50 protein-coding genes are annotated in these 53,229 nt (G+C 70.0%); 14 read left to right on the top strand and 36 right to left on the bottom strand.

Going from position 1 to position 53,229, the window contains the following annotated elements:
• The first annotated feature begins 129 nt into the window (after positions 1–129).
• Entirely contained in the window at positions 130–1,335 is a 1,206-nt protein-coding gene (locus tag ACSEEN_RS16590) for an ABC transporter permease (protein WP_440713767.1), read from the top strand.
• Between the two features lie 122 nt (positions 1,336–1,457).
• Here ACSEEN_RS16590 and mftD read toward each other — a convergent pair whose 3' ends face one another.
• Genes mftD through mftA form a run of 4 tightly spaced genes read right to left on the bottom strand, consistent with a single transcriptional unit; the run spans position 1,458 to position 4,447 of the window.
• Entirely contained in the window at positions 1,458–2,675 is a 1,218-nt protein-coding gene (gene mftD, locus ACSEEN_RS16585) for a pre-mycofactocin synthase MftD (protein WP_247864993.1), read from the bottom strand.
• A 57-nt stretch (positions 2,676–2,732) separates the two neighbouring features.
• Positions 2,733–4,028, bottom strand: coding sequence for a mycofactocin radical SAM maturase (mftC, locus tag ACSEEN_RS16580; RefSeq protein ID WP_440713766.1), 1,296 nt, complete (start codon positions 4,026–4,028; stop codon positions 2,733–2,735).
• 6 nt (positions 4,029–4,034) lie between these two features.
• On the bottom strand, positions 4,035–4,361 hold the full coding sequence (mftB, locus tag ACSEEN_RS16575) for a mycofactocin biosynthesis chaperone MftB (protein ID WP_247864995.1): 327 nt from the start codon (positions 4,359–4,361) through the stop codon (positions 4,035–4,037).
• Positions 4,361–4,447, bottom strand: coding sequence for a mycofactocin precursor MftA (gene mftA / locus ACSEEN_RS16570; RefSeq protein ID WP_247868093.1), 87 nt, complete (start codon positions 4,445–4,447; stop codon positions 4,361–4,363). Before mftA ends, mftB begins: the two co-directional genes overlap by 1 nt.
• Positions 4,448–4,562: 115 nt before the next feature.
• Here mftA and mftR point away from each other — a divergent pair, with 115 nt between their 5' ends.
• From mftR to ACSEEN_RS16550, 4 genes are all read left to right on the top strand, one after another.
• Positions 4,563–5,153, top strand: a complete 591-nt coding sequence (gene mftR, locus ACSEEN_RS16565) for a mycofactocin system transcriptional regulator MftR (protein WP_247864996.1) — start codon at positions 4,563–4,565, stop codon at positions 5,151–5,153.
• 85 nt (positions 5,154–5,238) lie between these two features.
• Positions 5,239–6,297: a 2Fe-2S iron-sulfur cluster-binding protein gene (locus ACSEEN_RS16560; protein WP_371307111.1), complete on the top strand. Its 1,059-nt coding sequence runs from the start codon at positions 5,239–5,241 to the stop codon at positions 6,295–6,297.
• Positions 6,298–7,491, top strand: a complete 1,194-nt coding sequence (locus ACSEEN_RS16555) for an NAD(P)/FAD-dependent oxidoreductase (RefSeq protein WP_440713765.1) — start codon at positions 6,298–6,300, stop codon at positions 7,489–7,491.
• 373 nt (positions 7,492–7,864) lie between these two features.
• Positions 7,865–8,671 carry a DNA alkylation repair protein gene (locus ACSEEN_RS16550; RefSeq protein ID WP_298441382.1) on the top strand — a complete coding sequence of 269 codons (807 nt, stop codon included), beginning with the start codon at positions 7,865–7,867 and terminating at the stop codon, positions 8,669–8,671.
• A gap of 281 nt (positions 8,672–8,952) precedes the next feature.
• Here ACSEEN_RS16550 and ACSEEN_RS16545 read toward each other — a convergent pair whose 3' ends face one another.
• The 11 genes from ACSEEN_RS16545 to ACSEEN_RS16495 form a co-directional block, all read right to left on the bottom strand.
• Positions 8,953–9,351, bottom strand: coding sequence for a DoxX family protein (locus ACSEEN_RS16545; protein WP_298441384.1), 399 nt, complete (start codon positions 9,349–9,351; stop codon positions 8,953–8,955).
• Positions 9,352–9,376: 25 nt separating this feature from the next.
• Complete coding sequence (locus ACSEEN_RS16540) at positions 9,377–9,889, bottom strand: hypothetical protein (RefSeq protein ID WP_247865001.1); 513 nt, start codon at positions 9,887–9,889, stop codon at positions 9,377–9,379.
• On the bottom strand, positions 9,886–10,491 hold the full coding sequence (locus ACSEEN_RS16535; RefSeq protein ID WP_247865002.1) for a hypothetical protein: 606 nt from the start codon (positions 10,489–10,491) through the stop codon (positions 9,886–9,888). Before ACSEEN_RS16535 ends, ACSEEN_RS16540 begins: the two co-directional genes overlap by 4 nt.
• Positions 10,488–11,021 carry a hypothetical protein gene (locus ACSEEN_RS16530; protein WP_247865003.1) on the bottom strand — a complete coding sequence of 178 codons (534 nt, stop codon included), beginning with the start codon at positions 11,019–11,021 and terminating at the stop codon, positions 10,488–10,490. Before ACSEEN_RS16530 ends, ACSEEN_RS16535 begins: the two co-directional genes overlap by 4 nt.
• Entirely contained in the window at positions 11,018–11,638 is a 621-nt protein-coding gene (locus ACSEEN_RS16525; protein ID WP_298441388.1) for an Rv1363c family protein, read from the bottom strand. Before ACSEEN_RS16525 ends, ACSEEN_RS16530 begins: the two co-directional genes overlap by 4 nt.
• Before the next feature lie 246 nt (positions 11,639–11,884).
• Positions 11,885–12,757: an SDR family oxidoreductase gene (locus tag ACSEEN_RS16520; protein WP_247865005.1), complete on the bottom strand. Its 873-nt coding sequence runs from the start codon at positions 12,755–12,757 to the stop codon at positions 11,885–11,887.
• A 4-nt stretch (positions 12,758–12,761) separates the two neighbouring features.
• A complete protein-coding gene (locus ACSEEN_RS16515) occupies positions 12,762–13,352 on the bottom strand; it encodes a TetR/AcrR family transcriptional regulator (RefSeq protein WP_440713764.1) in 591 nt (196 codons plus the stop codon).
• Complete coding sequence (locus tag ACSEEN_RS16510) at positions 13,352–14,725, bottom strand: cytochrome P450 (protein WP_440713763.1); 1,374 nt, start codon at positions 14,723–14,725, stop codon at positions 13,352–13,354. The genes ACSEEN_RS16515 and ACSEEN_RS16510 overlap by 1 nt, the downstream gene beginning before the upstream one ends.
• An 85-nt stretch (positions 14,726–14,810) precedes the next feature.
• Positions 14,811–15,848 carry an o-succinylbenzoate synthase gene (locus ACSEEN_RS16505; protein ID WP_371307120.1) on the bottom strand — a complete coding sequence of 346 codons (1,038 nt, stop codon included), beginning with the start codon at positions 15,846–15,848 and terminating at the stop codon, positions 14,811–14,813.
• A 94-nt stretch (positions 15,849–15,942) separates the two neighbouring features.
• Complete coding sequence (locus ACSEEN_RS16500) at positions 15,943–16,896, bottom strand: esterase/lipase family protein (protein WP_298441394.1); 954 nt, start codon at positions 16,894–16,896, stop codon at positions 15,943–15,945.
• 8 nt (positions 16,897–16,904) lie between these two features.
• Complete coding sequence (locus tag ACSEEN_RS16495; RefSeq protein WP_298441396.1) at positions 16,905–17,888, bottom strand: hypothetical protein; 984 nt, start codon at positions 17,886–17,888, stop codon at positions 16,905–16,907.
• 151 nt (positions 17,889–18,039) lie between these two features.
• Here ACSEEN_RS16495 and ACSEEN_RS16490 point away from each other — a divergent pair, with 151 nt between their 5' ends.
• Positions 18,040–18,942, top strand: a complete 903-nt coding sequence (locus ACSEEN_RS16490; protein WP_247865010.1) for an oxygenase MpaB family protein — start codon at positions 18,040–18,042, stop codon at positions 18,940–18,942.
• Positions 18,943–18,992: 50 nt separating this feature from the next.
• Here ACSEEN_RS16490 and ACSEEN_RS16485 read toward each other — a convergent pair whose 3' ends face one another.
• Together ACSEEN_RS16485 and ACSEEN_RS16480 are read right to left on the bottom strand one after the other, a co-directional pair.
• Complete coding sequence (locus tag ACSEEN_RS16485; RefSeq protein WP_440713768.1) at positions 18,993–19,277, bottom strand: endonuclease domain-containing protein; 285 nt, start codon at positions 19,275–19,277, stop codon at positions 18,993–18,995.
• Positions 19,278–19,356: 79 nt separating this feature from the next.
• Positions 19,357–20,112: an alpha/beta fold hydrolase gene (locus tag ACSEEN_RS16480; protein WP_298441400.1), complete on the bottom strand. Its 756-nt coding sequence runs from the start codon at positions 20,110–20,112 to the stop codon at positions 19,357–19,359.
• 37 nt (positions 20,113–20,149) lie between these two features.
• On the opposite strand from ACSEEN_RS16480, the gene ACSEEN_RS16475 reads away from it, so the two are divergent.
• Complete coding sequence (locus tag ACSEEN_RS16475) at positions 20,150–21,100, top strand: EamA family transporter (RefSeq protein WP_298441402.1); 951 nt, start codon at positions 20,150–20,152, stop codon at positions 21,098–21,100.
• Positions 21,101–21,106: 6 nt separating this feature from the next.
• Here the strand turns inward: ACSEEN_RS16475 and ACSEEN_RS16470 are convergent, their stop codons facing one another.
• From ACSEEN_RS16470 to ACSEEN_RS16445, 6 genes are all read right to left on the bottom strand, one after another.
• Positions 21,107–21,931, bottom strand: a complete 825-nt coding sequence (locus ACSEEN_RS16470; protein ID WP_298441404.1) for an SHOCT domain-containing protein — start codon at positions 21,929–21,931, stop codon at positions 21,107–21,109.
• Positions 21,932–22,219: 288 nt separating this feature from the next.
• A complete protein-coding gene (gene tuf / locus ACSEEN_RS16465) occupies positions 22,220–23,410 on the bottom strand; it encodes an elongation factor Tu (RefSeq protein WP_247865015.1) in 1,191 nt (396 codons plus the stop codon).
• Between the two features lie 104 nt (positions 23,411–23,514).
• Positions 23,515–25,632 carry an elongation factor G gene (gene fusA / locus ACSEEN_RS16460; protein ID WP_247865016.1) on the bottom strand — a complete coding sequence of 706 codons (2,118 nt, stop codon included), beginning with the start codon at positions 25,630–25,632 and terminating at the stop codon, positions 23,515–23,517.
• Between the two features lie 136 nt (positions 25,633–25,768).
• On the bottom strand, positions 25,769–26,239 hold the full coding sequence (gene rpsG, locus ACSEEN_RS16455; RefSeq protein ID WP_105943289.1) for a 30S ribosomal protein S7: 471 nt from the start codon (positions 26,237–26,239) through the stop codon (positions 25,769–25,771).
• A gap of 6 nt (positions 26,240–26,245) precedes the next feature.
• Entirely contained in the window at positions 26,246–26,617 is a 372-nt protein-coding gene (gene rpsL / locus ACSEEN_RS16450) for a 30S ribosomal protein S12 (RefSeq protein ID WP_247865017.1), read from the bottom strand.
• Between the two features lie 361 nt (positions 26,618–26,978).
• The gene (locus ACSEEN_RS16445) at positions 26,979–27,644 is read right to left on the bottom strand and encodes a FadR/GntR family transcriptional regulator (protein WP_298440702.1); all 666 of its coding nucleotides are present in this window, start codon (positions 27,642–27,644) and stop codon (positions 26,979–26,981) included.
• 65 nt (positions 27,645–27,709) lie between these two features.
• Here ACSEEN_RS16445 and ACSEEN_RS16440 point away from each other — a divergent pair, with 65 nt between their 5' ends.
• The 5 genes from ACSEEN_RS16440 to ACSEEN_RS16420 all read left to right on the top strand — a co-directional run bounded on the left by ACSEEN_RS16440 (position 27,710) and on the right by ACSEEN_RS16420 (position 34,942).
• Positions 27,710–28,957: an MFS transporter gene (locus tag ACSEEN_RS16440; RefSeq protein WP_440713762.1), complete on the top strand. Its 1,248-nt coding sequence runs from the start codon at positions 27,710–27,712 to the stop codon at positions 28,955–28,957.
• Positions 28,958–29,025: 68 nt separating this feature from the next.
• Positions 29,026–30,273 carry an MFS transporter gene (locus ACSEEN_RS16435; protein ID WP_440713761.1) on the top strand — a complete coding sequence of 416 codons (1,248 nt, stop codon included), beginning with the start codon at positions 29,026–29,028 and terminating at the stop codon, positions 30,271–30,273.
• Positions 30,274–30,513: 240 nt separating this feature from the next.
• A complete protein-coding gene (locus ACSEEN_RS16430; RefSeq protein WP_371307129.1) occupies positions 30,514–32,118 on the top strand; it encodes a sigma-54-dependent Fis family transcriptional regulator in 1,605 nt (534 codons plus the stop codon).
• Positions 32,119–32,290: 172 nt separating this feature from the next.
• Complete coding sequence (locus ACSEEN_RS16425) at positions 32,291–33,787, top strand: aldehyde dehydrogenase family protein (protein WP_247865022.1); 1,497 nt, start codon at positions 32,291–32,293, stop codon at positions 33,785–33,787.
• 33 nt (positions 33,788–33,820) lie between these two features.
• Positions 33,821–34,942: an NDMA-dependent alcohol dehydrogenase gene (locus tag ACSEEN_RS16420; RefSeq protein WP_247865023.1), complete on the top strand. Its 1,122-nt coding sequence runs from the start codon at positions 33,821–33,823 to the stop codon at positions 34,940–34,942.
• A 93-nt stretch (positions 34,943–35,035) separates the two neighbouring features.
• On the opposite strand, the gene ACSEEN_RS16415 is transcribed toward ACSEEN_RS16420, so the two are convergent.
• Positions 35,036–35,782: an SH3 domain-containing protein gene (locus ACSEEN_RS16415; RefSeq protein ID WP_298440695.1), complete on the bottom strand. Its 747-nt coding sequence runs from the start codon at positions 35,780–35,782 to the stop codon at positions 35,036–35,038.
• A gap of 164 nt (positions 35,783–35,946) precedes the next feature.
• Complete coding sequence (locus tag ACSEEN_RS16410) at positions 35,947–36,831, bottom strand: exodeoxyribonuclease III (RefSeq protein WP_247865025.1); 885 nt, start codon at positions 36,829–36,831, stop codon at positions 35,947–35,949.
• A gap of 157 nt (positions 36,832–36,988) precedes the next feature.
• Here ACSEEN_RS16410 and ACSEEN_RS16405 point away from each other — a divergent pair, with 157 nt between their 5' ends.
• Entirely contained in the window at positions 36,989–37,417 is a 429-nt protein-coding gene (locus tag ACSEEN_RS16405) for a hypothetical protein (RefSeq protein ID WP_298440693.1), read from the top strand.
• 7 nt (positions 37,418–37,424) lie between these two features.
• On the opposite strand, the gene ACSEEN_RS16400 is transcribed toward ACSEEN_RS16405, so the two are convergent.
• The 10 genes from ACSEEN_RS16400 to ACSEEN_RS16355 all read right to left on the bottom strand — a co-directional run bounded on the left by ACSEEN_RS16400 (position 37,425) and on the right by ACSEEN_RS16355 (position 50,323).
• Complete coding sequence (locus tag ACSEEN_RS16400; protein ID WP_440713760.1) at positions 37,425–38,921, bottom strand: acyl-CoA carboxylase subunit beta; 1,497 nt, start codon at positions 38,919–38,921, stop codon at positions 37,425–37,427.
• Positions 38,922–39,017: 96 nt separating this feature from the next.
• On the bottom strand, positions 39,018–39,617 hold the full coding sequence (locus tag ACSEEN_RS16395; protein WP_298440689.1) for a TetR/AcrR family transcriptional regulator: 600 nt from the start codon (positions 39,615–39,617) through the stop codon (positions 39,018–39,020).
• Entirely contained in the window at positions 39,614–40,414 is an 801-nt protein-coding gene (locus ACSEEN_RS16390) for an enoyl-CoA hydratase family protein (protein WP_440713759.1), read from the bottom strand. The genes ACSEEN_RS16395 and ACSEEN_RS16390 overlap by 4 nt, the downstream gene beginning before the upstream one ends.
• A gap of 16 nt (positions 40,415–40,430) precedes the next feature.
• The gene (locus ACSEEN_RS16385; protein ID WP_298440686.1) at positions 40,431–41,588 is read right to left on the bottom strand and encodes an acyl-CoA dehydrogenase family protein; all 1,158 of its coding nucleotides are present in this window, start codon (positions 41,586–41,588) and stop codon (positions 40,431–40,433) included.
• 11 nt (positions 41,589–41,599) lie between these two features.
• Complete coding sequence (locus tag ACSEEN_RS16380) at positions 41,600–43,846, bottom strand: acetyl/propionyl/methylcrotonyl-CoA carboxylase subunit alpha (RefSeq protein WP_440713758.1); 2,247 nt, start codon at positions 43,844–43,846, stop codon at positions 41,600–41,602.
• Positions 43,847–43,853: 7 nt separating this feature from the next.
• Positions 43,854–45,452 (bottom strand): acyl-CoA carboxylase subunit beta, encoded by a 1,599-nt coding sequence (locus tag ACSEEN_RS16375; protein ID WP_298440682.1) that lies wholly within the window; start codon positions 45,450–45,452, stop codon positions 43,854–43,856.
• Complete coding sequence (locus tag ACSEEN_RS16370; RefSeq protein WP_440713757.1) at positions 45,449–46,609, bottom strand: acyl-CoA dehydrogenase family protein; 1,161 nt, start codon at positions 46,607–46,609, stop codon at positions 45,449–45,451. The genes ACSEEN_RS16375 and ACSEEN_RS16370 overlap by 4 nt, the downstream gene beginning before the upstream one ends.
• 255 nt (positions 46,610–46,864) lie before the next feature.
• On the bottom strand, positions 46,865–48,565 hold the full coding sequence (locus ACSEEN_RS16365) for an acyclic terpene utilization AtuA family protein (RefSeq protein ID WP_440713756.1): 1,701 nt from the start codon (positions 48,563–48,565) through the stop codon (positions 46,865–46,867).
• Positions 48,562–49,368, bottom strand: a complete 807-nt coding sequence (locus ACSEEN_RS16360; RefSeq protein WP_247865035.1) for a TIGR03084 family metal-binding protein — start codon at positions 49,366–49,368, stop codon at positions 48,562–48,564. Before ACSEEN_RS16360 ends, ACSEEN_RS16365 begins: the two co-directional genes overlap by 4 nt.
• Positions 49,369–49,420: 52 nt before the next feature.
• A complete protein-coding gene (locus ACSEEN_RS16355) occupies positions 49,421–50,323 on the bottom strand; it encodes a PaaI family thioesterase (RefSeq protein ID WP_440713755.1) in 903 nt (300 codons plus the stop codon).
• An 86-nt stretch (positions 50,324–50,409) separates the two neighbouring features.
• On the opposite strand from ACSEEN_RS16355, the gene ACSEEN_RS16350 reads away from it, so the two are divergent.
• Positions 50,410–51,318 carry an amidohydrolase family protein gene (locus tag ACSEEN_RS16350; RefSeq protein WP_298440670.1) on the top strand — a complete coding sequence of 303 codons (909 nt, stop codon included), beginning with the start codon at positions 50,410–50,412 and terminating at the stop codon, positions 51,316–51,318.
• A gap of 696 nt (positions 51,319–52,014) precedes the next feature.
• Here ACSEEN_RS16350 and ACSEEN_RS16345 read toward each other — a convergent pair.
• Entirely contained in the window at positions 52,015–52,983 is a 969-nt protein-coding gene (locus ACSEEN_RS16345; RefSeq protein ID WP_247865038.1) for an NADPH:quinone oxidoreductase family protein, read from the bottom strand.
• Positions 52,984–53,229 lie beyond the last annotated feature (246 nt).

Genomic DNA, 53,229 nt, shown 5'->3' with positions numbered 1-53,229 from the left:
GTCGTCCAGGTCGGTGACCATGTCGGCTCCCATGTCGATGTCGGTGTATGCAACATCGATCCTGGACGACCTCGCTCTTCAGTCCCACACGACACACCCGTCACATCGCCAGGAATCACTCATCTAGACGTGGTCGCGGCGGTGTTCATCATGATCGCGCTGTTCGTCGCGGCGATCGTGATCGCGGGCGGTGTCGACACGGTGATCGCCGGTCGCGTCCGCCAGCTGACCCTGCTGCGGCTGATCGGTGCGGACAGCCGCCAGTTGCGCGCCGGCCTGTTGCGTGCGGTGGTCCGGGTCGCCACCCTCGGCGCGCTGGTGGGAGTGGCCTGTGGTGCCGTGATCCTCGCGATCGTGCGCGCGGTGCTGCGCGCCCGGGATCAGATCCCGGCGGGACACTACGCGGTGGTTCCGGCCGGTGCGATCGTCGTCACTCTCGCGGTGGTGGCGACCGCGGCGGCGGCCACCGTGATCGGTGCGCGCCGTCCTCTCGGCGCGACCGCACTGCGCGGCGCTGCGCCGGTCCGGTCCGGTCTGCGTGGCGCCGTCGCGGCGATCACCGCGATGCTCGGTGCCGCGATGCTGGCGGCCGCCTGCGTCCTCGGGGAACGCGGCAGCCTCGCGGGTTTCGGATTCGCCTTCTTCGGCGCGGCCACCGTCGGCGTCGGCGTGCTGCTCGGCGCACGCCTGTTTCTGCCGCGACTGGTGACCGCGATGGCACGGCTCGGTGGGAACGGTCCGGCCGCGCTCGTCGCCCGGAAGAACGCGGTGAGCGATCCGGCCCGCACATCCAGGTCGACGGTCGGCCTGCTGATCGGTGTCACACTGATCACCACGATCGCGGCCGGGATGAACGCGCTGGAGCGTTCGGTCCGGTCGTGGCACGACCTGACGCCCGCTCAGATGGCCGACACCGAGCGTCTCTTGTCCGCGACCTCTGCGGTGCTGATCGCGCTGATCGCGATCTCGGCGGTGATCGCCGGCGTCGGCTTCGTCTCGACGATGTCGCTCACCGTGATCGCCCGGACCCGGGAGATCGGCATGCTCCGCGCGATGGGTTTCACCGCGCAGCAGGTGCGCGCCATGATCAGTCTCGAATCGCTGGCTCTGTCGGGAACCGCGGCGCTCGCCGGACTCGGGTTCGGGCTCATCTTCGGTTCTGTCGGCAGTCAGTCACTCGTCGGCTCCGTGACCTCCGGCTTCGAACTCGGACTGCCGTGGCCTGCCCTGGTCGGAACCCTGGCGGCGACCGCCGTTCTGGTGCTCCTCGCGTCGCTCCCACCGAGCCGTCGCGCGGTCGCGATCGCGCCGACCGAGGCGCTCGCCATGTCGTGACCGGCGGGCGGCCGGGACCGTTGCGGCGGCACCCGCCGCGGACGACGCCGACGCACTCGAACGCGACACGAACGGCGGGCCCGGAATCCGGGCCCGCCGTTCGCGGGTTCAGAAAGCGACCGCTACTCGCCGAAGACGCGCTCGAAGCCCTCCGGGATGATGAGGTCGGAACGATCGAGATCGGCGACGTCGGCCTTCCCGAGTCCCATCAGCGAGGAATCCAGGCCCATCCGGAGCAGGTCGAGGACGTTCTCGACACCGGTCTGGCCGTTCGCGGCGAGGCCCCACAGGTAGGCGCGGCCGATCATCACGGCCTTCGCGCCGAGGGCGAGCGCCTTGGCCACGTCACTGCCGCGGCGGATGCCGCCGTCGAGCAGCACGTCCACATCCTTGCCGACCGCGTCGGCGATGGGGCCGAGCACCCGGATGGTGGCCGGGGTGCCGTCGAGGTTGTTGCCGCCGTGGTTGGAGACCGAGATGGCGGTGGCACCGATGTCGACGGCCCGCTTGGCGTCGTCCATGCGGGTGATCCCCTTGACCATGAACTCGCCGCCCCACTGCTCGCGCAACCACTGAAGGTCCTCCCAGGTGGGCGGCGGGGTGTTCATCCAGGTGCCGTACACATCGAAGAAGGTGGGGCCGGGCTCGCCCTTGTGCGCGATGTTCGGCGCGGACAGGTCCGGGATCAGGAGCTTACCGTCACGGAACCAGCTCATCGCGTAGCTCGGCTTGGTGATCATCTCCGGCGCCAGCTTGGCGACGGCGCGGACGTCGACCTTCTCCGGGATCTCCGGGCTGCCCCAGTCGCGGCCGACGTTGAAGACCCAGTCGGTGGTGACGATCAGGCCCTTGCAGCCGGCCTCGCGGGCGCGCTGGGCGCGGGCCAGGATGTCCTCGCGGCTACCGAGCCAGTAGATCTGGAAGAAGATCTTGTCGTTGACGGCGGTCACCTCTTCGACGGGCTTGGAGGCGAAGCTCGACAGCCCCATCGCGGTGCCGCGGGCGGCGGCGGCCCGGGCGACGGCGACCTCGCCGTCGGGGTTCACCGCCTGCACCCCGGTCGGGGAGATCATCACCGGGAACGAGAGTTCCTGTCCCATCACCGTCGTGGTGAGGTTGCGCTCGGGCGTCGCTCCCACGACATGCGGTGCGAAACCGAGTTCTTTGAAGGCCTCGACGTTGTCGTTGACGGTGATACCGGCCTGGGTGCCGGCCACCAGCGACGAGTAGACGGTCTTCGGGAGACGCTTCTTCGCACGACGCTGCGCCTCCCCCACGGTCTCGAACCACGGGTTGCGGCGCCACGGGTTCTGTTCAAGGAGTTCGGACAGCTTCGACATGGGGATGGGGACCTTCTCGGATGGGGGTGGAACGAAAGTTGTTGCCGGGCAACGGGTTCAGTGCGTGCCGCAGGCACCCGACGAACACCCGGTGGCGGTCGTCGGCAGGAACCCGGCGAGCGGGTTCTCGTCGCAGTCGCGCGAGGGCGGGCGGGTCATGAGCGTGAGCGGCACACCGCGCGAATGGTCCTTGTTGGCGGTGGGCTTGCTGCGCTCACCGGCCAGCAGCGATTCACCGAAGCCCTGGACGCACTCGGGGTCGGGGCCGTCGAGCGGCAGGCCGGTGAAGAACTTGGCCGCCATGCAGCCGCCGCGGCAGGCGTCGAAGTGCGCGCACTTGGTGCAGGCGCCGGCGCTCTGCGGTTCACGCAGCTGCGTGAACAGGTCGCTGCGCTGCCATATCTCCTGAAAACCGCCGTCGCTCAGGATGTTTCCGGCGAGGAAGTTCTCATGGATGGCGAACGGGCAGGCGTAGACGTCGCCCACCGGGTCGATCAGGCAGACCACACGGCCGGCGCCGCAGAGGTTGAGGCCGGGCAGACCGCTGCCGCCGCCCTTGCTGAAGGCGGACAGGTGGAAGAAGGAGTCGCCGGTGAGCACACGGTCACCGTGCTCCACGAGCCACTCGTACAGGTCGCGCTGCTGCTCGGGCAGGGGATGCAGGTCATCCCAGACGTCGGCGCCGCGGCCGGACGGGCGCAGCCGGGTGATGCGCAGGGTGGCGTCGTACTTGTCGGCGAGGGCTTTGAACTCGTCGAGCTGGGTGACGTTCTCGCGGGTCACCACGACGCTGATCTTGGCGTCCTTGAAGCCCGCGTTCTTGAGGTTCTCCAGCGCGCGGACGGCCATGTCGAACGAGCCGGGGCCGCGCACGGCGTCGTTCACCTCGGCCGTCGCCCCGTCGAGCGAGATCTGGACGTCGACGTAGTCGGTGGCCGCAAGACGCTGCGCCACTTCGGCATTGATCCGCAGGCCGTTGGTGGAGAACTTGACGCCGACCTGGTGGTCGACGGCGTAGTCGACCAGTTCCCAGAAGTCGGGGCGGACCGTCGGCTCGCCGCCGCCGATGTTGACGTAGAAGACCTGCATGCGCTGCAACTCGTCGATGATCGCCTTGCACTGCTCGGTGCTCAGCTCGCGCGGGTCGCGCTTACCGGAGCTGGACAGGCAGTGCACGCACGCGAGGTTGCACGCGTAGGTGAGTTCCCAGGTGAGACAGATCGGGGCGTCGAGCCCCTTCTCGAACTGATCCACCAGGCGGCCGACCTTGGGCGGCGTCGCGGTCGGCAGATCGAGCCGAGGGGCGGTCGACGGCAGATCGAAGACGGACGGGCGAAGGGCTTCAATGGTCATCGCGGTTCACTTCTCGTCGCGGACGGTGATCATCCCGGACTCGGCCAGGGCGGTCAGTGCTTGCAGGTAGAGCGGTCGCTGGTCGTCGGTGATGCCGGCGGCCGCCAGGGCGGACTCCGCGTCGCGATGCTCGGCCAGCGACTGCACCAGATCGACGACGACGAGGTTCTTCAGGAAGCTCAGCTTGCGGGTCCCGAAGTGGTACAGCAGGGCCCCGAACGGCTCCGGGCGGATGGCCACCGACGGATTGACGCGCCAGGGCCGGGAAAGATCGAAGGACGTGCTTCCGGCGGCCGCGAGGCCGCCGGAAGCACTGGTCGACGCGGTGGTCATCAGTAGACGCCGCACATCCCGTCGATGGAGACTTCCTCCACCAGCGATTCGGTGACGAGCTCTTCCCGAGTGTCCTTATCGGCCATGTGAACCAACCTCCTTCTAGGCTGTCCAGTGGTTCACGACACACTGTAATGACACCGGGTGCAAAATCAACCCGTACCGAAAAGTAACCGAAGAACCCATCCGAAAGGACAGGTCATGAAGAGACCAGCGGGACGGCCCCAGGCGACCTCGCGCGCCGAACTCAGCAATCTCGCCATCGACCTGTTCATCGAGCGGGGCTTCGAGGAGACCAGCGTCGACGACGTCGCGGCGGCCGGCGGCATCGCGCGCCGCACGCTGTTCCGCTACTTCCCGTCGAAGAACGCGATCCCCTGGGGCGACTTCGACAGCCACCTCGCGAAGATGCGGCTCCGGCTCCGCAACACCCCCGCGGGCCTCCCCCTCGGCGAGGCCCTCCGCCGAGCCCTCATCGACTTCAACGACGTCCCCGACGTGGAGCACGAACACCACCGCCGGCGCATGCAACTCCTCCTGGGAGTGCCTGCGCTGCAAGCACATTCAATGCTGATGTACGCCGAGTGGCGGCAGATCGTGGCCGAGTACGTCGCCGGCCGGCTCGGTATGCGGCCGGACGGCCACATCCCGCAGACCGTCGCGTGGCAACTCCTCGGCGTCTCCCTCGCCGCCTACGAACGCTGGCTCGCCGACCCCTCATCGGACCTGCTGGCGCTGCTCGACGAGGGCTGCACCGTCCTGACCCACGGCCTCAGCGCCCTGGACGCCTGACATGCCGTCCGGATCGCGATACGTCTGCGATCCGGGGCCTGCTAATCTTGACTAGAACACGTTCTAGTTATCCGGAAGGGTGCCCATGGCCGAGCTGACCCCGCACTCGTCGCGGAGCGCGATCCTGACGGTCGCCGCGGTGATCGACGAGACCGCGGACGCTCGCAGCATCGTCTTCGAGCTGCCGGAGTCGCACACGGACAAATTCAGCGACTACCTGGCCGGCCAGTTCCTGACCCTGCGGATCCCGAGCGAGCAGACCGGTTCGGTGGCCCGCTGCTACTCGCTGTCGTCCGCACCGGGCCGCGGCGAACTGCCCACCGTGACGGTCAAGCGCACCGCCGACGGCTACGGCTCCAACTGGCTCTGCGACAACCTCGCCCCCGGCTGCCAGATCGAATCCCTGCCCCCGTCGGGCGTCTTCACACCGGCGAACATCCACGCCCCGCTGCTGCTGATCGCCGCGGGCTCCGGCGTCACCCCGGTGATGTCGATCCTCAAGACGGCGCTGGCCACCGGCACCGGACCGATCACCTTCTTCTACGCCAACCGCAGCGAGAACGACGTGATCTTCGCCCGCGAGCTACGCGAGCTGCAGGCCGGAAATCCCGGGCGGCTCACCGTGATCCACTGGCTGGAGACGCTCCAGGGCCGCCCGTCGGCGAAGCTGCTGACGACCACATTCCGGCCCATGGCGGCGACGCACACGGCCTACCTCTGCGGCCCCGGCCCCTTCATGGACGCCGTCCATCAGGGCCTCGCGAAGGCCGGATTCGAGCACCACGCCGTGCACACCGAGGTCTACAACTCGCTCTCCGGCGATCCCTTCGAGGACATCGAACTCGAGGAACTGTCCGCCGACGAGGCCGCGGCCGCCGCCGAGGTGGAAGTGGAACTCGACGGCGACACCCACGTCCTCGTCTGGCCGCGCTCACGCTCGCTGGTCGACGTGATGCTGGCCGCCGGGCTCGACGCGCCGTATTCGTGCCAGGAGGGTGAATGCGGGTCGTGCGCGTGCACGCTGACCGAGGGCACTGTCGAGATGGCCAATTCCGGCGCGCTCGACCCGGACGACATCGCCGACGGCTACATCCTCGGCTGCCAGGCCAAACCCACCAGCGACAAGCTGAAAGTCGAGTTCTGAGTGTCTGATCACGTGGTGATCGCCGGCGGCGGTCTCGGCGCCTCCCGGCTCGCCGAGGCCCTGCGCGGCAACGACTTTCCCGGCGCGATCACCATCCTTGCCGCCGAGGACCACCCGCCGTACGACAGGCCTCCCCTGTCCAAATCCGTTCTGCTCGGTGACGACGACCGCGTCGACCTCAAACCCGCCGACTACTACGCCGACAACGACATCGACCTGCGACTGGGCACCCGCGTCACCGGCGTCGACCCCGCGCGGGGCCGGGTCGTCCTCTCCGGTGCGGACGCACCCGCCGAACTGGAGTACGGCACCCTGGTCCTCGCAACCGGACTGCGCCCGCGTCCGTTTCCCGGCGCGGGCGGCGACCTGCCCGGCGTGCACGTGATCCGGACCTATGACGACGCCGCCGCGCTCCGCGCCGAACTCGACGGTGCCCGGCGCGCGGTGGTGATCGGCGCCGGCTTCATCGGCTGCGAGACCTCGGCCAGCCTGACCAAGCGCGGTCTGCGGGTCACGCTCGTGGAACCGGCCCCCGCGCCGCTCGCCGCGGCGCTCGGCCCGGCCGTCGCCCCGTTCGTCACCCGCCTGCACACCGAGGCGGGCGTCGACGTGCGCGCGGCGACGTCGGTGGCGCGGATCCTCGGCGAGGGGCGCGCCACCGGTGTCGAGCTGGACGACGGCACGGTGGTGGACGCCGACCTGGTGGTGGTCGGTATCGGCGGCCGTCCGGACCTGGACTATCTCGCGGGTTCGGGGATCGAACTCGCCGACCCGGCGACCGGCGGCGGTATCGCGTGCGACGAGTCCGGCCGTACCTCCGCACCGCACGTCTACGCCATCGGCGACGCCGCGAACTGGGCGGACGAGCGAGGTGCACGACGCCGCGTGGAGCACTGGAACCACACCGTCGACCAGGCCGTGATCGCCGCCGCCGAGATCGGCGGCCACCCGCGGCCCGCGCCGACCGTGCCCTACTTCTGGACCGACCAGTACGACCTCAAGGTCCAGCTCCTCGGCTCGCCCCGGCCCGACGACACCGTGCACGTGGTGGACGACGACGGCCGGAAATTCCTGGCGTACTACAGCCGCGACGGCGTCCTGACCGGCGTGGTCGGTGCCGGCCGTGTCGGCCGCCTGATGAAGACCCGCCCCCACCTGCTCACCCCCACCCCGGTCGCCGACCTCCTCACGTGACCGTCGAGACCGATCGCCGGCTGAGCCCGCGCCACTAGGAGTCTGCTGAAGAATCAGGATGTTTGCCCCTGCCAGCCGGCCCCGCCGGCGGGTGAGCATTTCGACGGAGCTCAATATGAACTCCGCGAGGAGCCGTGTCGAAACCCATCCTCATGTGGCTGGAAGTCGCCCGAGTCCCAGCGCAGGTGGCGGCGTTTCGACACGGAACTCCGCTGGCGCTTCGTTCCGGCGGGGCGGGCTGCTGTAGGCGATCGCGGCCATTGTTCAGCGGGCTCCTGGCCGAGGAGTGTCGCAACAGCCCGACTGAGCGAGGGCTCGGTACGACGACGACCCGGGCCTCGACTCCGCTCGATCAACGTGGAAGTCTCGCTACATGACGGTCGCCCTTCGACCGCATGTCGTCGCAAGCTCCGCCACGCGAGCTCAGGACCCGCGGAGTCGAGATCGATCGCGGGAATCCGCCGACGATCTTGCGGCGGAGATCCGCGCCCTGGGCGATCCCGAGCGCGCGGCCGGGCAGCGGCGATTCTTCAAGACCGGCCCGGGCGAGTACGGCGAGGGCGACGTGTTCGCCGGCGTCCGGGTGCCGGTCCTGCGCGCCTACGCCAAGCGGCTCGGCGCCCTGCCTTTCGAGACCGTCACCGCGCTGCTCGACGACGAGGTCCACGAGGTCCGGCAGGTCGGGCTCTTCGTCGCCACCGCGAGCGCGGCGAAGGCCGAACCGGCCGTGCGCGCGCACTGGGTCCAGCTCTACCGCGACGCGGTCCGGCGCGGCCGGGTGAACAACTGGGACCTGGTCGACTGCTCCGCGGACCCGCTGCTCGGCGCCTGGCTGGTCGAGCGCGGCGACCATACCGAGCTCCTCGACTGGGCGGCCTCCGCCGATCTGTGGGAACGCCGGGTCGGGGTCATCGGCACCTTCGCGTTCATCAAATCCGGTGCGGCACAGCCGATCCTCGACGTGGCGCCGCTGGTGATCGACGACCGCCGCGACCTGATCCAGAAGGCTCTCGGCTGGATGCTGCGCGAGCTCGGCAAGCGCATCGACCGGCGACTCCTCGAGGACTACCTGGAGGCCCACGCCGCGTATCTGGGCCGCACGGCGCTCAGCTACGCCACCGAACACCTCACCGCCGACCAGCGGGCGCACTACCGCTCACTCCGCCCGCCGACGCGGTAAGACTCGGGCCCGGCTGCCCGCCGGCTGAGCCGCCGAGGCGCCAGCCGGGGAGTGTCGAAGCCACGCCTGGCGGACGTGGGCTCAGCACGACGACGGTAACATGGCGGGTCACGATCCATATTCGCGCACGTGACCGGCCATGTTGCCGTTGTCATGCGGAGTACCGGAGCCACCACCCCGGACGACTGCCCGGCTTCGACACGGCCTCGTCTCTCGGCCTGCTCGGCCGGCGGCGGCGATCCCCGTCCAGACCGGCGGGTGCCCGCACGGGAGAGCCCTCGCTATGCGGCGTTCTCGTCCGAGTGGGACGGGCACGGGCTCTTGCGCCACACGATCAGGGCCCCGGCGATCAGCGGGATCTGCAGCGGGAGGCGCGCCCAGGCGATGGTCTTGAGCAGCGGGCCCTTGTCGACCCACAGGCGCACCGTGTTGATGTTCGCCGGGAACACCGCCACGAACAGCGCGGTCGCGAGAGCGGCGGCCGGGCGGCGCGTGCGGCGCGGCAGCAGCGCCGCACCGATACCCAGCTCGGCGACCCCCGACGCGTAGGTCAGCGTCCGCGGGTCGGCCGGGATCTCCTTCGGGATGATCGCGTCGAACGGCTTCGGCGCGACGAAGTGCAGCACCCCCATGAACAGCAGCAGACCGGACAGTGCCTTGGCGATGCGATCGACGACCATTTCTCGATTCTACCGATCCACCGGACTACTGCGGCGACACCGGCTCCAGCCGGGCCAGCCGCCAGAGGCCGCCGATCCGCCGCATGGTCGCCCACCGGGCCACTCCCACCGTCTCCGGTTCGGGATCGTCGCCGACGCGGATGGTCTGGTCCACGAACAGCAGCGCGCGGGCGTCGTCGGGCCGCAGATCGGTGACGCCGACGTCGAGCACCTTCACCGACATCGTGATGCGCGAGGCCGTCGCTCCGGGGAAGACGACATCCGGTCCGCGCGCTTCGTAGTCGGCCGCGAGGACCCCGGCGAGCTGCGACGACGTCGCCGTACGGCGCGCGGGGTCGTCGGCGGGGGTGAAGGTCATCAGCGCCTCGGCGGCGGTGGCCGCCGCGTGCTCGACGGCCGCGCGCTCGCCCGATTCGTCCTTCCCACCGCGCAGCGCGAGCACCCCGGCGACCAGCGCGACGATCACCGCCGCGCCGACCACGACGGCCCAGCCGGCCAGAAAGCGCCGGTCGGCCGGCACCGCGATGCGCCGGGTCACGCGATCTTCTCCGTCGCCGCGACCAGCCAGCGGTCCCCGCTGCGGACCATCGTGAGGTGAACCGCGACGCGGTCGGTCCCGGGGGCGCCTCCGACCAGCTGGGGCGCGCTCGCCTGCGCCACCACCACGACACCGACCTTTCCGCGGTCGGCCGGCTGGGCGCCGGCGGAGATCACCCGGCCGGTGCTCGGCGCGCCGAGCCCGGCGACCGCCGCCCGCAGTTGCGGGCCCGCCTGGTCCAGGCGCTCGCGCTGCTCGCCGGTGGTGAGCCCGCGGATCCGGGGCAGATAGTCGTCGGCGTGCGCGGGATCGGCGGTGAGCATCTCGGTGACCGCGTGGGCCGCCGCGGCGCGCGCGGCGTCACGCTCGCGCAGACCGTCCTGCGCCGCCGACCGGGAGGCCAGCGCCCAGCCCGTCACGGCGAGCAGAATCACCGCGCCGATGACCGCTGTCACCGCCGTGAGCCGCGCGGCGGCCCGGCGTCGTCGCGCCCGCAGCCGCAGCCGGCCGGCCGCCGCGATCGCGGCGAGTCGCTCGGCACGCACCGCCTCGTCGTAGTCGTCCCGTGCCGCACGCAATCGCCCCGGGTCCGTCGTGCTCACTGGAGTTCGTCCAGACCGCTCAGCAGCCATCGGTCGCCCGACCGCACGAAATCGGCGCTCACTGATTTGACCGCCGAACTGGATTCGGCGCCGGGACCGGCGGTGACCACGACGCGCGCGACGACCAGCGCGGTACCCGCCCGAGCCCGCGCTTCGACCACTCCGACCTGCAACGGTTCCCATCGCACCGACTTGACCCCGGCCGGTGGTCCCGCCGACAGGCCGGTGGTGACCGAGGTCGCGAACGCCCCGGTCACCAGGGTGCGCGCATGGGCGCGATCGGCTTGCCAGGTCTCGGCGCGGGCCGAGAAGACCGCCGCGACGATCGGTCCCGCCTGGCGCTGCAACTGGTCCGCGGTGCCCGCCCGTGCCGCCACCGGTGCGCGTGCGTCCAAGGCGAACGCGCAGCACACGGCCGCCGCCATCAGCACCGCGACGGCCGCGGCGATCGCTGCCCACGACCGCGCGGTCAGCGGCGCCTGGAGCCCGCGGACCACCGCCGGCAGCCGGGATCCGGCGTCGTTCGTCATGGCAGGAACACCACGCCCGCGAGTTTCAGGGCTCCGTCCTCGGGGACCATCACCACGCGCAGCCGCAGTTGCCGGTGCTCGACGGCGACGGGACCGGCCGCGGGCGTCGGTGACGGCTCCCCGGCCTTCGCGGGATCGGCGGCCACGCGCACCGAGGCGGCGACCAGCACCACGCCGCGATCGCCCGCTCGGGAGGCGAGGGCCGCACCGTCGATTCGCGCCGACCCGGAGCTTCCGGCGCGTTCGACGAACCGGGTGTATGCCTGCGCCGACTGCGCGAAGGTGTCGTGGAATTCGCCCGTGGCGCCGTCGAGGATCTCCCGGGCCCGCTGCCGGTCGTCGGCATTCGCCGTGAGCAGCAGTTCCACGCGCTGGGCGGCGGCGTCGACCAGTTGAGCGTCGGTGTATCGGGAGGCCCGATCCACCGCCGACCAGACCGCCGCCCCGGCGCCGACGAGGGCGAGCACCGCGATCACGGCGAGGCCGATCCGGAATCCGGTGGACCAGCGTCGTCGTTCACCGGCGGCGCATTCGGCGACCGCGAGCCGGTCCGCCGCGGCACGACGCGCCGCACGCGCGTCGCGCCACCGCCGTATCTCCGCCGAACCCCGGGTCACCCGATCGACCCTAGTGCTCTCGTGTCCAGGGGTGCGTTTCGACACGACTCGCCTAGCGGCTCGTCGGCTCAACGGGCTACGGGACTGCCCCGCGTCGGGCCGGCGAAGGGCTGAGGGGTGCGTTTCGACACGACTCGCCTTGCGGCTCGTCCGCTCAACGGGCTACGGGGATCTCGGCTCCACGGGCGAAGGGGGCATCGGCTCAACGGGCAAAGGGGGCGTCGGCTCCACGGGCGAAGGGGGCGGCTAGCGCCCGATCCGGGCGTTGTAGTCGGCGCGGGCCCGCTCGTCCGGGTGCAGGAAGATGCTGTCGGTGCCGGTGAGGCGCCGCAGCCGGTTCTTCAGCCCGTGCGGGAGGACAGTGTTGACCCCGACCCAGCCCATCGACGACGGCGCCGTGACCCGCACCCGAGGCCGGGCGATCACCTCGATCACGCGGGCGGCCACCTGTTCGGGCGTGACCGTGGCGACGAGCGAGCCCGTCGTCAGGCCGTCGATCAGTGCGGTGCGGGTGAACGTCGGGAGCACCGCGGACACCCGGACTCCGTGCGGGGTGAGCTCGGCGTCGAGCGCCTCGGAGAACTCGATCACGCCGGCCTTGGCGCCGTTGTAGATGGTGAGCCCGGGGTTCGGCAACCGGCCGGCCACCGACGACACGTTCACGATCTGCCCGCGCCCGGCCGGCACCATCCGGCGCGCCGCGGCCCGGCTGCCCAGCATCACGCCGACCAGATCGATCTCGACGGTGCGGCGGATCAGCGCTTCCGAGTAGTCGAGGAAGGGGCCGACCGGCATGATCCCGGCGTTGTTGATCAGGACGTCGACCGGGCCGAGGCGGCGCTCGACCTCGTCGAGGAAGGCCTCGAACGACGACGACTCGGTGACGTCGAGTTCCAGTCCCTCCACGCCCAGGTCGGCGGCGGCCTTCCCCACGGCATCGGCGTCGATGTCGCCGATCGCGACCCGCGCTCCCGCAGACAGCAACTGCGTCGCGGTCTCGAAGCCGATCCCGCGCGCACCACCGGTGACGGCGATGACCTTGTCTCGAAGCGCTTCCCGGGTCTGGGCGAGCCTGCGGTCGGCACGGGCACGGCGTATCGCCGATGGAGACAGCGTCATCGGATCAGTGGATCATCGGGGCCAGGAAGGTGGCCGCGAACTCGCGGACCGCCTCGGGGGTGCGCTGCGATTCGTCGCTCGCCGGGATCTCCAGGTACGAGATCACCAGGCGGACGTGGATCTCCACGGCGCGGTGCAGCAGATCGTCGGCCATGGTGGCGCCGGCCTTGCGGAGCGACCCGGCGACGCGATCGGTCACCATGTCGATGAAGAGCCCGCTCATCGCCGAGGTGAGCCCGCGGATCTCCGCGTCCTGTACGACCATCCGGTTGAGCAGCGGGTCGATCTCGATCATCTCGGCACCGCGGGCGAACGCCTCGACCACGGCGTCCGCGGGGCTGAGGCCCTCGACGGTCCGCTCGAGGTCGGCCATGCCGCGCTCGAAGGTGTGGTTCGCCAGCGCGATGAGAAGGTTGTCCTTGTTCGGGAAGCGGCGGTACAGCGTCGAACGACTGACGCCCGCGGTCTTCGCGATGGAGTCCATGTTCGCCTGGCGCACGCCGACGTCGGTGAACTCCCGCGCCGCGGCCCGCAGGATCGCGGCCTCCTGTTCCTCCGTCGACGCGGTGACGCGTGCCTTACGAGAGCCCGGCATCAGCGTCGCACCAGGGTGACGGGCAGACGATCCTTGGGTACCGGGAGCGCACTGTAATCCATGGGTAGACGGTATCCCGCGGGCACCGACCACTCGTAGTCGCGCAGCAGATTGTGCATGATCGTCTTGATCTCCATCTGGCCGAAGTACAGGCCGATGCACTTGTGGACCCCGCCGCCGAACGGCATCCACGCCATACGGTGCCCCTTGTCCTCGGCACGCTCCGGCGAGAAGCGCTCGGGGTCGAACCGGCCGGGATCGGTGTAGTACTTCCGGTCCCGGTGATTGGCCATCTGCGGCACGCACACCATGGTGCCCTCCGGGATGAAGCGGCCCAGCACCTGCGTGTCCTTGATGGCCATCCGCGGCTGCGCGGGCACCGGCGGACACATCCGCAGCGACTCCTTCATCACCGCGTCGAGCACGGTCAGGTCGGCGAGGCCGTCGTAGGTGAGCTCCGGACCCAGTTCCATCGACTGCGCCCGCGCGGTGGCCTGCCACTCCGGGTGCTGCGCCATGCGGTACGCCATCTGGGTCATCGTGATGGTCGACGTGTCGTGCGCGGCCATGAGCACGAAGATCATGTGGTTCACCACGTCGTCGTCGCTGAACCGGTGCCCGTCGTCGCTCTCGGCGTGGCACAGCACCGAGAACAGGTCGGGCGTCGCCGTGGCACGTTTCGCCGGGAGATGCTGGTAGAAGAATTCTTCGAGGATCTTGCGGGATCGCAGGCCCTTCCACCACCGCCCACCGGGGACCGGTTTGCGCACCAGGGCGACACCCGCGCGGACCGTCTCGATGAACGCCTTGTTGAGGCGGTCCGCCTCGGCCTTGCTCAGTTCCAGGCCGAGGAATATCTCCAGGGCGACGTCGAGGGTGAGCTTCTTGAACTCCTCCATCAGCAGCACTCGCCCGTGTCGGTCCAGCCCGCTCGCTCCGCTCCCGCTGGTCGGGAACCGCGCGACCCGGTCGACGATCACCGGCTGCATCTCCGCGAAGTAGCCCTTGAGCACGTTCGGCGAGAACGCCTGCTGCATGATGTGCCGGTGGTGGCGGTGCTCGTCGAAGTCGAGCAGCATGATTCCGCGGTTGAAGAACGGCCCGATGAAGAAGCTCCACGCGGGGGGGTTCGCGAACCCCCGGTCCCGGTTCATCAGGATCTCGCTCGCCGCCTCGGCGCCGCTCGCGATCACCATCCGGACTCCGAAGGCGTTGAGGGCGGAAACGTCGCCGTATTCGGCACGACGACGGTCGGCGAACGCGAACGGATCGCGCCGCATGGACAGCACCTCCAGGACCCCGTTGCGGGTGCTGACCGGAACGGGCCGCAGACCGCTCTCGGCGTCGGGCGTGGCGAGCAGCGGCACGGCCATGATTCCTCCTGGAGCGCGAACTATGAAGCAGCTCACTCCATTGAAACAGATTTCGTCATCTGTTTCTAGGATCCGGCTGACGAGGTCAGCGCGCCATCAAGACGGCGTGGCAGCGCCGCAGGCGTTCGATCCACCAGGCGGTGCGCTCGGGCGAGGCGAGCGGCAGGTCGTCGAAGGGCTGCACGATCTTCGGCTTCACCACGCCCTTACGCGGGATGAACGACGGCGCCGTGTCCTCCTCGAAGAGCACCGCCGTGCCGAGTCCGCAGGCGTGGTCGAGCACCGGGAGGGCGGCCGCGGCGGAGACCGACGCCGACATGCCGATCGCGGTGTCGAGCGCACTGGAGATCACCACGTCCATCTTGAGGCCGCTCGCGAGTGCCAGCACCTTGCGCATGCCGCCGAGCGGCGCCACCTTCAGCACCGCGATGTCGGCCGCATCGGCCTTGGCCACCAGCAGCGGATCCTCGGAACGGCGGATCGACTCGTCGGCGGCGATCGGCACGTCCACCACGCGACGCACCGCGGCCAGCTCCTTAATGGTCGCACACGGCTGCTCGACGTATTCCACGTCGCCGATCGCTTCGATGGCCTCGATCGCCGTGGGCACGTCCCACGCCCCGTTCGCGTCGATCCGCACCCGAGGGATCACCTCGCGCGCCGCGGCGACGCGCTGCACATCGTCGTCCAGAGTCTGGCCGGCCTCGGCGACCTTGACCTTGGCGGTCGTCGCGCCGGGGTAACGGGCAAGGACCTCGGCCACCTGGTCGGCGGGCACGGCGGGCACCGTCGCGTTGACCGGCACGGTGTCGCGGACGGCCGGCGGCGGCCCCTGCCAGGCGGCCTCGATCCCGGCGGCGAGCCAGTTCGCGGACTCGACGTCGTCGTACTCGACGAACGGCGAGAACTCGCCCCAGCCCTTGAGGCCGCGGAAGATCATCGCCTCGCGCACGGTGATTCCGCGGAAACGGGTGCGCATCGGCAGGGCCACCACCAGCGCGGACTCTTCGATCACGTCGAGCGGCGGCAGTTGCGGTTTGCTCGCCCGGACGGTGAAGATCGGCATCTCCCCCTGCTTGCCGGGGATGGCGAACGGATTGTTGGCGCCGGGCTGATAGACCATGCTGCGAGCCTACCGAGCGGGACCGGTTCAGCCGGCCGAGGCGTGTCTCCCGAGTCTTCTCCGAGGACCGGAAAGAGACTCGGGAGACAGGCCCTTACCCGCCGAGCCCGGGTGCGACCGGCACGCACGGCACCGGCCGGGGATGCGCCGGATCGAGAGCGTTCAGCACCACCGCCACCGACCGCGGCGACGCGACGATCGAGAGATGGTCGGAGCGGTCGGCCGGACAGGTGTCCTGCAGCACGATGTTGGTGGTGCGCGGGCCGGGCACGTCGCCGTCGGTGTACGGCTCGACGATGCCGTCGTGCCTCGTCATCACGTTGGTGTAGGCGATGCCCGGGACGTAGGGGCCGCCGCCGGCGTTGATCTGATTCATGAAGGCCGAGCCGTACTGCTCCTGGTTGCACTCGGGATAGGGCCACAGGCCACCCGCGCCCACGGAGTCCAGGAACGCCGCGGCGGCGTTGCACGCGCTGCTGTCCTGGCCCTTCCAGTACGGCGCCAGCGAGATGTACTTGTCGACCTCGTGCGCGCCGCCCAGGTATTTGACCCAGTAGGCGGGCATCAGGGTGCCCTCGGAGTGGCCGACGATGTCGACCTGCCGCGCGCCGGTCGCCGCACGCACCCGCGCGACGAATCGCTGCAGCTCGACGGCGCTGGTGCGCATGTCGTTCAGGCCGCCGAGCGCGCTCACCGGCCAGGTCGTGCCCGGCCGCACCCCGTAGGTCAGCGCGAAGACGCAGTAGCCCTCGTTGTGCAGCGCCGGCACCATCGTCGCCCAGTTGGTCTGCCGGTTGCCGCCGGTGCCGTGGACCAGGATCACCGGGTTCGGATGTGCGGCGCTCGGCGTGCAATGCCAGTCGTTGGAGCCGGGCAACGACCCGCCGGGATTCCGCAGCTCGGCCCGGGCACCGTCGAAGAAGTCGTGCGAGACGGGCAGCGTGTCGTGCGCCCGTGCCGCCCCCGGCGCGCCCAGGATCGTCACGACGAGGCACGACGCCACGGTGACCCATACCGCGAGGGTGCGGCGAACCGCGGACGCAGCCATGCCCGACCCTACTGCGGCCGGCCGGCCGGAGAGCCGTACACCGGCCCCGCGGCGTGCACGGGCGCGGATCGGTCGTTCCCGGCGACGAGCTTGTCGACCAGCACGCCGATCCAGGCGAAGACGACCACCACCACGACGACGGGCAGCGCATAGATCACCAGGTCGCTCACCGCGTTCCCGATCGGCGTGTAGGCCGGGCGCCACTCCAGCTTCCCGAGGAGCCAGCACGCCACCGCGGCGATCAGCCCCGCGACCGGCGCGAGGAGCAGCGTCGCCGCCGACCTCCGCCGGGCCCGGAACCAGGCGCACACGATCAGCGTCACCGCGACGAAGATGAAGACCGGAAACGTGGCCTCCGAGCCGACGACGGACCTCAGCGCGCCGTTGTGCGGCAGCCAGAGGTGCAGGGCGACCAGGAGATTCCAGGCGAAGACCACACCGACGGCACCCAGCGCGAACAGCACCGTACCGGTCCGTGAGCGCAGCCGGGTATCGACCGCGGGAATCACGAACAGTGCGGCGACGAGCGGCGGAAGCACCCACAGCCCGCGGAGGAATCCCCACTGCATCGCGGACAGCGAGGTGTGTTCCGAGAGCAGCGATGCCCCGAACGTCGCCAGGAAGCCGAGGCCGAGATAGGCCACCGCGGCGAGGATGCCGCAGACGAATCCGGCGACAGTTCCCCCGTTCCCACCGGATCGCGCGGGCACGGGGGTCTGCGGAAGGTAGCCGGGCGCCGAGGGCGGATAACCCGGCCCGGGGTAGGCGGGCGCCGAGGGCGGATAGCCCGGCGCGCGGTAGCCGGGTGCGGCGGGCGGATGAGCGGGCGCCGGGTACCCGGGCGGCGGGGCCGGATACCCGGCGTGTGCGGGCATTCCGGCGGGCGCAAGGCCCGGCGCGGCCGTCCGCGGGCGGCCGGACGCGTCGTCGAGCGCACCGTACGTGGGCGGCGGCCCCGGTGCGGCATGGCGGGGCGCTTGCGGCTGACTCATGGGGCGACAGTATCCCGTCCCTGGCCCGACCGCCGGAGCGAGCGGGATCGCCACCTCACGATCATCGGACAGATGGGAACAATCCGGCATACCCACCCCATATTGGCACAATTACTGAGTTCTGTTTCAATCTCGCGCTACGCTGGATCCCATGACCACCGACTTCTCCACGGGGGTGCGCGAGGCGGAGCCGAGCATCCTGGGCACCGATGAACCCGAACTCCGGCTCGGCGCCGACTCGCTGCTGTGGAAATTCGCCGGGGACGTGCGCATGGTGTTCGGATTCCAGCGGCTCGCCGGCACGGAGAACTGCATCGAGCAGCTCGCCCAGGGGGTCGAGGACCATTCGGTGATCTTCAGCGACTTCCTCGGCCGTGCGCGCCGGACCGGGCCGCCGGTGATGCGCACCATCTACTCCGACGACCCGTACGCGTGGGGCCACCGGGTCCGCGACTTCCATCGCGAGATCAAGGGCACCATCGCCGACGGTTCCCGCTACCACGCGCTCAACCCCGAACTGTTCTATTGGGCGCACGCGACCTTCGTCGACCAGGTCCTGTACATCACCGACACCTTCATCCGGCGACTCTCGTACGAGGAGAAGGTGCAGATCTTCGACGAGAGCAAGGTCTGGTATCAGCTGTACGGCGTCAGCGACCGGAGCCAGCCGCAGACGTACGAGGAGTTCCGCGCGTACTGGCAGTCGATGTGCGAGCGATTCGTCCCGACGCGGACGATCGTGTACGCGACCGGCTATCTCCGGAAGGGACTGCCCCGGCCGCGGCGGATCCCCGGACCGCTGTGGCGGATGACGTCGGCGCCGTTGAACGCCGCGCTGCGGCTGGTCGTGATCGGCACCCTTCCCCCGGAGATGCGCGAGGTCTGCGACCTGGACTGGTCACCACGCAGGCAACGCCGGTTCGACAGGTTCGCGGCGCTGATGCGCGCGGCCAACCCGCTGTTCAACCGGCTCCCCCTGCGGTGGCTCTACGTGCCGTGGGCCTTCGAGGGCTGGACCCGCACCGGTGCCGACCCCCGGCGTATCCACAACTGAACCACGGGGCGCCGGCCGCGGCGTTCGGACCTCATCGCTCCGTCGCGTCGTCAACCGGCCAGGAACATCCTGTCCCGGAGAGGACCGATCACCGGTTCCAGGCAGCCCGCCGGATCGCCGGTGAGGTCGTGCCGGCTGAAGCTCAGGGTGACCCCTCCGGCGGTGGCGAGGGCGTTGCGCTTGCGCATGTCCCGCGAGAACGCCTTGTGGTCCCGGTGATGTGCCCACCCGTCGATCTCGACCGCGACCTTCAGCTCCGGCCAAGCGAAGTCCACGACCCAGCCATGGAACGGATACTGCTGCACACGGCCTTCGAGCGCCTCCGTCCTGACCAGATTCCTGGAACCGGACGTTTCTACGGTCGGCGACCGTAGAAACGTCCGGTCTCGCGGCCGTCCCCGGTCGAGCCCCGGTTCACCCCAGCAGGTGGCGCCGCACGGCGACGGTGAACTCGCGCGGACGGTCGCGGTGCACGCTGTGGCTGGACGGGATGGTCGTGAACTCCCCGTTCGGCAGCACGTCGGCGATCCGGCGCAGATGCCGCGGCGCGAGGAAGCTCCGCTCCCCGCCGGACACCACGAGCACGGGCGCCGACAACGCCCCGAGTCCGTCCCACCAGTCCGTATCGACCCGCTCGAACTGCCGGCCCACCTGGTCCGGCACGGTGCGGTCGAACCGGACCAGGGTCATCGGGCTGGTCACCACCGCGCGGATCCCGCGGAGCCGATCCCCCAGCCCGGCGAACGCCGGCACGACCTTCTCCTCCAGATCCGCCGCGCTCTGCGGCATGGGCGGCGGTTCCTCCAGCACCAGCCGCCCCACCCGGTCGGGCCGGGTCATCGCGAGCCGCAGCGCGGAGTGCGCACCCAGCGAATGCGCGACCACATCCACCCGGGGCACGGCGAGGTCATCGAGGACCGCGCCGAGATCTTCCGCGAAGTCGCCGAGCCCGTAACGGCGGGCGCGCTGACTGTGGCCGTGTCCGCGCAGGTCGACGGCGATGGTGCTCCGCCCGGCGGCGCGCAGTGCCGACGCCACGCGCCGCCACGTTCCGTGGTCGCCGCCCATGCCGTGCACGAGCAGGACCGGTCGCTCGTCGTCCACGGACGGCCGCCGTCGCACCTCGACGGCGAGATCCGGCGCCTCTCCGTCCCGCTGAATCACCCGCACGGGTATCTACTGTAGGCGGAGGCGCTAGCGTGACCGGGTGCGAGACTCACGATTCACCAGTGGCTTGGCCTTCGCCGCGGTGTCGGCGGCGTCGTTCGGCCTGTCGGGCACCGTCGCCCGGTCCCTGCTCGAGATCGGCTGGTCGGCCGGGGCGGCGGTGACCGCGCGGATCACGATCGCCGGACTGGTGCTGCTACTCCCTGCGGTGTGGAGCCTGCGCGGCCGGTGGCATACCCTCGCGAACGGCCGGGTCTGGGGCGCGATAGTGACATACGGCCTGGTCGCGGTCGCCATCCCCCAACTCTGCTACTTCTACTCCGTGATGACGCTGCAGGTCGCGGTCGCCCTGCTGATCGAGTACATCGCGCCGGTCGCCGTAGTGATCTGGATGTGGGCGCGGCACGGCCAGCGCCCGACGTGGCTGACCGCCGCGGGCGCGGTGATCGCGGCCATCGGCCTCGCGCTGATCCTTCAGGTATTCGGCGGTGTCAGCCTCGACGCGGTCGGTGTCGCGTGGGCGCTCGGCGCGATGCTGGGCGCGGCGGGCTTCTTCATCCTGTCCGCGCACACCGCACCCGACCTGCCCGGCATCGCACTCGCGTCGGGCGGTCTTCTCGCCGCCGGGCTCGGACTCGGCCTGGCCGGGCTGCTCGGGGTGCTGCCGATGGCGGAATCGACGGACGACGTCGAGCTGGCCGGTGCGCCGCTGCCCTGGTGGGCGGCCGTGGCCCTGCTCGCCCTGGTCACCGCTGCGCTCGCCTACGTCACCGGGATCGCCGCCACCCGGCGGCTCGGCGCCCGCCTCGCCTCCTTCGTCGCACTGTCCGAGGTGGTCGCCGCGGTGATCTTCGCCTGGGCGCTGATCGGCGAGGTGCCGACCGCGGTGCAGCTCGCCGGCGGTGCGCTGATCCTGATCGGCGTCATCGTCGTGAAGCTGGGCGAGCGCGAGCCGATCCGCCCCGACGAACTCGACCTGGTCGATCCGTGACGCGGCTCAGAGGCTGCCGAGGATCTTGGCGCGGAGGTCGTCGTACTCGGCTCGTGAGATCCGGCCGCCCGCGAACAGGCCGTCGATCTCGTTGAGCCGCTGCGTCACGGTGCGCCGGTCCGGGGCCGCGGCCGCCGGTTCCGGCGATCCGGCCGGGCCGCGCGTCTTCCCGTATCGGCGAGCGATCTCCAGGACCTCGCCGCGCACCTGCGGATCGCCACGCAGATCCAGCGTGCCCTGGACGGGGATACCGTTGCGCGACAGGATGTCCAGCACCTGGACGAGCGCCTCGCGGTTGCCGGTGAGGTCGTAGTCGACGCCGTCCTCGGTCGAGGTCATCACGGCGGGGACCGAACCGGCGTAGAGCTGGGTCAGGTCCCAGTCGACCTCGAACTTCTGCGTCTCCGGATCGACCTGTACGGCCAGCACCCGGCTCGGCAGGAGTCCGACGGCGATCGTCGGGACGGTCATCCGCTTGGTCGCGGTGAACGACGGCACGCGCGGCCCGTGGATCCGCAGGTCGAAGGCGATCACCCGCCGGTCGTTGATCTCCATGCCGGTCTCCTGCAGCGACGTGACCTCGGCGACGGCCGGGCAGCCGGAGACCGCCAGCCGGGACGACTCCGCGCGGCCCCGGACGGTCGCCGTCGTGAGGCCCAGCGCGATCAGGACGTCGACGACCGTGATCCCTAGGCCCGCCCACAGCATCCACCGGGCGTCGTCGCTGCCGATCGCGAAGTAGCCGATCAGGAAGATCGGTCCGACGATCCCGGCGACGAGCATGAAAGCGAAGTACTTCAGAAACGTCTTGATGAAGTCGGCACCGTCCATGAGCGGGAGCCTAGCGACCGCACGCCGCGAGCGCGACGCCCGCGGCCGTTCCGGAAATGCGGCATTCCGCGGTGTCCACGACCCTCACCGCCGACTCGCCCGTGCTCGAGTGCCGCGGCGACGGTGTCACGGATGCACGAAGTGCCCGCCCCGGACGAACCGGAACCCTTCGACCGCGTGTCGTCGCAGGCTCCGCCACGCATGCTCAGGACAGGCGGACGAAACACGAAGTGCCCGCCCCGGACGAACCGGAACGGGCACTTCGAGAAAGACCTCAGAGAGTCAGACTCACTTGATGATCTTGGTGACGCGGCCGGCACCGACGGTGCGGCCACCCTCGCGGATGGCGAAGCGCAGGCCCTCGTCCATGGCGACCGGCTGGATGAGCTTCACGGTCATCTCGGTGTTGTCGCCCGGCATGACCATCTCGGTGCCCTCGGGGAGGGTCACGACGCCGGTCACGTCCGTGGTACGGAAGTAGAACTGCGGACGGTAGTTGTTGAAGAACGGGGTGTGGCGGCCGCCCTCGTCCTTCGACAGGATGTACGCCTGGCCCTCGAACTCGGTGTGCGGGGTGGTGGTACCCGGCTTCACGATGACCTGACCGCGCTCCACGTCCTCACGCTTGAGGCCGCGCAGCAGCAGACCGGCGTTGTCGCCGGCCTGGGCCGAGTCGAGCAGCTTGTGGAACATCTCGATACCGGTGACGGTGGTCTTGGTGCTCTTCTCGCGGATGCCGACGATCTCGACTTCCTCGTTCACGTGGACCTCGCCGCGCTCCACACGACCGGTGACCACGGTGCCGCGGCCGGTGATGGTGAAGACGTCCTCGACGGGCATCAGGAACGGCTTGTCGGTCTCGCGGACCGGGTCCGGCACCGAGTCGTCGACGGCCTGCATGAGGTCCTCGACCGACTTGACCCACTTCGGGTCACCCTCGAGCGCCTTCAGCGCCGAGATCGGGATGACCGGGGCGTCCTCGTCGAACTCCTGGGCGGCCAGCAGTTCGCGGACCTCCATCTCGACGAGCTCCATGATCTCCTCATCGTCGACCATGTCGGCCTTGTTGAGGGCGACCAGGATGTAGGGCACGCCGACCTGGCGGGCGAGCAGCACGTGCTCACGGGTCTGCGGCATCGGGCCGTCGGTGGCGGCCACGACCAGGATCGCGCCGTCCATCTGGGCGGCACCGGTGATCATGTTCTTGATGTAGTCGGCGTGACCCGGAGCGTCGACGTGAGCGTAGTGACGCTTCTCGGTCTGGTACTCGACGTGGGAGATGTTGATCGTGATACCACGAGCCTTCTCCTCCGGAGCCTTGTCGATCTGATCGAAAGCGAAGCTCTCGTTCAGGTCCGGGTACTTGTCGGCCAGCACCTTGGTGATGGCGGCCGTGGTGGTGGTCTTGCCGTGGTCGACGTGACCGATGGTGCCGATGTTCACGTGCGGCTTGGTCCGCTCGAACTTCGCCTTGCCCACTTGTGTCCTCCTGGACTCGGGTCTACCGGGGCGTTCCCGGCAGAGGTCTGTGTTTACTAGTTTATTGCGCCGCAGCGCGGGTCCGCCCGGGCGGGCCGGAGAAGTTACTCTCCGGTCGCCTTCGCGATGATCTCCTTCGACACGTTCGCCGGAACCTCGGCGTACGAGTCGAAAACCATGGAGTAGTTAGCTCGGCCCTGAGTCTTCGACCGCAGGTCTCCGATGTAGCCGAACATCTCCGACAGCGGAACCTGAGCCTTGACGACTCGAGCACCGCTGCGCTCCTCCATGGCCTGGATCTGGCCACGGCGGGAGTTCAGGTCGCCGATGACGTCGCCCATGTAGTCCTCCGGAGTCGTGACCTCGACGGCCATGATCGGCTCCAGAATGACGGGCTGTGCCATGCGTGCAGCCTCTTTGAGAGCCTGCGAACCGGCGATCTTGAAGGCCATCTCCGAGGAGTCGACGTCGTGGTACTGACCGTCGAGCAGGGTGACCTTCAGGTTGACCAGCGGGTAGCCGGCCAGCACGCCGTACTGCATCGCGTCCTGCGCACCGGCATCCACCGACGGGATGTACTCGCGCGGGACACGACCGCCGGTGACGGCGTTCTCGAACGCGTAGGTGGCGCCTTCCTCGGCGTCGACCAGCGGCTCGAGCTTGATCTGGACCTTCGCGAACTGGCCCGATCCACCCGTCTGCTTCTTGTGGGTGTAATCGTGCTTCTCGACGGTCTTGCGGATCGTCTCACGGTAGGCGACCTGCGGCTTGCCGACGTTCGCCTCGACCTTGAACTCGCGACGCATACGATCGACGAGGATGTCGAGGTGGAGCTCGCCCATACCGCCGATGACGGTCTGGCCGGTCTCCTCATCGAGCTGCACCGAGAAGGTCGGATCCTCTTCGGCGAGCTTCTGGATCGCGACGCCCAGCTTCTCCTGGTCGGACTTGGTCTTCGGCTCGATCGAGACGTTGATGACCGGGTCCGGGAAGGTCATGGACTCCAGGACGATCGGGTTGGCCGGATCGCACAGGGTGTCGCCCGTGGTGGTGTCCTTCAGGCCGATCATCGCGTAGATGTGGCCCGCGACGGCGTCGTCGACCGGCATCTCCTTGTTGGCATGCATCTGGAAGAGCTTGCCGATGCGCTCCTTCTTGCCCTTGGTGGCATTCAGGACCTGGGTGCCGGGTTCGACCTTGCCCGAGTAGACGCGGACGAAGGTCAGCTTGCCGAAGAACGGGTGCGCGGCGATCTTGAAGGCCAGAGCCGAGAACGGCTCGTCCTTGCTGGGCTTGCGAACCAGCTGCTCTTCCTCGTTGCCGAGGGCGTGACCGTGCACCTCACCGATGTCCAGCGGACTCGGCAGGTAGTCGATCACGGCGTCGAGCATCGGCTGCACGCCGCGGTTCTTGAACGCGGAACCACACAGCACCGGGTACAGCTCGGAGTTGACGGTCATCTTGCGGATGGCGCCCTTGATCTCCTCGACCGTGAGCTCCTCGCCGGAGAAGTACTTCTCCATGAGGGACTCGTCGGACTCGGCGACGGTCTCGAGCAGCTGCTCGCGGTACTCGGCGGCCCGGTCGGCGAGATCGGCGGGGATCTCCTGCACCTCGTACGAGGCACCCATCGTCACGTCGCCCTTGGCGTCGCCCGGCCAGACCAGCGCGCGCATCTCGACGAGGTCGACGACGCCGACGAAGTCGTCCTCGGCACCGATCGGGAGCTGCACGACCAGCGGCTTCGCGCCCAGGCGATCGATGATCGTCTGCACGGTGAAGTAGAAGTCCGCGCCCATCTTGTCCATCTTGTTGACGAAGCAGATGCGCGGGACGTCGTACTTGGCGGCCTGGCGCCAGACCTGCTCCGACTGGGGCTCGACGCCCTCCTTGCCGTCGAAGACGGCGACGGCACCGTCGAGCACGCGGAGGCTGCGCTCCACCTCGACGGTGAAGTCGACGTGACCCGGGGTGTCGATGATGTTGATCTGGTTCTTGTTCCAGAAACAGGTGACGGCGGCGGAGGTGATGGTGATACCCCGCTCCTTCTCCTGCTCCATCCAGTCGGTGGTCGACGCACCGTCGTGGGTCTCACCGATCTTGTAGTTGACACCCGTGTAGAACAGGATGCGCTCGGTGGTGGTGGTCTTGCCGGCATCGATGTGCGCCATGATGCCGATGTTGCGGACCTTGGTGAGGTCGTTCAGCACTTCCTGTGCCATTGGGTTCCTTCGGAAGTTAGAGGACTTGAGGCTGTCTTCATCTCGGGGCGCTCGCGCCGCCGAGACAAGTCTGGCGGGCCGTGGCGACATCCGCTGAACTGCGAATGCCGCCGCGGCGGCCGCTCAGACTAGAAGGTCACCAGCGGTAGTGGGCGAAGGCGCGGTTGGCCTCGGCCATCTTGTGGGTGTCCTCGCGTCGCTTGACGGAGGCGCCCAGGCCGTTGGAGGCGTCCAGCAGCTCGTTGGCGAGGCGCTCGACCATGGTCTTCTCGCGGCGCTGCCGGCTGAAGGTGACCAGCCAGCGCAGGGCCAGCGTGTTGGCGCGGCCCGGCTTGACCTCGATCGGCACCTGGTAGGTGGCACCGCCGACGCGGCGGCTCTTGACCTCGAGGGTGGGCTTGACGTTGTCGAGCGCACGCTTGAGGGTGATGACCGGATCGGTGCCGGTCTTCTCGCGGGTGGCCTCGAGGGCCTCGTACACGATCCGCTCGGCGGTCGACTTCTTGCCGTCGAGCAGGATCTTGTTCACCAGCTGGGTGACCAGCGTCGAACCGTAGACCGGGTCGTTGACGAGGGGGCGCTTGGGTGCGGGTCCTTTACGTGGCATGACTTATCAGTTCCCCTTCTTGGCGCCGTAGCGGCTGCGAGCCTGCTTGCGGTCCTTGACACCCTGGGTGTCGAGCGAGCCGCGGATGATGCGGTAACGAACACCCGGGAGGTCCTTCACACGGCCACCGCGGACGAGCACCATCGAGTGCTCCTGCAGGTTGTGGCCCTCACCGGGGATGTATGCGGTGACCTCGACGCCGCTGGTGAGGCGCACGCGGGCGACCTTACGCAGAGCGGAGTTCGGCTTCTTCGGGGTGGTGGTGTACACGCGGGTGCACACGCCGCGGCGCTGCGGGCTGCCCTTCAGAGCGGCGGTCTTCTTGACGGAGACCTTGTCCTTGCGGCCCTTGCGGACCAGCTGGTTAATAGTTGGCACTGAGTTCTTTCTCCTCGTGACCGGCGGGCGCCGGTCGTTCATCGTGTCGCGGTTGGTGCTCCGGGCAGGTCGCTCGCGGCGTTTCAGGCGCCTCGAACGGTTTCCGCAACTCGCCCCACCAGGGCTATTAACCCTGGTCAGTGGGATAATCGTGCACCCGTTGTCGGGCGTGTCGCAGCAGGTACGACGTGGGCACGACTCCCCGCTCGCCGCCCGGATCTCCGGACGCCAGACGGGCAGCATCCAGCCTGGGCCGGACGCCGACGTACTACTCTACCGGCCTGGTTTCGACAGGTCAAAACTCTTGACGGGGCGGCCGAACGCATCCCGAACACGCCGGCGACACGCCGCACGGATCGCCCTACGCGTCGGCATTGATCAGGACCGACGCCGCCGTCCGCGCCGCCCCGGCGTCCCGCGCGATCACCGCGTCCACCAGCAGCTCGTGAGCCGCGGTGTTCGACGGCCCCGCGCCGCCCGCCTGATGGACGATCACCTCTCGCAGCGCGGGCAGCAGCGAGTCGTAGAACTCCAGATACACGGCGTTGTGACTGGCCGCGACGATCGCCCGATGCAGTCGCGCGTCGGTCTCGACGGCGGCCGGCCAGTCGACCGGCGGCTCCTGTTCGGGCCAGTCCCGGTTCCGGAGGGCCAGCAGCCTCCGGAGTTCGGCGACGTCGGCATCACTGCGGCGCTCGGCCGCCAGCCCGGCGGCGGTCACTTCCAGGGCCTCGCGCAGTTCCAGCAGATCGCGCCGGCGCGCGGCAGCGAAGAAGCCGCCGAACGCGACCTCCCGCTCATCACGCGCGACGACATAGGTGCCCGACCCCTGCCGCCGCTCCAGCAGACCGGCATGCACCAGCGACTGCACGGCCTCGCGCACCGTGTTGCGCGCCGTACCCGTCATCTCACACAGCTCGGGTTCGGTCGGGATCCGCTGCCCGACGACCCAGCGCCCCCGGGCGATCTCCTCGCGGAGCTGCTCAGTGACCTGGGCGATCAGGGTGCCACGCTTCACCTCCCGCATGCCCTCATTCTCACATGCCCACGGCCCTCTTCCCTCAATACATCCATTCATCCTATGATTTGTCGATGTCCGTCCTGCCCTTCACCGAGCCGATCCCGCACGACACCCGCTGGGGTCGCGGCGGCGGCCGGGCCCTCGTCCTGGTCGCGATCGTCCTGTACGCGTTCAGCCTGCGCGCGACGGTGTCGTCGATCACGCCGCTGCTCGGCCGCATCGCCGGCGACCTGGGTTTCGGCAGCGGCGGCATCGGCCTGATCGGCACCCTCCCGACGGTGATGTTCGGCATCGCCGGGATCGTCGCTCCGGCGCTGGGACGACGACTGGGATACGAGCGGCTCTCGCTCGTCGCGCTCGCCCTGATCGGCGCCGGCACCACCGCACGCTCGTTCCCCGACGGCATCGCACCGCTGCTGGCCCTGACCGGGGTCGCGCTGCTCGGCATCGGCTTCGGCAACGCTCTGTTGCCACCCCTGGTGAAGCGCTACTTCGGCGATCGCATCGTCGTCGTCAGCACCGTCTACATAACCTTCGTGCAGCTCTCCACCGTGATCCCGGCGGCGGTCGCGGTACCCGTCGCCGACGCCGTCGGCTGGCGGGCCGGACTCGCCATGTGGGCGGCGGTCCCCTTCGCCGCGCTGCTGCCCTGGATCGCGGTGCTCCGCCGGAACCGGCCCGCCGGCCGCCACGGCACCGGCGCGAGCGCTCCGCCGACGCCCGCGGCCCCGCCGCGGCTTCCGGTGTGGCGACTCCGCTACACCTGGGGTCTGACGTTGATGTTCGCGATGACCTCCCTGCTCGCCTACACACTGACGACCTGGATACCGGCGATCTACACGAGCGCCGGCAGCAGCGAGGCCTCCGGCGGCGCCATGGTCGCGATCTACTCGCTCGGCGGCTTCGCCGGAACACTGCTGACCCCCATGCTGACCACCCGGCTCGCCAATCCCTTCCCCCTCGCCGCGTTCTTCTGCATCTGCGCCCTCGTCGGCCTCGGCGGGCTGCTCTGGGCGCCGCTGACCGTTCCCTGGCTGTGGCCGGCGATCGCCGGGCTCGGCCCGAACATCTTCCCGATGGCGATCACCCTGACCAACCTGCGGACCCGCACGAGCGAGGGCTCCGCCGCCCTGTCCGGCTTCGCGCAGGGCATCGGCTATCTGATCGCGAGTTCCGGGCCGGTCGTCGTCGGGCTCCTCTACGGCGCGACGCACTCGTGGGGTGCCGCCGTCGCCTTCCTCGCCGGAGCCGCGGCACTCATGATGTGCGGCTCGTGGGTCGCGTGCCGACCGGGCCACGTCGAGGAGCGGCTCGCATGACGCCGTCGTCGGTCCGGCGCCGAGCACGACTCCGACCGGTTTGTGGGGTCCGCCCGCACGCTGCCACCATGGCTCGCGTGCCCCCGCTTCCATCCGCCTCCGACACCGCCACCGCCCGCCTGAGAGAGGCGGTGCACGGCCGCGGCGGGCAGCTTCTGGTGCTCGCCGCGATCGTGACGTTCTCGTTCTCGCTGCGGGCGGCGGTCACCTCGCTCACCCCGCTGCTCGGACGCATCTCCGAGGAACTGCATTTCGGCGACGCCGTCACCGGGGTGCTCGGCATGCTGCCGACGCTGCTGTTCGGCATCGCCGGTCTGGTCGGGCCGGCACTGGGTCGTCGTGCCGGATTGGAGATCGCCACCGTCGGCGCGGTGATCCTGACCGCCGCCGGCACCGGATTGCGCGGCCTCGCGGGTGGCGCGGGCACGCTGATTCTCCTGTCCGCGGTGGCCCTCTTCGGCATGGGCCTGGGCAATGTCCTGATCCCGCCCCTGGTCAAGCGCTACTTCCCGGCGCGGATCGCCACGGCGTCGACCACGTACATCCTGTGCGTCCAGCTGGGCACCACGGTCCCGGCGGCCGCCGCGGTCCCCCTCGCCGACGCCGCGGGCTGGCGCGCCGCACTCGCCGTCTGGGCGCTGATCCCGCTGATCGCGCTGCCGCCGTGGCTGGCGGTCGTCCGCCGTCGCCGGACACGGCCGGCGAACGACGTCGCCACCACGCGGTTGCCCGTCTGGCGGTCGTCGATCACCTGGGGCCTGGTGATGCTCTTCGGGATGACCTCGTTGATGACCTACTCCCTGTTCACCTGGGTCCCCACCGTCCTGACCTCCGCCGGCGGCAGTGACGCGCTGGGCGGGACGGCCGTGGCGGTGTTCTCCGGCGTCGGCTTCCTCGCCACCTTCGTCGCGCCGTGGCTGTGCATCCGCTTCACCGACCCGTTCGGCTTCGTCGTACTGTTCGCCGCGTGCATGCTCGGCGGTCTAGCCGGCCTGCGCTGGGCGCCGCTCGACGGCACCATGATCTGGATCGTGCTCACCGGCATCGGCGCCACCTCGTTCCCGATGTCACTGACCCTGATCAACGTGCGCACCCGGACCAGTTCGGGGTCGTCGTCGCTGTCCGGCTTCGGTCAGGGCATCGGCTATCTCCTGGCCTGCGCCGGCCCCCTCCTGTTCGGTGTCCTGCACGACGCGACCGACGGCTGGGACGTCCCGTTCGGACTGCTCGCGATCGCGTGCCTGGTGATGGTCGCCGGCGGGCGGATCGTGTGCCGGCCGCGTCTGCTGGAAGACGTGCTCCGCCCCGGCCCCTGAGCAGAACATTTCGGGTGTCCAGAATCCGGACACTCATCACCCCTTGCGGTGTGTGAGGATGATTCTCACGCACCAGGACTTTGGTCCCTGATGCGCGTGGACCGCACTCCGAAGCGCTGCCGCTCGCGCGCTCCGGAGTGTCGTGCAGGCCCACCGGCCGAAACCCCCGACTCGGCCGGTGGGCCTGTTCCATGTCCAGACCCTTTCCCTTGCGCCGCCGTCCGTGTCAGAGTGGGAATCATGGCTTCTTCGCTGCCGCACCGACCGGTCATCGCCGCGTCCTGGCAGCGCGTGCGCTCGACGGGCCTGGAGCACGACCACCGTCCCGACCCGATCCTGAGCGATGTCGACAGCGCCGACCCGCTGCTCGACGCCGCCCGCCCGGTCCTGCAGCGCGCCGCGGAGATGCTCGACGGCACGCCGACCGCGCTGCTCCTGGTCGACGACGCCAGCCGGATGGTCGCCCGGGTCTCCGGCGACGGCACCCTGGAACGTCGCCTGGCCGACGCCGGTGTGGTGACCGGCGCCGACTTCACCGAGGCCGCGATGGGCACCACCGCACTCGGCACCACCGCGGAGGTCCGCGGCGACACCGTGATCAACAGCAGCGAGCACTACCTGGAACAGTTCCGTTCGCTGAGCTGTTTCGGCCGCCCGATCATCCATCCCGGCACGCGCCGGGTGGCAGGCATCCTCTGCATGACCGAGGAAGCTCAGCGGATCAATCCGCTGTCCCTTCCGCTGGTGCGCGGCATCGCGCACGACATCGGCGAGCGTCTGCTGACTCGCAGCCATTCCGACCACCAGCGGGTAATCGCCGCGTTCGGCGACGCCGCCGACCGGCGCGACATCGCCCTCGCGGCCCTCGGCGACAACCTGCAGCTCACCAACGCCCTCGCCGCCCAGCTCTTGGCGCCGGCCGACTTCGGCACCCTGCGGCTGCTCCTCGAACAGAACGACATCCCGCCCACCGTCACGCTGGTGTCCGGGGTGACGGCCGCGGTGGAGGCCGACCGGATCCCCGGAGTACGGCACGCCGCCATCTTCCGCTTGCGTCCCCGGATCGACCGGTTGCCGTCCGGCGGTGTCGCCGCGGGAACACCGACGGCCACCACCGTCGCGATCTGCGGCGAACCCGGCACCGGGCGCACCACCCGCGCCTTCGGTATCGCCCCGCGCGAGCGGTCGACGGTGGTCGACGTCGCCGCGACCCTGCTCGCGGGCACTCCCCTCGATCTGGCGGCGACACTCCGGGAGGCGCAAGCGCGCGGGGAGGGCGTGGTGATCGACGCCGCCGACCTGCTCGATGAGCGGTCTCTTCAGCTCCTCCTCGCCGCGGTCGCCGGCCGCTCGGCCGCCGATCCGGCGCTGGTCGTGGTGACCGGCCCGCCCGACTCGCTGTCGCCGAGCGCCTCGGCGCTGGTCGCACGCTGCCGCCGGCGCACCACGCTGCCCCCGTTGCGCCAGCGACCCACCGAACTCGCCGCGCTCGGCCAGGAGATCCTGCGGGCCCGGGACGTGCGGCTCACGCTGAGCACCGACGCCTCCGATGCCCTGGTCTCCCAGGAGTGGCCGGGCAACCTGCGCGAGTTCGCGACCGTACTGAGCGAGGCCGCCGACGCCGCCCGCGCCCGCGGCGCCCGGACCGTCGACGTGGCCGATCTGCCCGACGGCTACCGCAGCACCTCCCGGGTCTCCCGGCTCCTCGGCCTGGAGCAGGCCGAGCGCCTCGCGATCGTCGAAGCGCTCGACGCCGCGAGCGGCAACAAGAGCCATGCCGCCAAGCGTCTCGGCATCAGCCGCACCACGCTGTACGCGCGGATCCGGGCACTCGGTATCCGCTGATCCCCGGCGGCATCACCCCCGCCGTTTCGACTGTCCACGCAGTCTGTCCACTTTCCGGACAAGCCGTCGGCCTCGATCCATGCGACAAATGAAGTACGTCACAGACAGTGGCGTGGTTCACACTCCATCGAACGCATCGCCCGGTCCACACCGGGCGAGAGAAGAGGTTCCGATGACCACATCCTTGACTCCGGCGCTGCTTCCCGCGGTCGCCGAGTTCGTCGCTTCCGACCGCAAGATGCTGATCGGCGGCGCATGGGTCGACGCCGCCTCCGGCGAGACCTTCGAGACGCTCGACCCCGCCACCGGCCAGGTGATCACCCGGGTCGCCAAAGGTGAGGCCGCCGACATCGACCGGGCCGTCGCCGCCGCGCGCGCCGCCTACGAGGGCCCCTGGTCGCGGATGAAGCCGAACGAACGCGAGCGCCTGATCTGGCGCGTCGGCGACATCCTCTCCGAACGCGCCGAGGTCTTCGGCCAGCTCGAAGCCCTCGACAACGGCAAGTCGGTCGCCATCGCCACCGCGGTCGACGTCGGGTGGTCGGCCGACGTCTGGCGCTACAACGCCGGCCTGGCCACCAAGATCACCGGCTCGTCGATCACCCCGTCCATGCCGTTCTCCCCCGACGGCCAGTTCCACGCCTACACGCGGCGCGAATCGCTCGGGGTGTGCGGGCAGATCGTGCCGTGGAACTTCCCGATCCTGATGGCGACGTGGAAGCTCGCACCCGCGCTCGCCGCGGGCAACACCGTCGTTCTCAAGCCGGCCGAGCAGACGCCGCTGTCGGCACTCATGCTCGGCGAGGTCTTCGAAGAGGCCGGCTTCCCGCCCGGCGTGGTCAACATCGTGCCCGGCTTCGGCGACGCGGGCGCAGCCCTCTCGGCGCACATGGACGTCGACAAGGTGGCGTTCACCGGCTCCACCGAGGTCGGCAAGAAGATCGTGCAGGCCGCCACCGGCAACCTGAAGAAGGTCTCGCTGGAACTCGGCGGCAAGAGCCCGAACATCGTCTTCGCCGACGCCGATCTGGAGGCCGCCGTCGCCGGCAGCGTCGCCGCGTGGATGTTCAACCACGGCCAGTGCTGCGTGGCCGGCACCCGCATGTTCGTGCAGCGGGAGATCTTCGACGACTTCACCCAGGCCGTCGCCGACGCCGCCGCGCAGGCCAAGATCGGCCCCGGCCTCGATCCCACCACCGAGCTCGGCCCGCTGGTGTCCCAGGAGCAGTTCGACCGCGTGAACGGCTACATCCAGCAGGGCCTCGCCTCCGGCGCCCGGGCCCTGACCGGTGGCGGCCGCTGGGGCGAGCAGGGCTACTTCATCGAGCCGACGGTCTTCGTCGACGTCGAACCGAGCTACTCGATCGTCGAGGAGGAGATCTTCGGCCCGGTCGTCGCCGCACTGCCCTTCGACGGCGAAGACGACGTGGCCCGCGCCGCGAACAACTCGATCTACGGTCTCGCCGCGGGCATCTGGACCAAGGACATCTCGAAGGCGCACCGCACCGCGGCCGCCGTCCAGGCCGGGTCGGTGTGGGTGAACCAGTACAACGGCTTCGACACCGCCCTCCCCTTCGGCGGATTCAAGCAGTCCGGCTGGGGCCGCGAACTCGGCGACTCCGCCGTCGACCTCTACACCCAGGTCAAATCCGTCAACATCGCCCTCTGACCCCGCTTCACCCTCACCCCTTTAGGAGTTCCCATGAAGACCAAGGCAGCAGTCCTCCTCGCCCCCGGCGAGCCGTTCAAGATCATGGAGCTGGAGCTGGATCCGCCCGGCCCCGGTGAAGTGCTGATCAAGTACACCAACGCCGGCCTGTGCCACTCGGACCTGCACCTGACCGACGGCGATCTGCCGCCGCGCTACCCGATCGTGGGCGGCCACGAGGGCGCCGGCATCATCCAGGAGATCGGCCCCGGCGTGACCAAGGTGAAGGTCGGCGACCACGTGGTCTGCAGCTTCATCCCGAACTGCGGCCACTGCCGCTACTGTTCCACCGGCCGCCAGAACCTGTGCGACATGGGCGCCACCATCCTCGAGGGCTCGATGCCCGACGGCACCTTCCGCTTCCACGGCCCGGACGGCGAGGACTTCGGCGCGATGTGCATGCTCGGCACCTTCTCCGAGTACTCGACCATCTCCGAGCATTCGGTAGTCAAGGTCGACGACTGGCTGCCGCTCGGCACCGCCGTCCTGGTCGGCTGCGGCGTGCCCTCCGGCTGGGGCACCGCCGTCGATGAGCGGGCGGGCAATCTCCGCCCCGGCGACACCTGCGTGATCTACGGCATCGGCGGCCTCGGTATCAACGCGGTGCAGGGCGCCGTCGCGGCCGGCTGCAAGTACGTCGTGGTGGTCGACCCGGTCGCCATGAAGCGCGACGCCGCACTCAAGTTCGGCGCGACGCACGCCTTCGAGAGCGCCGCCGAGGCGCAGGAGAAGGTCACCGAACTCACCTGGGGCCAGGGCGCCGACGCCGCGCTGATCCTGGTCGGCACGGTCGACGAGGACGTGGTGAGCAATGCCTTCGCCATCATCGGCAAGGGCGGGCGCGTGGTCATCACCGGTCTCGCCGACCCGGCCAAGAAGACGGTCCACGTCTCCGGCGCCGAGATGGCCCTCATGCAGAAGACCGTCCAGGGCACCCTCTTCGGCTCGATGAACCCGCAGTACGACATCGTCAAGCTGCTCCGCATGTACGACGCCGGGGAGCTCAAGCTCGACGAGCTGATCACCCAGCGGTACACCCTCGACGAGGTCAACAAGGGCTACGAGGATCTCCGCGCCGGGGTCAATCTGCGCGGCGTGATCGACCACGCCGAGTAGTCCCTCCCCAGCGGCCCTCGGGACCGAGCGGAGCCGCGACCATGACGGTCCCGGCTCCGCTCGTCGTCGCTATGGTGCGTTCAGCGCCGGCGGCTACCGCGAGCCCCACTCCGGCGGCGCGTACGACCAGCCGAGGTAGGTGCTGAGCAGGCGGTTGTACCGCTGCACCGTCGGGCCGTTGACGGCACCGCCGGACACGTAGGTGCCGTCGCCCACCGCGATCATCACGTGGCCGTAGCCCTGGTCATAGGTCGGGTTGGAGCTGAACACCAGCGCGCCCTTCGGAATGCCCGACGACGAGGTGTGGATCATCCCGCGCGAGCGCAGGTTGTTGAACGTGGCGATGGCACTGCCCGAACGTCCGCTGGTGCCGTATGCGTTCTCGACGAAGCGCTCGCACGCGAAGTTGTACGAGTTCGACCCGACCTGCGAGAGCGCCCACGAGACCGCCTTGGCCTCCCGGTTGCCCGACGGAGCGGGGGCCGGCGCCGGCTGACCACCGCAGCGCGGCGCCACGGCGTTGTTGGTGCCGGTGTAGATCCACGCGTCGGCGACGTAGCCCGAGCCGGCGATGTGGTCCCAGATGGTCGAGGTGCCGTAGTCGCCCTTCACCGCGGGCCCGGTGGTGGTGCAGTCGATGGTGACCCGCGTCTTGTCGTTCAGCCGGGCGACGATCGGCGCGGTGGTGTTCGGCGCGCTCCGCACGTTCAGGGTGATACCGCCGGTGTGCACGGTACCGGTGGCCGCGTCCGCAGCGCCCGCTCCGGCCACGGTCGCGGCACCCGCCGCGGCGACGGCGAGTGTCGCGGTGAGCACGCGGCCCAGTCGGTTGATCTTCATGCCGATCCTCTCGGTGTCAGCGCACCAGGTCGGTGCGGAGCCCAACCGTGACACCCGGCACGATCCCTGTCACGGGACACATGCCGCAAATACGGCATATCGGACGGAGAATCCCCCGTACGGCGTAAGCGCGAAGGCCCTCACCGCCAGGCCGGGGAGACTTCTCAGTCGGCCACCGAATGCGGCAGCTTCACCGAGCCCGGGGCCACCTTCGCCGGGCGGGACGGCGGCGGCACCATCGGGCCGCAGTTCCCGTCGGGGGCGACGTCGAGGTCGACGATCACCGGCGCGTGATCGCTCGGCTTGGTGCCCTTGCGAGCCTGGCGGTCGACCCACGCGGCCTGCACGCGCCGCGCGATCGGGTCACCCGCGACGATCAGATCGATCCGCATGCCGAGGTCCTTGTGGAACATCCCGGCCCGGTAGTCCCAGTACGAGTACATGCGCGCGTCCGGCCAGTGTGCGCGGCCGGTGTCGGCCATCCCGAGGTCGAGCAGACCTTGCAGCTCCGCCCGCTCCGGCGCGGTCACGTGCGTGTGCCCCTCCAGCGCCGCCGGGTCGAACACATCGGCGTCGGCCGGGATGATGTTGAAGTCGCCGCAGACCATGCTGTCGGCGGCGTCCGGGGCGACGGCCGCGCGCAGCTTGTCGAGCCAGGCCAGCTTGTACCGGTAGTGGTCGGAGTCCACCTCGCGACCGTTCGGCACGTAGACCGACCAGATGCGGATCCCGTCGCACACCGCCGACACGGCCCGGCCCTCCGGCGGCCCCGCGGGATCGGGGAAGCCCGGCGCGTCCGGGAACGCGGCGCGCACATCGTCGAGCCCCACCCTCGACAGGACCGCGACCCCGTTCCACTGCCCCTGCCCCACGTGCGCGAATTCGTAACCGCGCGAGGACAGTTCGTCGCCGAGTTCGGCGGCGAAGGCATCGTCGGAGACCTTGGTCTCCTGGAGACAGACGACGTCCGGCGCCCGCTCGTCGAGCCAGGGCAGCAGGCGCGGGATCCGCTGCTTCACCGAGTTCACATTCCAGGTCGCGACACGCATGGTCCCAGCCTATCGGGGCCGCCCGGCTGGGTTCGGGAGCATGCTCGGTGCCGAATGACCCTGGAAAACGAGTGGTGCACTACCTCAATCATCGGCGTCCCCCGGGGTGACGATTGCGGCGGGCCGAACGCCCGTCTCACCCACCGAGGAGGACACCATGACCCGTATCCCCGCCCGCAGGCTCCTGACCGTCGGGGGCGCGCTCTGCCTCGCCGCCGGGAGCGTCGTCGCCGTCGGCAGCGGCACCGCAGCCGCCGCGCCGGCGAAACCGACCTACGAGATCACCCTGCCGGCCGGCTCCCCGAACTGGATCAACCACTGGGACATCAGCCATAACACCGGGAAGTGCTATTTCCACAAGAAGAGTGGCTTCCCCGTCCCGAACGACGTCCGATCCGAACTCGTCGCGAGCGTGTACACCTGGCCGATCGACCCGCATGAACTCCAGTCGGGAGCCAACACGCTGTGGGTCGAGTGCGACGACGGCGGCAAGTCCGATGTGGTGACCGTGTACGCACCGCGCAATCAGCTCAACGATCTCCGCACACAGTTCAGCATCGACACCAAGAACCTGTTCGGTTCCTGAGCGGCGGTCACCCCGCCGCGGCCGCGGCGAGAAGGCACGCGATCAGGCCCCGGGTCTCCGCGGGGTCGATCACGTCGTCGATCTCGAAGTGCCTGGCCACGTTGAGCACGTCGGAGTGCTTCCGCATGGCCGCGGTCAGTTCCGCGACGGTCCGCTCCCGCTCCGCCGGATCCTCGATCGCGGCCAGCTCGGCCCGCAGCGACAGCCGGACGGCGCCCTCCAGTCCCATCGCTCCCATGTGCGCACCGGGCCAGGCGAGCGTCATCAGCGGCTCCCGCGTGCTGCCGCCGAGCATCGCCTGCGCACCGAGCCCGTAGCCGCGCCGCAGCACGACGCCGATCATCGGCACCGACAGCTGTGCCCCGGCGATGAGCAGCGCCGATGTCCGCCGCACCATACCGGTGGCCTCCGCCTCCGGGCCGACCATCATGCCCGGGGTATCGACCAGCGACACCACCGGGAAACCGGCCGAGTCGCAGAGCCGCAGGAACCGCGCCGCCTTGTCGCCGGCCGCCGCGGTGATCGCGCCGGCCACGTGCCGGGTGTCGTTCCCGAACAGCCCCACCACCCGGCCCTCGACGCGGCCGAGCGCCGTGAACAGCTCCGGCGCGAAGTCGGGCCCCAGCATGGTCACCGAACCGGCGTCGCACAGCGCCTCCACGATCGGCCCCGGGTCGTACGCGACCTGTTCCCGTTCGGGGACCACGTCGCGCAGCACGGACTGGTCCGCGGCCGTCCAGTCCTCCCGCGGGCCGAGGAAGTATCCGAGCAGGTCGCGCGCGGCATCGTCGACGTCGTCGCGATCCACCGCCACGTCGACCACCCCCGCGGCGGCCATCGTCTCGAGCGGTCCGACGTCGGCGGCGGCCACCTCGCCGAGTCCGCCGCCGGCGATCATCGCCGGGCCGCCCATGCCGAGCGAGCTGCCGTCGCACGCGACGATCAGATCGGCGCACCCGGCGATCACCGCGTTGCCCGCGAAGCAGTTGTCGTCGACCACGGCGATCCGCGGCACCCGTCCGGCGAGCCGGGCCCACGCCGCGAACGTGGTCACGTCGAGCGCCGACACCAGCGGCAGGTCACTGTCGCCCGGCCGTCCGCCACCGCCCGCGGCGAAGAAGAGCGTCGGCAGCGCGAGCCGCTCGATCACGTCGATCAGCCGGTCGCTCTTGATGTGCCCGCGCATGCCCTGCGTCCCGGCCATCACGAGGTAGTCGTACGAGAGCACCGCGCACGACCGGCCGTCGATCGTCGCCAGTCCCCCGACGATGCCGTCGGCGACGGTGCGGTCGAGCAGTTCGTCGTCGGATCTGCGGTTCGCCTGCGCCGCCGTCACGAACCGTCCGTACTCGACGAACGATCCCGGATCGACCACCGCCGCAATGTGTTCGCGGGCGGTCCGGCCGCCGCGGGCGTGCAGTTTCTCGACGGCCTCGGGCCGGGCCGAGTCCTCGGTCAGCGCACGACGCGCGAGCACCTGGAGCAGATCATCTCGAATGGCCATCTGCTCGACGCTATCGGTCGAAACCGAAGCTCGTCTGTTGTTCCGTGGTTGTCGGACGACCACCGAACAGCACACATCATCGGCGTCCGCACCCGCTCAGTCGGCGAGTGCGAGTTTGACCTGCTCCACCCAGGCGGCGACCACCTGGGAGCGGCGCCGGGAATCGTCGGAGAGCGTGTCGGCCAGCCCGAGACCACGGGCCAGGTCCAGGGTGATCTGCGCCAATCGATGCGCCTGCTCGCCGTGGACGCCCGCGGGATCGAGCCCCTGCACGGTCAGCCGGTGGGCGGCGCGGGCCAGCTTGGCCTCCCGCGGCAGGATCAGCTCGCGGAGCGCCTCATCGGAGGCGGCGGCGGCCCAGACCTGCAGGGCCGCTTTGAACGGCACCCCGATGTAGATGGAGACCGCCTGCTCGACGACCGCGGCGATACGGTCCGGACCGGCCGGCAGGCCGGTCTCGGCGGCGGTCTGGGTCATCTGCTCGAACATCTCGTCCAGCACCGCGGTGATCAGGTCCTCGCGGGTCGGGAAGTGATGCTGCGCCGCACCCCGGGACACCCCGGCCGCCTCGGCGACCGCGGCGACCGTCGTCGCCGACCAGCCCTTGGCGGCCAGCATGTCGACGGTCGCCGTCAGCAGCCGCTCGCGGGTCTGCCGTGAGCGCTGCTGCCGGGGCTCCCGGGCACCGACGGTCACGAGCTGCTCGCGTCCCAGGCCGGTGGACGCTTGCTCAGGAAGGCCGTCATGCCCTCGCGCGCCTCCTCCGACGAGAACAGTGCGGCCGATTCGGCGGCGCGTGCCGCCGTGGCCTCGTCGAACCCGTCGAGGAGCGCCGCCGTGGTGAGCCGCTTCGACGCGGCCAGCCCCTGCGGCGATGCCTTCCGCACACCCTCGAGGATCGCGTCCAGCTCCGCCCGCAGGCCCTCACCGGAATCGGCGGCGGCGGTGAGCAGTCCGGCCTCCACCGCGGCCGGGCCGCCGAACTTCTCCCCGGTGAGGAAGTAGCGGCCGACCGAACGCGCGGTCATCTTCGCCAGCAGCACCACGGAGATGATCGACGGTGCCAGGCCGAGTCGCGACTCGGTCAGCGCGAAGGTCGACTTCGGTCCCGCCAGGGCGATGTCGGCGGCGCCGACCAGACCGAAGCCGCCGGCGCGCACGTGCCCGTCGAGCACCACGATCATCGGCTTGGGCAGGTCGATGAACGACCGCATCAGACCGGACATCGCCGCGCCCACTTCCGCGGTGGCCTCCGCCGGGGTGAGCCCGCGCTGCAGCGCCTCGCCGAGATCGGCTCCGGCGCAGAAGGTTCCACCGGTGTGGGTGAGCACCACCGCGCGCACATCGGGGTCGGTACTCGCGGCGTCGACGGCCTCCCGCAGCTGGCGCACCAGCGTGGAGCTGAGGGCGTTGCGGTTGTGCGGCGAATCGAGCGTGATGGTGCAGACCGCGGACTCGGTCGCCGCGCGCACCAGTATCTGTTCGTCACTCATCGCGAAACCGGCTCTCTCAGTACGACTTCGGGAGACCCAGGCTGGCCTGGGCGACGAAGTTGAGGATCATCTCGCGGCTGACCGGGGCGATCTTGGCGATCCGGGACAGCGCGATCATCGGCGCCACCCCGTATTCGACGGTCAGGCCGTTGCCGCCCATCGAGTGCACCGCCTGGTCCACCGCCGCGACCGCCGCGTCGGCGGCGGCCAGCTTCGCCATGTTCGCCGCCTCGGCCGCGCCCCAGTCGTTCCCCTCGTCGTACAGGGTGGCGGCCTTGCACATCATCAGCTTGGCCATCTCGAGGTCGATCTTGATCTTCGCGAGCGGATGCGAGATCGCCTGATGCGTCGCGATCGGCGCCTTCCACACGGTGCGGTCGTTGACGTAGGCGACGGCCTTCTGCAGGGCGTAGCGCGCCATGCCGACCGCCGACGCCGACGCCATGATGCGCTCGGGGTTCAGGCCGGCGAAGAGCTGGCTCAGGCCGGCATCCTCGGAGCCGACGAGCGCGTCGGCGGGGAGCCGGACGTCGTCGAGGAAGAGCGAGAACTGCTTCTCCGGGTTCACCAGTTCCATCTCGATCAGCGTCCGGGAGAAGCCGGGCGCGTCGGTCGGCACGATGAACAGCGCCGGCTTGAGCTTGCCGGTCTTCGCATCCTCGGTCCGGGCGACGATCAGCACGGCCTCGGCCTGGTCGACGCCGGAGATGAACACCTTCTGCCCGCTGAGGATCCACTCGTCACCGTCGCGGCGCGCGGTCGTGGTGATCATGTGCGAGTTGGATCCGGCATCGGGCTCGGTGATGCCGAAGGCCATGGTGATGGAGCCGTCGGCCAGACCGGGGATCCAGCGCTGCTTCTGCTCGTCGGTGCCGAAGCGCGCGATGATGTTGCCGCAGATCGCCGGGGACACCACCAGCATCAGCAGGCCGGTGCCCGATGCGGCGAGTTCTTCCATCACGATCGCGAGCTCGTACATGCCGGCGCCACCGCCGCCGTACTCCTCCGGAAGGTTGACGCCGATGAAGCCGAGATCACCGGCCTCCTTCCAGAGTTCATCGGTCTTGCGCCCCTGCCGGGCGCAGTCCTGGAAGTACTGCGGCCCGTACTTGGCGCCCAGCGCCGCAACGGCGGCCCGGAGCTCGGTCTGCTCGGCGGTCTCGGTGAAGTTCATTGCGGCTCTTTCTATTCGGCTGCGTTTGCGAGTTCGGATTCGTCGGAGATGACGGCGAGGACGTCACCGACGGAGAGTTGCCTGCCCTCGGTGACGGCGAGTACGGAGACGATGCCGTCGCTCGGCGCACTGATCGTGTGCTCCATCTTCATGGCCTCCAGCCACAGCAGCGGCTGGCCGGCGGTCACCCGGTCGCCCTCGGCGACGGCCACCCGGATCACCGATCCCGGCATCGGCGCGAGCAGCGAGCCCGGGCGCTGGACGGTCGACGGATCGACGTAGCGCGGGAGCCGCCGGAACGACGCCGACGCCCCCGGCCAGTCGACGAAGACCTCGTCACCGGCGACGGCCACAGAGAATCGGCGCGCCACACCGACGGTACGCAGTACCACCTCGTCCGGGGTCCACGACACCACCTCGACATCGTCGAGGTCGGGCAGTTCGACGGCCCCGCGCACGATCCGGTACCGGATCTCGATGTCGGAGGTGGGCGGGTCCTGAGCATGCGTGCCGGAGCCCGCGTCGGCACGCGGTCGAAGGGCCGACTCGGACTGCGGGTCGTCATCCGTTCCCTGAGCCGCCGGCGAAGGAGGCGTGTCGATCCGGCGCTGCGCCGCAAACGTCCGGCTCTGGTAGCCGGAGGGAAGGTTGCGCCATCCCGAGGGGAGGCCGCCGAGCACCGTCGCACCGGCGCGATCGGCCGCCGACTGTGCCAGTGCCGCCGCGACCGCGGCGACCACCGTCGCCCGGTCATCGGCGAGCGGCGCGGAGAGTCGTTCCAGGCCCACCGAATCCAGGTAGGCCGTGTCCGTGTCGCCGCTGAGGTATCGCTCCTCGCGCAGGATGTTCACCAGCAGATCACGGTTGGTCACCAGGCCGTGGATCCGCGCATCGGCGAGCGCCCGCGCCAGCATGGCCGCCGCCCGGCGCCGCGTCGGCGCCCAGGAGATCACCTTGGCGAGCATCGGGTCGTAGTAGGTGGAGATCTCGCTGCCGTCGGCGATACCCGAGTCGACGCGGATCCCCGGGCGGTCCAGCAGGGCGAAGCGCACGTCGGCCGGGATGTCGATGGTGTGCACGGTGCCCGACTGCGGCTGCCAGTCGTTCGCCGGGTCCTCGGCGTACAGCCGCACCTCGATCGAATGCCCCGTGCTGCGCGGCTCGTCGCCGTCCAGCGGCTCCCCCTGCGCCACGCGCAGCTGCCACGCCACCAGGTCGGCACCGGTCGTCAGCTCGGTGACCGGATGTTCCACCTGCAACCGGGTGTTGGTCTCCAGGAAGAAGAACCGGCCCGTTGCGTCGGCCAGGAACTCCACGGTTCCCGCCCCCACGTAGCCGATCGACGACGCCGCGGTGCGCGCGGCGTCGTACAGCGCGTCGCGCATCCCTTCGACACGTCTCGTCGCTTCGCTCCTCGACGGCTCAGGGATCGGACCGGGGGGCGTGAGCCGTTCCACCAGCGGTGCCGGTGCCTCCTCGATCACCTTCTGGTGGCGGCGCTGAATGGAGCATTCGCGCTCCCCGACCGCCCAGACCGTGCCGTGCGCATCGGCCATGATCTGCACCTCGATGTGGTGCCCGCGCTCGATGTACGGCTCGCAGAAGACCGTGGGATCGCCGAACGCGGACTGCGCCTCGCGGGCCGCCGCGGCGACGGCGTCGTCGAGTTCGCCGAGTTCCCGGACGATCCGCATGCCGCGACCGCCGCCGCCGGCCGAGGCCTTGATGAGCAGCGGAAGGTCGGCCTCGGTCACTGAGGCCGGATCGAGATCGGACAGCACCGGTACACCGGCGGCCTTCATCGCCTCCTTGGCGTTGACCTTGGAGCCCATCGCGGTGATCGCCGCGGGCGGCGGGCCGATCCAGGTGAGTCCCGCATCGATCACCGCCTGCGCGAATTCGGCGTTCTCGGACAGGAATCCGTAACCGGGGTGGATCGCGTCGGCACCGGCGGAGCGGGCCGCGGCGATCACCAGATCACCGCGCAGGTAGGTCTCCGCGGATGTCGACCCGGGCAGCCGGACGGCCGCATCGGCGACCCGCACGTGCGGGGCGTCGGCGTCCGGGTCGGAGTACACCGCGACGGTGCCCAAGCCCATCGCGCGGCAGGTCGCGAAGACGCGGCGGGCGATCTCGCCGCGGTTGGCCACCAGGACGGACGTGATCACATTCGCTCCGTGAGCGCCGTCCGCTCCCTGAGCACCGTCCGCTCCCTGAGCGCCGTCCGCTCCCTGAGCCTGTCGAAGGGTCGTCGTCATGATTGCCTCACATCCGGAAGACGCCGAAGTTGCCGGTGCCCTCGATCGGGGCTCCGGCAATCGCGGACAGGGACATTCCGAGCACCGAGCGGGTGTCCCGGGGATCGATCACGCCGTCGTCGTAGAGCATTCCGGAGAGGAACATCGGGACGGATTCGGCTTCGATCTGCGCCTCGATCATGGCGCGCAGACCGGCGTCGGCTTCCTCGTCGACCGTGCCGCCGCGAGCCTCGGTGGCCGCGCGGGAGACGATCGAGATGACACCGGCGAGCTGGGCGCCGCCCATCACGGCGGACTTGGCGCTGGGCCAGGCGAACAGGAACCGCGGGTCGTAGGCCCGACCGCACATGCCGTAGTGCCCGGCGCCGTAGCTGGCGCCCATCAGCACCGAGATGTGCGGCACCGTCGAGTTCGAGACGGCGTTGATCATCATCGAGCCGTGCTTGATGATGCCGTTCTGCTCGTACTCCTTGCCGACCATGTAGCCGGTGGTGTTGTGCAGGAACAGCAGCGGCGTGTCCGCCCGGTTCGCGAGCTGGATGAACTGGGTGGCCTTCTGCGACTCCGCGCTGAACAGCACACCCTGAGCGTTGGCGAGGATGCCGACCGGGTAGCCGTGGATGCGGGCCCAGCCCGTGCACAGCGAGGTGCCGTACTCGGGCTTGAACTCGTCGAAGTCGCTGTCGTCGACGATCCGGGCGATCACCTCGCGCGGATCGAACGGGATCTTCAGGTCCGGCGGCACGATGCCGAGCAGTTCCTCCGTGTCGTAGCGCGGCTCGGCGACCACGGCGTGCGGCGCAGGCCCCTTCTTCCGCCAGTTGAGCCGGGCGACGATGCGCCGGCCGATACGGACCGCATCCTGCTCGTCGGCAGCCAGATAGTCGCCGAGGCCGGAGACCCGGGCGTGCATCTCGGCGCCGCCGAGCTCCTCGTCGTCGCTCTCCTCACCGGTGGCCATCTTGACCAGGGGCGGACCGCCGAGGAACACCTTGGAGCGTTCCTTGATCATCACCACGTGATCGCTCATGCCCGGCACGTAGGCGCCGCCCGCGGTCGAGTTGCCGAAGACCAGCGCGATGGTCGGGATACCCGCCGCGGACAGCCGCGTGAGATCGCGGAACATCCGTCCGCCGGGCACGAAGACCTCCTTCTGGGTCGGCAGATCGGCACCGCCGGACTCGACCAGGGAGATCACCGGAAGCCGGTTCTCCATCGCGATGCTGTTGCACCGCAGGATCTTCCGCAGGGTCCACGGGTTCGACGTGCCGCCCTTGATGGTCGGGTCGTTGGCGACGATGAGGCACTCGACCCCCTCGACCACGCCGATGCCGACGACGATCGACGCACCCACCGCGAACTGGGAGCCGTAGGCCGCGAGCGGGCACAGCTCGAGGAACGGCGAGTCCTGGTCGATCAGCAGCTCGATGCGCTCGCGCGGAAGCAGTTTGCCGCGCTTGCGATGCCGCGCGACGGAGCGCTCACCGCCACCGTCGAGCACCTTCCGGAACTCGAGGTCGAGCTCGGCGAGCTTGGCGTTCATCGCCTCCACGTTGGCCTGGAACTCCGGCGACGCGGTGTCGACCTTGCTGGCCAGGATCGTCATTTCTGGTACCCCAATCGGTTGGCCGCGAGAGTGCGCAGGATCTCCGTCGTACCGCCGCCGATACCGATGATCCGCATGTCGCGGTACTGGCGCTCGATCTCCGACTCGCGCATGTATCCCATGCCGCCGAACAGCTGCACCGCCTTGTTCGCGACCCACTCCCCCGTCTCGACGGCGTTGTTCTTCGCGAAGCAGACCTCGGCGATCAGGTCCTCGTTGCCCGCCTCGTACTGATCCACCAGGGCCCGCGTGTAGACCCGGGAGACGTCGATGCGCTGGGCCATCTCGGTGACGGCGTCCTGGACGTTCTGGCGGGCGATCAGCGGCTTGCCGAAGGTCTCCCGGTTCCGCACCCACTCGAGGGTGAGGTCGAGGCAGCGCTGCGCCTGCGAGTAGGCCTGCACGGCGAGCCCGGCGCGTTCGGTGACGAAGGCCTGCGCGATCTGGAAGAAGCCCGAATTCTCCGCACCCACCAGGTTCTCCACCGGGACACGGACATCCTCGTACGACAACTCGGCGGTGTCCGAACTCAGCCAGCCCATCTTGTGGAGCTTGCGGGACACCGTGAACCCGGGCGTGCCCTTCTCGACCACCAGCAGGGACACGCCGGCCGCTCCCGGTCCGCCGGTGCGCACCGCGGTGACGACGAAATCGGCCCGGACCGCGGACGTGATGAAGGTCTTGGCGCCGTTGACCACGTAGTGGTCGCCGTCGCGGACCGCGGTCGTCCGCAGATGCCCGACGTCACTGCCGCCGCTGGGTTCGGTGATCGCGAGGCTGCCGATCTTGTCGCCGGCGATGGTGGGCCGGACCCACCGCTCGATCTGCCCGGGGTCGCCGGCGCGGATCAGATGCGGGAGCGAGATCCCGCTGGTGAACAGCGAGGCGAACACGCCGCCGGCCACCCCGCGGTAGTGCAGTTCCTCGGTCATCACGCAGGTGTCGACGGCGGTGCCGCCGGCGCCGCCCGCGGACTCCGGGTAGCTCAGCCCGATCAGCCCGAGTTCCGCCGCCTGCTTGTGCAGCTCGCGCGGGATGAGGCCCGTGCGCTCCCACTCGTCCTGGAACGGCAGGATGTGGCGTTCGGCGAATCCGGCGACGGTCTCGCGCAGGGCTTTCCGCTCCGCGGTGTCCCAGCCGGTGTTGGGGATGGACATGAATCTCCTTGCGTGCGTACGACTTCGGGTTTCGTTGGTGGGTCCGGGGGTTGGCTTCGTTTGGCTGGGGGTGTGGCTTCGACACGGGCTCGGCTAGCGCCTCGCCCGGCTCAGCCGGCTATTGACGGCTGCTAGCGGCGGCCAACGACAGCCGGCTGAGCCGGTGAGGAACGAAGTGACGAACCGTGTCGACCCTTCGACCGCGTGTCGTCGCAGGCTCCGCCACGCATGCTCAGGACCCACCCGCCCGCCTCCCTAGTCGAGGAAGCGTTCCGGGATCGGGACGTGGCGCGAGCGCAGCCACTCGCCCAGGCCCTTCGCCTGCGGGTCGAAGCGGACCTGTTCGGCGACTCCGCGGCCGAGGATGCCCTCGATCACGAAGTTCACCGCGCGCAGGTTCGGCAGTCGGTACCGGTGGACGTCGAGCGCGGCGATCTCCGGAAGCAGTTCCTTCAGCCGCTCGGTGGACAGGAACGCGTCGAGCCACGCGTACTCGTCGTCGCTGCGCGCCCAGAGCCCGATGTTCGCGCTGCCGCCCTTGTCGCCGCTCCGGGCACCGGCGATCGATCCGAGCGGCACGGTCCGGGTCGGGCCCCAGTCGGCGGCCGGCTCGGGGGCGGGGTCGTCGGCGTCGTACGTCGGCGGGCCGGCGAGCGGCGACGGCTCGATGCGGACGGTGACCCCGTCGGGCTGGGTCACCCGGTGTTCGACGAGGGCGGCGTCGACGTAGCCGGGTTCGTAGACGCCGTACGGCGAGCCGCTCGCGGGCGGGCCGGTGAGGGTGAAGCCGGGATACGTGGCGAGGGCGAGTTCGACGGCGACGTTGGAGAACGCCCGGCCGACCTTGGCCGGATCCTGATCGCGGGCGACGACGTGGAGCACCGCACTGGCCTGCTCCTCGTTGTCGGCGTCGGTCCGGTCGTGCCGGACCAGCCGCCACTCGAGCTCCGCGGGCCGTTGCGGCAGCGCCGCCTCGAACTGCTCCTGGAAGAGCGCCGCCTTCGCCTCGATGTCCAGGCCGGTCAGGATCACCGTGATCTCGTTGCGGAGGCCCGCGAGATGGTTCAGCGACACCTTGAGCGTGTTCGGGGGCGCCTCACCGGTGGCCGCCGAGATCGCGACTCGGTCGGTGGCCTCCTGAGTCAGCTGCACCGAGTCCAGGCGCGCGGTCACGTCGGGGTTGAAGTAGCGCGGCCCGCCCACCTCGTAGAGCAACTGGGAGGTGACCGTGCCGACCGTGACCGCACCGCCGGTGCCGTCGTGCTTGGTGATCACCGACGACCCGTCGGCGTGCAGTTCGGCGATCGGAAAGCCCAAGTGCCCCATCGGGATCTCGGTGAAGAACGCGTAGTTTCCACCGGTCGCCTGCGCGCCGCATTCGATCACGTGCCCGGCGACCACCGCGCCGGCGAGCGCGTCGAGGTCGTCGTGCTTCCAGTCGAACGCGGCGGCGGCCGGACCGACGGTCAGCGAGGCGTCGGTGACCCGGCCGGTGACGACGATGTCGGCCCCGCGGGTCAGCGCCGTCTTGATTCCGAAGGCGCCGAGGTAGGCGTTCGCGGTGAGCGGAGTGCCCAGGCCGAGTTCACCGGCCCGCTTGGCCAGGTCGTCGCCGGAGACGAATGCGATCTGCGCGTCCAGTCCTTGTTCGGCGGCGAGTTCACGCAGTGCGACGGCCAGCCCGTGCGGGTTGAGTCCACCAGCGTTGGTGACGATCTTGACGCCGCGGTCCAGCGCAAGGGCCAGGTTCTCCTTCATCTGCTTCAGAAAGGTCTTGGCGTAGCCGGTGGCCGGGTCCTTCATGCGGTCGCGGCCGAGGATCAGCATGGTCAGCTCGGCCAGGTAGTCGCCGGTGAGGTAGTCCAGTTCACCGCCCTCCAGCATCTCCTGGACCGCGCTGAAGCGGTCTCCGTAGAAGCCGGAGGCGTTGCCGATCCGTACGACGTCGCGCATCATTGTTCCTTCGATGAGGTCGGGGCGAGGGGTCCCCGGCCACCGCCGGGCGGCCCCGCGAAGCACTGGGCGATCGTCGACCAGTGCCGGGCGTCGTCACCGGTGAAGTCCAGCGCGAGGTCGTCGAGGTGCCGCCGCTGGGTGACCAGTTCGCAGAAGTCCAGGGCCGGGCCGCGCACCACGTCCGTGGCGTCCTCGGGCCCCCAGACCCAGAGGTCGCCGGAGGGCGCGGTCAGTTCGTAGCGGAACGGCGCGGCCGGCGGCTGTTCCTGATTCACCTGGTAGGCGAAGTCGCGGGTGCGCACGCCGAGGTGCGCGACGTTGCGGATCCGGTCGGTCGCCGACGCCGCGGCGCCGAGCGCGTCGGCGATGTCGAGGCCGTGCGCCCACGTCTCCATCAGCCGCGCCGAGGCCATCGACGCCGCGGACATCGGCGGCCCGAACCACGGGAGCTTGGTGCCGTCCGGCACGGCGACCAGCGCTCCGGCCAGGCGCGCCCGGTATTCGCGCCAATCGGCGAGAAGCTCGCTCGGCGGACGAGCCGCTTCGGCATCCGCGGCGGCGTCGACGAAGCCGCCCGGATCGGTCCACGCCTCCTTCAGCGCACGCTGAAAGCCCTCCGCATCGGTGATCGCGGTGAGGCTGGTCCGGTCGGTCCACGTCAGATGACCGATCTGATGGGCGATGGTCCAGCCCGCGGCGGGCGTGAGCGTCGCCCATTCCTCCGGGCCGAGCCCGGCTACGAGATCGTCCAGCGCGTCGCCTTCGGCGATCAGATCGGCCACGACCGTGTCCACGAGAGCCATATGGCGAGCCTCACACGACCGCGAAGAAAAATCAAGCGTGATTGATTGTTTCTTAGCCGGACGAGCCATTCGGCGAGGTCAGATACCGCGCATCCGCGACGGCGTGGGCCAGCAGGCGGTCGCCGTCGTACAGGTCGGCGTCGAACACACCGAGACGCCGCCCGACCCGGACCGGCCGGGTCCGGACGGTGAGCCGACGGCCGTCGACCGCCGGCGAGCGCAGGAATGCGATGGTGAACGCGGTCAGCTGATAGTCGGCACCGGCCGGTGCCGCGGCCTGCGCCGCCAGCGACAGCCCCTGGGCGGCGATCGCGGCGATCACGCCGCCGTGCATGGTGCCCATGAGATTGGAGGTCCACGGATCGGCCGCCGCGCTGAAGAGCACACCGCCCTCCCCGTCGAACTCGACCGCGCCGCCGAGCAGACGAGCGAAGGGACCGAGACCGGCGCCGTCCGCGACCAGTTCGCCGACGATGTCGCGGCCGGACCGGTTCGGATCGACGACCGCGCGGGCCACGGCGACGGACTCCGGCCGAGTCGGTTCGCCGATCTCGACGCCATCGTCGCCGGTGACCAGATCGCGGTCGACGCGCACGTTGTGGGCCTCCCCGACGCACACCGCGCGGCCGCCGTCGCCCGAGATCCTCACCGTCGTGACGCCGAATCCGTCGTCGTTCATCACCAGTTCCGCGGTGGCCCGGAGGATCTCGTCGATCCCCGGACGGCTGTTCATCGACATCGAGAGCCGTGCCTGGATGGCCGAGCCGGGTCCGGCGGCGAAGAACGGGAGTCCGCCGATGTCATCGAAGAGCACGGTCAGCGCCGGGAGGTCGATCAGGCCGCGGTGATCGGTGAGTCCGGGACCGAGATACTGGACCATTTCGGCCGGTGCCGCCCCCGGCCGGCGGCCGACGGCGAACGCGGAGAACGGATCGTGCGGGGAGGGGGTCGTCATTCCTCAGTCCTACCAACCGCGCCGTACGTCGGACCCGGCGCCGTGACCTATTGTGCGAGATGTGAACCGATCCCCGGAATGCGCCGATGTGTGACACCCACCGCAACGTGCCGTTCAGCGACGACGAGGCGGCGGCGGTCCGCGCGTTCACCGCGCGGCTCGGCCTCGACGGCCTGATCGACGTGCACACGCACTTCATGCCCAAACCGGTCCTCGACAAGGTATGGGCCTACTTCGATTCGGCGGGGCCGATGATCGGCCGCGAGTGGCCGATCGCCTACCGCGCCGACGAGGAACGCCGCGTCGCCGCGCTCCGGTCGTTCGGGGTGCGGACGTACTCGTCGATGCTGTACCCGCACAAGCCCGACATGGCCGAATGGCTCAACGGATGGGGAGCCGACTTCGCCGCCCACCACCCCGACTGTCTGCGGACGGCCACCTTCTACCCCGAGCCCTCGGCGCCGCGATACGTCGCGGCCGCGATCGAGAGTGGCGCGCGGATCTTCAAGTCGCACATTCAGGTCGGCGACTACTCACCGGTCGATCCGCTGCTCGACGAGGTCTGGGACATCCTGGCGCAGGCCCGGATCCCGATCGTCATCCACTGCGGATCCGGTCCCGCCGCGGGCCGCTTCACCGGCCCCGAGCCGATCCGCGACGTGTTGCGGCGTTTCCCGTCGCTCTCGCTGATCATCGCGCACATGGGGATGCCCGAGTACGCGGACTTCGTCGAACTCGCCGAGACCTACGACGAGGTCCGCCTCGACACCACGATGAACTTCACCGACTTCTGCGAGCGCGAGGCGCCCTATCCCCCGGCCCTGCTGCCCAGGCTCGCGGCACTCGAGGAGAAGATCCTCTTCGGCTCGGATTTCCCGAACATCCCCTACGGCTACCTGCACGCGCTGGAATCGTGCGAGCGGCTGGGTCTGGGCGATCGGTGGCTGCGGTCGGTCGTGCACGACAACGCCGCCGCCCTGTTCGGGCTGGACTGACCCAGTTCGTCTCGTGCGCGGCTTGGCGGCGGGACGGCCCGCTTGTCAGGGGGGTCGTTTCGACAAGCCCCTCGGCTGGCGCCTCGTGGCTGCTCAACGGGCAGTCGATGGCGGCTGGTGGCTGCTCAACGGGCGGTCGATGGCGGCTGGTGGCTGCTCAACGGGCGGTCGATGGCGGCTTGTGGCTGCTTAACGGGCGGTGCGGCGGTGGCGACGCTCGACCGCCGGGACACGGCGGGTCAGTCGGCGATCTTGATGACGCCTTGCCGCGGACGCGGCCGTCCGCCGGGCCGGCGAGCTCGTCGTGCCGGGCTGCACCGACCGCGGGTCGCGCGAGACTGTCCGTTTTGTCGGTCGGCGACCGACAAAACGGACAGTTTCGGGATGGGTCCGGTGCCCGGCGCAGCGACAAGACCGCTCGCGGGTCATGGGGTCGTTTCGACAAGCCCCTCGGCTGGCGCCTCGGGGCTGCTCAACGGGCTGTGCGGTGGCTGGCGCCTCGGGGCTGCTCAACGGGCTGTGCGGTGGCTGGCGCCTCGGGGCTGCTCAACGGGCTGTGCGGTGGCCGGCGCCTCGCGGCTGGCCAACGGGCTGTGCGGTGGCCGGCACCTCGCGGCTGGCCAACGGGCTGTGCGGTGGCCGGCACCGCGCGGCTCGCCAACGGGCGGTTCGGCCGGTGCGGCGGCCGTAGCCGGGTCAGTCGGCGATTTTGATGACCGCCTTGCCGCGGACGCGACCCTCGGCCAGGTCGGCGAGCGCGGTGGGGAGGTCGGCGAGCGGATAGGTCACGTTGACGGGCGGGCGCAGGCCGGCGTCGATCATCTCGACGAGCTCGTCGTGCAGGAGGCCCGGGACGTCCGGGTGCGTGCGGATGTATTCGCCCCACGCGGCGCCGACGACGGCGATGTTGCGGAAGAGCACGCGGTTGAGCTTGACGGTCGGGATGCCCCCGGCGGCGAAACCGATCACCACGTAGCGGCCGTCCGGCGCCACGGTGCGCAGCGCCTCGTCGAACACCTCGCCGCCCACCGGGTCGATCAGCACGTCGACGCCGCCGCCGGACAGTTCGAGGACGCGGTCTTTCCAGCCGTCGGTCAGCTGGACCACCTCGTCGGCGCCGAGCCCGCGCAGCATCTCCTCCGCACCGGTCCGGTGCACCACGGCGATCACGGTGGCGCCCATGGCCTTCGCCACCAGGATCGACGCGACGCCGACCCCGCCGGCGGAGCCGAGGACCGCGACCACCTCACCGGGCGCGGTCTGCGCACGCATCTTCAGCGCGAAGAGCGCGGTCTGGAAGTTGATGCCCATCGCGGCGCCCTCGTCGAAGCTCAGCGAGTCGGGCATGCGGAACAGCATCTCGGGAACGGCGAGCACCTGCTCCGCGAAACCGCCGAGCCACGAGGTGACGAGAACGCGATCGCCCGCGGCGTATCCGGAGCCCTCGGGCGCGCTGGCGACGACGCCGGCCACCTCGGTGCCCGGCGTGAACGGCACCGGCGGGCGCATCTGATACTTGCCCTGGCTCATCAGTACGTCCGGGAAGCAGACGCCGCACGACTTGACGTCGATCAGCACCTGGCCCGGTCCCGGTTCGAGGGCCGGCAGGTCCTGCAATTCGAGCCCCGACGGGCCGGATTCCGCGGTCAACACCTGTGCTTTCATGGCCCCCAGCGTACGTCCCGGATCGCCGGGCGCGACCTCGATTCGGGGCATGAGCCAGGCTCCCGGGCACCCGGTCTAGGTGTACTTCCCCGACACGTTGTGAACATCTGAGGTGAAGTGAAGACCTCCGGGCAGGATGTGGGCTACCACACTCACTCCAAGCCACGGAGGTCTTCGTGATCCACGCTAACGCACCATTGACTCCGGAGGGACGCCGACGCTTGGCGGTGCTGGTCGTCGAGGACG

This window comes from Gordonia marina, from assembly GCF_052036135.1.
Lineage (GTDB): Bacteria > Actinomycetota > Actinomycetes > Mycobacteriales > Mycobacteriaceae > Gordonia.
This window is presented reverse-complemented; position numbering and strand designations above follow the sequence as displayed.

Coding starts and splice junctions, on each gene's coding strand:
- mftD (WP_247864993.1), bottom strand. CDS start 2,675: ATGTCGAAGCTGTCCGAACTCCTTGAACAGAACCCGTGGCGCCGCAAC.
- mftC (WP_440713766.1), bottom strand. CDS start 4,028: ATGACCATTGAAGCCCTTCGCCCGTCCGTCTTCGATCTGCCGTCGACC.
- mftB (WP_247864995.1), bottom strand. CDS start 4,361: ATGACCACCGCGTCGACCAGTGCTTCCGGCGGCCTCGCGGCCGCCGGA.
- mftA (WP_247868093.1), bottom strand. CDS start 4,447: ATGGCCGATAAGGACACTCGGGAAGAGCTCGTCACCGAATCGCTGGTG.
- mftR (WP_247864996.1), top strand. CDS start 4,563: ATGAAGAGACCAGCGGGACGGCCCCAGGCGACCTCGCGCGCCGAACTC.
- ACSEEN_RS16560 (WP_371307111.1), top strand. CDS start 5,239: ATGGCCGAGCTGACCCCGCACTCGTCGCGGAGCGCGATCCTGACGGTC.
- ACSEEN_RS16550 (WP_298441382.1), top strand. CDS start 7,865: ATGACGGTCGCCCTTCGACCGCATGTCGTCGCAAGCTCCGCCACGCGA.
- ACSEEN_RS16545 (WP_298441384.1), bottom strand. CDS start 9,351: ATGGTCGTCGATCGCATCGCCAAGGCACTGTCCGGTCTGCTGCTGTTC.
- ACSEEN_RS16530 (WP_247865003.1), bottom strand. CDS start 11,021: ATGACGAACGACGCCGGATCCCGGCTGCCGGCGGTGGTCCGCGGGCTC.
- ACSEEN_RS16520 (WP_247865005.1), bottom strand. CDS start 12,757: ATGACGCTGTCTCCATCGGCGATACGCCGTGCCCGTGCCGACCGCAGG.
- ACSEEN_RS16515 (WP_440713764.1), bottom strand. CDS start 13,352: ATGCCGGGCTCTCGTAAGGCACGCGTCACCGCGTCGACGGAGGAACAG.
- ACSEEN_RS16510 (WP_440713763.1), bottom strand. CDS start 14,725: ATGGCCGTGCCGCTGCTCGCCACGCCCGACGCCGAGAGCGGTCTGCGG.
- ACSEEN_RS16505 (WP_371307120.1), bottom strand. CDS start 15,848: ATGGTCTATCAGCCCGGCGCCAACAATCCGTTCGCCATCCCCGGCAAG.
- ACSEEN_RS16500 (WP_298441394.1), bottom strand. CDS start 16,896: ATGGCTGCGTCCGCGGTTCGCCGCACCCTCGCGGTATGGGTCACCGTG.
- ACSEEN_RS16495 (WP_298441396.1), bottom strand. CDS start 17,888: ATGAGTCAGCCGCAAGCGCCCCGCCATGCCGCACCGGGGCCGCCGCCC.
- ACSEEN_RS16490 (WP_247865010.1), top strand. CDS start 18,040: ATGACCACCGACTTCTCCACGGGGGTGCGCGAGGCGGAGCCGAGCATC.
- ACSEEN_RS16470 (WP_298441404.1), bottom strand. CDS start 21,931: ATGGACGGTGCCGACTTCATCAAGACGTTTCTGAAGTACTTCGCTTTC.
- fusA (WP_247865016.1), bottom strand. CDS start 25,632: ATGGCACAGGAAGTGCTGAACGACCTCACCAAGGTCCGCAACATCGGC.
- rpsG (WP_105943289.1), bottom strand. CDS start 26,239: ATGCCACGTAAAGGACCCGCACCCAAGCGCCCCCTCGTCAACGACCCG.
- ACSEEN_RS16445 (WP_298440702.1), bottom strand. CDS start 27,644: ATGCGGGAGGTGAAGCGTGGCACCCTGATCGCCCAGGTCACTGAGCAG.
- ACSEEN_RS16440 (WP_440713762.1), top strand. CDS start 27,710: ATGTCCGTCCTGCCCTTCACCGAGCCGATCCCGCACGACACCCGCTGG.
- ACSEEN_RS16435 (WP_440713761.1), top strand. CDS start 29,026: ATGGCTCGCGTGCCCCCGCTTCCATCCGCCTCCGACACCGCCACCGCC.
- ACSEEN_RS16430 (WP_371307129.1), top strand. CDS start 30,514: ATGGCTTCTTCGCTGCCGCACCGACCGGTCATCGCCGCGTCCTGGCAG.
- ACSEEN_RS16425 (WP_247865022.1), top strand. CDS start 32,291: ATGACCACATCCTTGACTCCGGCGCTGCTTCCCGCGGTCGCCGAGTTC.
- ACSEEN_RS16420 (WP_247865023.1), top strand. CDS start 33,821: ATGAAGACCAAGGCAGCAGTCCTCCTCGCCCCCGGCGAGCCGTTCAAG.
- ACSEEN_RS16415 (WP_298440695.1), bottom strand. CDS start 35,782: ATGAAGATCAACCGACTGGGCCGCGTGCTCACCGCGACACTCGCCGTC.
- ACSEEN_RS16410 (WP_247865025.1), bottom strand. CDS start 36,831: ATGCGTGTCGCGACCTGGAATGTGAACTCGGTGAAGCAGCGGATCCCG.
- ACSEEN_RS16405 (WP_298440693.1), top strand. CDS start 36,989: ATGACCCGTATCCCCGCCCGCAGGCTCCTGACCGTCGGGGGCGCGCTC.
- ACSEEN_RS16400 (WP_440713760.1), bottom strand. CDS start 38,921: ATGGCCATTCGAGATGATCTGCTCCAGGTGCTCGCGCGTCGTGCGCTG.
- ACSEEN_RS16390 (WP_440713759.1), bottom strand. CDS start 40,414: ATGAGTGACGAACAGATACTGGTGCGCGCGGCGACCGAGTCCGCGGTC.
- ACSEEN_RS16385 (WP_298440686.1), bottom strand. CDS start 41,588: ATGAACTTCACCGAGACCGCCGAGCAGACCGAGCTCCGGGCCGCCGTT.
- ACSEEN_RS16380 (WP_440713758.1), bottom strand. CDS start 43,846: ATGACGACGACCCTTCGACAGGCTCAGGGAGCGGACGGCGCTCAGGGA.
- ACSEEN_RS16375 (WP_298440682.1), bottom strand. CDS start 45,452: ATGACGATCCTGGCCAGCAAGGTCGACACCGCGTCGCCGGAGTTCCAG.
- ACSEEN_RS16370 (WP_440713757.1), bottom strand. CDS start 46,609: ATGTCCATCCCCAACACCGGCTGGGACACCGCGGAGCGGAAAGCCCTG.
- ACSEEN_RS16365 (WP_440713756.1), bottom strand. CDS start 48,565: ATGATGCGCGACGTCGTACGGATCGGCAACGCCTCCGGCTTCTACGGA.
- ACSEEN_RS16360 (WP_247865035.1), bottom strand. CDS start 49,368: ATGGCTCTCGTGGACACGGTCGTGGCCGATCTGATCGCCGAAGGCGAC.
- ACSEEN_RS16355 (WP_440713755.1), bottom strand. CDS start 50,323: ATGACGACCCCCTCCCCGCACGATCCGTTCTCCGCGTTCGCCGTCGGC.
- ACSEEN_RS16350 (WP_298440670.1), top strand. CDS start 50,410: ATGTGTGACACCCACCGCAACGTGCCGTTCAGCGACGACGAGGCGGCG.
- ACSEEN_RS16345 (WP_247865038.1), bottom strand. CDS start 52,983: ATGAAAGCACAGGTGTTGACCGCGGAATCCGGCCCGTCGGGGCTCGAA.